The sequence below is a fragment of the Polymorphobacter megasporae genome, assembly GCF_018982885.2.
Classification (GTDB): Bacteria; Pseudomonadota; Alphaproteobacteria; order Sphingomonadales; family Sphingomonadaceae; genus Polymorphobacter_B; species Polymorphobacter_B megasporae.
Genome location: NZ_CP081848.1, coordinates 2,045,770 through 2,103,249, shown reverse-complemented (window position 1 = coordinate 2,103,249; position 57,480 = coordinate 2,045,770). Strand labels below are relative to the sequence as shown.

47 protein-coding genes and 3 pseudogenes (2 of these 50 cut by a window edge) are annotated in these 57,480 nt (G+C 66.6%); 29 read left to right on the top strand and 21 right to left on the bottom strand.

The genetic code is table 11. From position 1 onward, the window contains the following. From KTC28_RS10025 to KTC28_RS10015, 3 genes are all read right to left on the bottom strand, one after another. Positions 1-1,265, bottom strand: partial view of a metallophosphoesterase gene (locus KTC28_RS10025; protein WP_216708772.1) — the 5' portion only. It extends 118 nt beyond the left edge of the window; only the first 1,265 of its 1,383 coding nucleotides appear in the window; its start codon is at positions 1,263-1,265; its stop codon lies off the left edge, out of view. Between the two features lie 23 nt (positions 1,266-1,288). Continuing rightward, positions 1,289-3,727, bottom strand: coding sequence for a TonB-dependent receptor (locus tag KTC28_RS10020; protein WP_216708771.1), 2,439 nt, complete (start codon positions 3,725-3,727; stop codon positions 1,289-1,291). Positions 3,728-3,861: 134 nt separating this feature from the next. Beyond that, a complete protein-coding gene (locus KTC28_RS10015) occupies positions 3,862-4,800 on the bottom strand; it encodes an NAD(P)H-dependent flavin oxidoreductase (RefSeq protein ID WP_216708770.1) in 939 nt (312 codons plus the stop codon). Positions 4,801-5,032: 232 nt separating this feature from the next. Between KTC28_RS10015 and KTC28_RS22765 the strand changes: the two are divergent. Next, positions 5,033-5,407, top strand: a pseudogene (locus tag KTC28_RS22765) (glycosyltransferase family 2 protein); the annotation flags it as partial. Positions 5,408-6,038: 631 nt separating this feature from the next. On the opposite strand, the gene KTC28_RS22760 reads toward KTC28_RS22765, so the two are convergent. Together KTC28_RS22760 and KTC28_RS10005 are read right to left on the bottom strand one after the other, a co-directional pair. Then, positions 6,039-6,632: an SAM-dependent methyltransferase gene (locus KTC28_RS22760; RefSeq protein ID WP_255601900.1), complete on the bottom strand. Its 594-nt coding sequence runs from the start codon at positions 6,630-6,632 to the stop codon at positions 6,039-6,041. Next, positions 6,632-7,744: an acyl-CoA dehydrogenase family protein gene (locus KTC28_RS10005; RefSeq protein ID WP_216708768.1), complete on the bottom strand. Its 1,113-nt coding sequence runs from the start codon at positions 7,742-7,744 to the stop codon at positions 6,632-6,634. Before KTC28_RS10005 ends, KTC28_RS22760 begins: the two co-directional genes overlap by 1 nt. Positions 7,745-7,746: 2 nt before the next feature. Between KTC28_RS10005 and KTC28_RS10000 the strand changes: the two genes are divergently transcribed. Further along, entirely contained in the window at positions 7,747-8,505 is a 759-nt protein-coding gene (locus KTC28_RS10000) for a PIG-L deacetylase family protein (protein ID WP_216708767.1), read from the top strand. On the opposite strand, the gene KTC28_RS09995 is transcribed toward KTC28_RS10000, so the two are convergent. Next, a complete protein-coding gene (locus tag KTC28_RS09995) occupies positions 8,411-9,547 on the bottom strand; it encodes an MFS transporter (RefSeq protein ID WP_216708766.1) in 1,137 nt (378 codons plus the stop codon). The two genes, KTC28_RS10000 and KTC28_RS09995, sit on opposite strands and share 95 nt — an antisense overlap. A gap of 100 nt (positions 9,548-9,647) precedes the next feature. On the opposite strand from KTC28_RS09995, the gene KTC28_RS09990 reads away from it, so the two are divergent. Both KTC28_RS09990 and KTC28_RS09985 read left to right on the top strand, forming a co-directional pair. After that, on the top strand, positions 9,648-10,850 hold the full coding sequence (locus KTC28_RS09990; protein WP_216708765.1) for a hypothetical protein: 1,203 nt from the start codon (positions 9,648-9,650) through the stop codon (positions 10,848-10,850). After that, complete coding sequence (locus KTC28_RS09985) at positions 10,847-12,088, top strand: cysteine desulfurase-like protein (RefSeq protein ID WP_216708764.1); 1,242 nt, start codon at positions 10,847-10,849, stop codon at positions 12,086-12,088. Before KTC28_RS09990 ends, KTC28_RS09985 begins: the two co-directional genes overlap by 4 nt. 578 nt (positions 12,089-12,666) lie before the next feature. On the opposite strand, the gene KTC28_RS09980 is transcribed toward KTC28_RS09985, so the two are convergent. Genes KTC28_RS09980 through KTC28_RS09970 form a run of 3 tightly spaced genes read right to left on the bottom strand, consistent with a single transcriptional unit; the run spans position 12,667 to position 15,910 of the window. Beyond that, the gene (locus KTC28_RS09980; RefSeq protein ID WP_216708763.1) at positions 12,667-13,125 is read right to left on the bottom strand and encodes a TadE/TadG family type IV pilus assembly protein; all 459 of its coding nucleotides are present in this window, start codon (positions 13,123-13,125) and stop codon (positions 12,667-12,669) included. Beyond that, positions 13,122-13,673: a TadE/TadG family type IV pilus assembly protein gene (locus KTC28_RS09975; protein WP_216708762.1), complete on the bottom strand. Its 552-nt coding sequence runs from the start codon at positions 13,671-13,673 to the stop codon at positions 13,122-13,124. Before KTC28_RS09975 ends, KTC28_RS09980 begins: the two co-directional genes overlap by 4 nt. Beyond that, complete coding sequence (locus KTC28_RS09970) at positions 13,670-15,910, bottom strand: pilus assembly protein TadG-related protein (protein WP_216708761.1); 2,241 nt, start codon at positions 15,908-15,910, stop codon at positions 13,670-13,672. The genes KTC28_RS09975 and KTC28_RS09970 overlap by 4 nt, the downstream gene beginning before the upstream one ends. Before the next feature lie 520 nt (positions 15,911-16,430). Here KTC28_RS09970 and KTC28_RS09965 point away from each other — a divergent pair. From KTC28_RS09965 to KTC28_RS09920, 10 genes are all read left to right on the top strand, one after another. Next, positions 16,431-16,610: a Flp family type IVb pilin gene (locus KTC28_RS09965; protein WP_370647544.1), complete on the top strand. Its 180-nt coding sequence runs from the start codon at positions 16,431-16,433 to the stop codon at positions 16,608-16,610. Positions 16,611-16,773: 163 nt separating this feature from the next. Beyond that, the gene (locus tag KTC28_RS09960; protein WP_370647543.1) at positions 16,774-16,953 is read left to right on the top strand and encodes a Flp family type IVb pilin; all 180 of its coding nucleotides are present in this window, start codon (positions 16,774-16,776) and stop codon (positions 16,951-16,953) included. A gap of 160 nt (positions 16,954-17,113) precedes the next feature. Further along, positions 17,114-17,950 (top strand): Flp pilus assembly protein CpaB, encoded by an 837-nt coding sequence (gene cpaB / locus KTC28_RS09955; protein ID WP_216708760.1) that lies wholly within the window; start codon positions 17,114-17,116, stop codon positions 17,948-17,950. Further along, positions 17,950-19,317, top strand: coding sequence for a type II and III secretion system protein family protein (locus KTC28_RS09950; protein WP_216708759.1), 1,368 nt, complete (start codon positions 17,950-17,952; stop codon positions 19,315-19,317). The genes cpaB and KTC28_RS09950 overlap by 1 nt, the downstream gene beginning before the upstream one ends. Beyond that, the gene (locus tag KTC28_RS09945) at positions 19,314-19,562 is read left to right on the top strand and encodes a hypothetical protein (protein ID WP_216708758.1); all 249 of its coding nucleotides are present in this window, start codon (positions 19,314-19,316) and stop codon (positions 19,560-19,562) included. Before KTC28_RS09950 ends, KTC28_RS09945 begins: the two co-directional genes overlap by 4 nt. 15 nt (positions 19,563-19,577) lie before the next feature. Further along, complete coding sequence (locus KTC28_RS09940) at positions 19,578-20,744, top strand: CpaE/TadZ family protein (RefSeq protein ID WP_216708757.1); 1,167 nt, start codon at positions 19,578-19,580, stop codon at positions 20,742-20,744. Further along, positions 20,741-22,135: a TadA family conjugal transfer-associated ATPase gene (locus tag KTC28_RS09935; protein WP_216708756.1), complete on the top strand. Its 1,395-nt coding sequence runs from the start codon at positions 20,741-20,743 to the stop codon at positions 22,133-22,135. The genes KTC28_RS09940 and KTC28_RS09935 overlap by 4 nt, the downstream gene beginning before the upstream one ends. A 1-nt stretch (position 22,136) precedes the next feature. Next, a complete protein-coding gene (locus tag KTC28_RS09930) occupies positions 22,137-23,138 on the top strand; it encodes a type II secretion system F family protein (RefSeq protein WP_216708755.1) in 1,002 nt (333 codons plus the stop codon). Beyond that, a complete protein-coding gene (locus tag KTC28_RS09925; protein WP_216708754.1) occupies positions 23,135-24,094 on the top strand; it encodes a type II secretion system F family protein in 960 nt (319 codons plus the stop codon). Before KTC28_RS09930 ends, KTC28_RS09925 begins: the two co-directional genes overlap by 4 nt. Positions 24,095-24,096: 2 nt before the next feature. Then, positions 24,097-24,594 carry an A24 family peptidase gene (locus tag KTC28_RS09920; RefSeq protein WP_216708753.1) on the top strand — a complete coding sequence of 166 codons (498 nt, stop codon included), beginning with the start codon at positions 24,097-24,099 and terminating at the stop codon, positions 24,592-24,594. On the opposite strand, the gene KTC28_RS09915 is transcribed toward KTC28_RS09920, so the two are convergent. After that, positions 24,576-24,851, bottom strand: a complete 276-nt coding sequence (locus tag KTC28_RS09915) for a DUF1294 domain-containing protein (RefSeq protein ID WP_216708752.1) — start codon at positions 24,849-24,851, stop codon at positions 24,576-24,578. The two genes, KTC28_RS09920 and KTC28_RS09915, sit on opposite strands and share 19 nt — an antisense overlap. 164 nt (positions 24,852-25,015) lie before the next feature. Between KTC28_RS09915 and KTC28_RS09910 the strand changes: the two genes are divergently transcribed. Beyond that, positions 25,016-25,666, top strand: coding sequence for a hypothetical protein (locus tag KTC28_RS09910; RefSeq protein WP_216708751.1), 651 nt, complete (start codon positions 25,016-25,018; stop codon positions 25,664-25,666). Here the strand turns inward: KTC28_RS09910 and KTC28_RS09905 are convergent. Together KTC28_RS09905 and KTC28_RS09900 are read right to left on the bottom strand one after the other, a co-directional pair. Continuing rightward, positions 25,635-26,279 (bottom strand): response regulator transcription factor, encoded by a 645-nt coding sequence (locus KTC28_RS09905; RefSeq protein WP_216708750.1) that lies wholly within the window; start codon positions 26,277-26,279, stop codon positions 25,635-25,637. The genes KTC28_RS09910 and KTC28_RS09905 overlap by 32 nt on opposite strands. Next, complete coding sequence (locus KTC28_RS09900; protein WP_216708749.1) at positions 26,276-27,673, bottom strand: sensor histidine kinase; 1,398 nt, start codon at positions 27,671-27,673, stop codon at positions 26,276-26,278. Before KTC28_RS09900 ends, KTC28_RS09905 begins: the two co-directional genes overlap by 4 nt. Positions 27,674-28,747: 1,074 nt before the next feature. On the opposite strand from KTC28_RS09900, the pseudogene KTC28_RS23465 reads away from it, so the two are divergent. From KTC28_RS23465 to KTC28_RS09885, 3 genes and pseudogenes are all read left to right on the top strand, one after another. Beyond that, positions 28,748-28,846, top strand: a pseudogene (locus tag KTC28_RS23465) (PEPxxWA-CTERM sorting domain-containing protein); the annotation flags it as partial. Positions 28,847-28,982: 136 nt separating this feature from the next. After that, a complete protein-coding gene (locus KTC28_RS09890; RefSeq protein WP_216708748.1) occupies positions 28,983-29,714 on the top strand; it encodes an ABC transporter ATP-binding protein in 732 nt (243 codons plus the stop codon). Continuing rightward, positions 29,711-31,195 carry a hypothetical protein gene (locus KTC28_RS09885; protein ID WP_216708747.1) on the top strand — a complete coding sequence of 495 codons (1,485 nt, stop codon included), beginning with the start codon at positions 29,711-29,713 and terminating at the stop codon, positions 31,193-31,195. Before KTC28_RS09890 ends, KTC28_RS09885 begins: the two co-directional genes overlap by 4 nt. On the opposite strand, the gene KTC28_RS09880 is transcribed toward KTC28_RS09885, so the two are convergent. Both KTC28_RS09880 and KTC28_RS22750 read right to left on the bottom strand, forming a co-directional pair. Next, complete coding sequence (locus tag KTC28_RS09880; RefSeq protein WP_216708746.1) at positions 31,190-33,994, bottom strand: M14 family metallopeptidase; 2,805 nt, start codon at positions 33,992-33,994, stop codon at positions 31,190-31,192. The genes KTC28_RS09885 and KTC28_RS09880 overlap by 6 nt on opposite strands. Positions 33,995-34,113: 119 nt before the next feature. Next, on the bottom strand, positions 34,114-34,320 hold the full coding sequence (locus tag KTC28_RS22750; RefSeq protein WP_219776975.1) for a helix-turn-helix domain-containing protein: 207 nt from the start codon (positions 34,318-34,320) through the stop codon (positions 34,114-34,116). Between the two features lie 417 nt (positions 34,321-34,737). On the opposite strand from KTC28_RS22750, the gene KTC28_RS09870 reads away from it, so the two are divergent. Both KTC28_RS09870 and KTC28_RS09865 read left to right on the top strand, forming a co-directional pair. Further along, positions 34,738-36,084, top strand: a complete 1,347-nt coding sequence (locus KTC28_RS09870) for a GntT/GntP/DsdX family permease (protein WP_216708744.1) — start codon at positions 34,738-34,740, stop codon at positions 36,082-36,084. Positions 36,085-36,110: 26 nt separating this feature from the next. Beyond that, complete coding sequence (locus KTC28_RS09865) at positions 36,111-36,797, top strand: FadR/GntR family transcriptional regulator (protein ID WP_216708743.1); 687 nt, start codon at positions 36,111-36,113, stop codon at positions 36,795-36,797. Here KTC28_RS09865 and KTC28_RS09860 read toward each other — a convergent pair. Both KTC28_RS09860 and KTC28_RS09855 read right to left on the bottom strand, forming a co-directional pair. Beyond that, positions 36,794-37,687 carry an alpha/beta hydrolase gene (locus KTC28_RS09860; protein ID WP_216708742.1) on the bottom strand — a complete coding sequence of 298 codons (894 nt, stop codon included), beginning with the start codon at positions 37,685-37,687 and terminating at the stop codon, positions 36,794-36,796. The genes KTC28_RS09865 and KTC28_RS09860 overlap by 4 nt on opposite strands. Beyond that, on the bottom strand, positions 37,684-38,214 hold the full coding sequence (locus KTC28_RS09855) for a gluconokinase (protein ID WP_216708892.1): 531 nt from the start codon (positions 38,212-38,214) through the stop codon (positions 37,684-37,686). The genes KTC28_RS09860 and KTC28_RS09855 overlap by 4 nt, the downstream gene beginning before the upstream one ends. Before the next feature lie 219 nt (positions 38,215-38,433). Between KTC28_RS09855 and KTC28_RS09850 the strand changes: the two genes are divergently transcribed. Together KTC28_RS09850 and KTC28_RS23555 are read left to right on the top strand one after the other, a co-directional pair. Beyond that, positions 38,434-41,454, top strand: a complete 3,021-nt coding sequence (locus KTC28_RS09850) for a glycosyl hydrolase family 28-related protein (RefSeq protein ID WP_216708741.1) — start codon at positions 38,434-38,436, stop codon at positions 41,452-41,454. A 23-nt stretch (positions 41,455-41,477) separates the two neighbouring features. Next, positions 41,478-41,960: pseudogene (locus KTC28_RS23555) on the top strand (TonB-dependent receptor plug domain-containing protein); the annotation flags it as partial. A 2,139-nt stretch (positions 41,961-44,099) separates the two neighbouring features. Here KTC28_RS23555 and KTC28_RS23550 read toward each other — a convergent pair. Next, positions 44,100-44,591: a PH domain-containing protein gene (locus KTC28_RS23550; protein WP_369426589.1), complete on the bottom strand. Its 492-nt coding sequence runs from the start codon at positions 44,589-44,591 to the stop codon at positions 44,100-44,102. Here KTC28_RS23550 and KTC28_RS09840 point away from each other — a divergent pair. Beyond that, the gene (locus KTC28_RS09840) at positions 44,590-47,616 is read left to right on the top strand and encodes a glycosyl hydrolase family 28-related protein (protein ID WP_216708739.1); all 3,027 of its coding nucleotides are present in this window, start codon (positions 44,590-44,592) and stop codon (positions 47,614-47,616) included. The genes KTC28_RS23550 and KTC28_RS09840 overlap by 2 nt on opposite strands. A gap of 9 nt (positions 47,617-47,625) precedes the next feature. Here KTC28_RS09840 and KTC28_RS09835 read toward each other — a convergent pair whose 3' ends face one another. Continuing rightward, the gene (locus KTC28_RS09835) at positions 47,626-50,061 is read right to left on the bottom strand and encodes a PQQ-dependent dehydrogenase, methanol/ethanol family (protein ID WP_216708738.1); all 2,436 of its coding nucleotides are present in this window, start codon (positions 50,059-50,061) and stop codon (positions 47,626-47,628) included. A gap of 242 nt (positions 50,062-50,303) precedes the next feature. Between KTC28_RS09835 and KTC28_RS09830 the strand changes: the two genes are divergently transcribed. The 3 genes from KTC28_RS09830 (at position 50,304) to glpK (ending at position 54,377) form a co-directional block, all read left to right on the top strand. Further along, complete coding sequence (locus tag KTC28_RS09830; protein ID WP_216708737.1) at positions 50,304-51,443, top strand: aldose epimerase family protein; 1,140 nt, start codon at positions 50,304-50,306, stop codon at positions 51,441-51,443. Next, on the top strand, positions 51,440-52,537 hold the full coding sequence (locus KTC28_RS09825) for a ComEC/Rec2 family competence protein (RefSeq protein ID WP_216708736.1): 1,098 nt from the start codon (positions 51,440-51,442) through the stop codon (positions 52,535-52,537). Before KTC28_RS09830 ends, KTC28_RS09825 begins: the two co-directional genes overlap by 4 nt. A gap of 346 nt (positions 52,538-52,883) precedes the next feature. Continuing rightward, entirely contained in the window at positions 52,884-54,377 is a 1,494-nt protein-coding gene (gene glpK, locus KTC28_RS09820; RefSeq protein ID WP_216708735.1) for a glycerol kinase GlpK, read from the top strand. 18 nt (positions 54,378-54,395) lie between these two features. Here glpK and KTC28_RS09815 read toward each other — a convergent pair whose 3' ends face one another. Next, positions 54,396-55,583 (bottom strand): cation:proton antiporter, encoded by a 1,188-nt coding sequence (locus tag KTC28_RS09815; RefSeq protein WP_255601891.1) that lies wholly within the window; start codon positions 55,581-55,583, stop codon positions 54,396-54,398. Between the two features lie 161 nt (positions 55,584-55,744). On the opposite strand from KTC28_RS09815, the gene KTC28_RS09810 reads away from it, so the two are divergent. From KTC28_RS09810 to KTC28_RS09800, 3 genes are all read left to right on the top strand, one after another. Continuing rightward, positions 55,745-55,897, top strand: coding sequence for a hypothetical protein (locus KTC28_RS09810; protein WP_216708734.1), 153 nt, complete (start codon positions 55,745-55,747; stop codon positions 55,895-55,897). A 24-nt stretch (positions 55,898-55,921) separates the two neighbouring features. Further along, positions 55,922-56,092, top strand: a complete 171-nt coding sequence (locus KTC28_RS09805; protein ID WP_216708733.1) for a hypothetical protein — start codon at positions 55,922-55,924, stop codon at positions 56,090-56,092. A gap of 79 nt (positions 56,093-56,171) precedes the next feature. After that, positions 56,172-56,558, top strand: coding sequence for a hypothetical protein (locus tag KTC28_RS09800; protein ID WP_216708732.1), 387 nt, complete (start codon positions 56,172-56,174; stop codon positions 56,556-56,558). Here KTC28_RS09800 and fliA read toward each other — a convergent pair. Then, on the bottom strand, positions 56,555-57,292 hold the full coding sequence (gene fliA, locus KTC28_RS09795) for an RNA polymerase sigma factor FliA (protein WP_216708731.1): 738 nt from the start codon (positions 57,290-57,292) through the stop codon (positions 56,555-56,557). The two genes, KTC28_RS09800 and fliA, sit on opposite strands and share 4 nt — an antisense overlap. Positions 57,293-57,294: 2 nt before the next feature. Continuing rightward, a protein-coding gene (gene flhA / locus KTC28_RS09790; RefSeq protein ID WP_216708730.1) for a flagellar biosynthesis protein FlhA crosses the window boundary here: on the bottom strand, positions 57,295-57,480 show its end. It continues 1,884 nt past the right edge of the window; only the last 186 of its 2,070 coding nucleotides appear in the window; its start codon lies beyond the right edge, outside the window — the gene reads right to left on this strand; it ends in the stop codon at positions 57,295-57,297.

The window sequence follows — 57,480 nt, the reverse complement described above, 5'->3', positions numbered from 1 at the left end:
GCGCCGGTGCGTTCCAGCGTCATATAGCCGAAGCCATCGATCCACGACGAGAAGCGCGCGGGCGTCGCCCCCGGCGCAGGCTCGACTCCGGGCGGCAAAGTCGCGGGGAGCGGCACGATGTCCTCGAGCGTGCCCGAGAAGCCGGTGATGAACTGGCTCGGCTGGTCGGTCGAGAAGCTGACCTGCTCCCACGCATGATAATGCCCCGACAGCAGCACCGCGACGCCGGGCGGAAGCTGGCGCGGGCCGTGCGTGCCGAACACCGACTGGATCGACGGATTGCCGGGGCTGAGCGTCGCGACGCCCGATTTGGCGGTCGCGGCGAAGCCGAGGATCGGGTGGTGGTCGACCGCGAAGGTGTAATGCGCGCGCGCCGCCAGTGCCGCGAGCGACTGGTAGCTCGCTTCGAACGCGGGCCGCCGCCAGTCGTCGGGCGCGAGCGCCTTGCCGTTTGCCGCCGCGAGGTCGAGCATGACGAGTTGCGCGCCGTGGCCGAGCGGCACAGCATAGGGCTCGCTCCAGTCGCCAGCCTGGTCGTTCGCCGGATCGTCGCAGTCGCGCCCCGCCGCACGCGGTCGCCCGTCGAGGAAGCGCCACCAGCCCTGCCCTGCGCGGTTGCACGTCTCGTGATTACCGCGGGCGGGCGCGATCGGGGCGGCGGCGAGGAGCGCTGCGGCGGGGCCGAAGAAGTCGGCGCGCCATGTGTCCCAACCATAGCCCCACGGGCTGCCGGTGCAGCCGCTTTCAGACACGGGGCACGGATTCTCGCGATACTGATAGTCGCCGACATGGACGATCAAGTCGGGCTTCCACTTTGCGGCGGACGCGGCGATCCGGGCGAAGGGGTACTGTGCCGGGTCGTTGCACGGCTGGTACGCCTTGTCCGACGCCTTCAACCGGCAGCCGGTGTCGCCGATGACGACGATGCGGCGGACGTCGCGCTTCGGCACCGGCAGGCGGACGCCGTCGACGGCGGCGCGCTTTGCTCCGACGGGCAGCCTCGCCTCGCACACCGTCACCGGGAACGCCGAGGGCTTCGCATTCTCGGGCGTCGACGCGGTCGGGCGCTGCGGCACCGTCGCGGCGGCGAAGCGCATTGTCATCGCGACATCGCGCCCGTCGACCCGCAGTACCGGACACGTCGCGTCGGCCGTCACCACCCGCGCGATCGCCCCGCCGTCACCCATCACGACATAGGCGGCGTCGGGGGCCGCGGTCACGGGGGCGGCGGCCAACACGGCGAGGAGCGCGATCAGGCGACGCATAACTATTCCATCCCGCGTAATTGTCAGAAGCGAACGCGCGCCTGTGCTTCGTAGCTGCGCCCGGGCTGGAAGAAGTACAGCGCCTGCCCGGCATTCGTCGGCGTGCCGATGCTCGTCGTCGAGCGATCGTCGAACAGATTATACGCCGTGATGCCGAAAGTGAAGTTGCCGACCGTGTAGCCCAGCGCCGCGATGCCGTTGCTGTACGCGCTGATCCGCACCAGCTGGTTGGTGTCGGCGTACTGGTGACCGATGAACTTGTGGAGATAGCTGACGCTGATCCGGTCGTGGGAGTAGATTGCCCCGAGCAGCGCGGTGTAGTTCGGCGCCTGCGCGAGCCACAGGTTGGTGACGTCGGCCTTCGACGTATTGAGCGAGCCGTTGGCGATCGCGGTCAGGCCGCGGGCAACGGCATAGCTGACCTGCCCTTCGATGCCCTTGTACGTCGCGCTGCTCGCGCTTTGGGTGGCGATGCCCGACGACGGATCGACGAAGGTCGAGTTGCTCGACTTGATGTAATAAATGTCGAAGTCGACGTTGAGCTGGTTGCCGGCATAGACCGTGCCCGCCTGATAATTGGTCGTCTTGGTCGGCTGGAGCAGCGCGCCGCCGATCGTGCCGCTGGCAGTCGGGGTCGCCAGCTCGAGGCTGTTGCTCAGCGAGGGGACGAGGAAGCCCTTGGCGAACTGGCCGTAAACCGAGAAGTTCGGCTGGATCAGGAAGTTGATCGACGCATACGGCAGGGTCGGCTTGTACGACGTCTGGGCGACGATGCCGACGCGCGAGGACTGGGCCGCGATCGGCGTGTCGATGTGGCGCGTGAAGTCCTGGACCTTGACGCCGGGCGTGATCGTCAGCCGGTCGTCGAGCAGTTTGAACGCGAACTCGCCAAAGCCCTGGATCTGGTCCCAGCTCGTGTGCTCGTCGTAGTTGATATAAAGCGGGACCGGCTGGCCGTTGAGCTGGACGTTCGCCGCCTTGTCGGTCTGGCGCAAATTGTAGAACTTCGACATCGCGGCGAAGTCGAAGTCACCCGACGGGGTGAACGCCCCCGCGGCAAACGCCTGCGTGATGTCGTAGTCGTAGCGATAGCGGTGCGAGACCGAATGCTCGTACCACGCGCCGACCTTGGCGGTCCCGAACGACGTCTCGTAGTTGATCTGCGCGATATCGCCCGAGGTCCGGTACTGGTTGACCTTGGTATAGCCGGCGATGTTGCCGATGTTCTTCACCGCAACCCCGGCGGCGTTCAGCGTCGTTGTCTGGCCGACGACGTTGGTCGGAGCGGCGACGGTGCACGTCGTCGTCGTCGCGGTCAGGCAGTAGGTCGAGGTGTTCTCGGCCGAAAACGTAAAGTTCTTGTAGAAATACGTATAGGCCTTGTTGTCGAAGGTCAGCTTGTCGGTGATCTTGCCCTGAAAGCGGACGATCTCGAAGTCGGTCGCCTTGTGCGTCCAGTTCCAGTCCTGGTTGGCCGGTGAATAATGCGTGCCGCCAAGCTTCGAATTGTCGATCAGCGCAAAGCTCTTGCCGAACTGGCCGATCTGCGAGGCGGGATCGCACGTCGCCTGCGAGACTTCGCCCGGTGCCGGGGTCGTCAGCTTGCTCGCATTCGGACCGTTGAAGCAGCCCGAGCCATTATTGTCCGACTGGCGGTAGAAATCCTGGTTGTAGCTGCCGAGGACACTGATCTTGCCCCATGATCCCAGCGGCTTCTCGAGCTTGCCGAAGCCGTTGACGAACCACGCGCCCGAGCCCGTAAGCGCGCCGTTGGTCGCCTTATATTCGCCGACGACTACCGCCTTGAGGCCACCGAGCTTCTCGCTCGCACCGGTCTGGATCGTGCCGCGGCCGAGGAAGGTGTTGTAGCTGCCGTAGACGCCTTCCGCCTCGATCAGCCGGGTGTCGGTGACCTCGCGCGAGATGATGTGGATGTTGCCGCCATAGCTCGCTTGGCCGAGGTCGGTCGCCGAACCCGGGCCGCGGTCGACGATGATCCGCTCGTAGGTCCCGCTCGGGAAATAGGCGGTCGAGTGGTGCGTCGGGTCGTTCGAATCGCCGAACGGGACGCCGTCGTAGGTGATGTTGAACTGGCCGTCCTTGAAGCCGCGCAGCACGGTCTTCGACTCGCTCAGACCAGGACCGTTGCCGTTGCTCGTCCCCGACGCGCCCGGCGTCAGCAGGATGACGTCGGAAAAGTCGGCGGTCGGCGAGACCGCCTTGTCGATGACCGCGCGGCTGATGATCGACTGCGGCTCGAAGGTGAACACCGACGACGTGATCGGCGTCTCCTTGTTGACCCGCGTCGCGGTGACGACGATATCGTCGGTGTTGCGGATACCCGTCGCGTCGGCGGCGCTGTCGGCTGGCACTGCCGCTGCAACGTCCGCCGCCTGCGCCATCGTCGCGATCAGCAATACGCCCATCGCGGCGCCCGCGCGCAACCCGGTTCTGATCGTCATGTTGCCGTCCCTTTAGCCGCCGGCGGTCGCTGCCGATCGTCGTGCAGCGCGAGTTAGGAGCGCTCCGTGACAGCTTTGTTACGTTTCGATGCGTCCTCGATGACAGAATATAACTGTCGTTAACTGTGGCAGAATTACCCAAAGTTGCGTGCGCTTGCGTACTGCCCCAGTCGCGCAGTCGCCGCGAAAAACCCTGCTATCGTGTCGTCGATAATCGCCTTGACCGGCTCGACGCTGTCGATCAGCCCCGCAGTCTGCCCGGCGAGCCCGACCGACGCTTCCATGTCGCCGCCGAAATACAGGTCGCGGATGCGCGCAAAGGTGTCGGGCGGCATCAGCCCGGTCTCGGCCATCGCCGCGGTTCGAGCGGTCTTGAGCGCGCGGATGCATGGCGACGCGCGCTTGTTGAGGACGTGGGTGCCGGTCTCCTTCGCCGCGACGATCGCCGCCTTGTAGTTGGCGTGGACCGGGCTTTCGGCGGCGCTGACGAAGCGTGTGCCCATCTGCACCGCCTCGGCGCCGAGCGCGAACGCCGCCGCCATCCCGGCCCCGTCCATGATGCCGCCTGCCGCGATCAAGGGCACGTCGACCGCGCGCCGGATCGCCTGGAGCAGGACGAGCGTCGACACTTCCTCGGGGTTCTTGAAGCCGCCGCCCTCGGCCCCCTCGACGACAAGCCCGTCGATCCCAGCGGCGACGCATTTCAATGCGGCGTCGAGCGTCGGCACCGCATGATAGACGACGATCCCCGCCGCCTTGAGCGGGCCGATGAATTTCGCCGGCGACCCCGCCGAGGTGGTAACGAACTTCACGCCGCTGTCACAGATGAAGCGGACCATCGCGTCGTCCTTGAGGAACAGGATCGGCAAATTGACCCCGAACGGCGCGGTCGTCAGGTCGCGCATCTTGAGGATCTCGGCCTTGCAGTTCTCGGTCTCGCCCGACGACGTCTCGATGATGCCGAGCCCGCCCGCGTTGCACACCGCGCTCGCGAGCTGCGACCGCGCGATCCACCCCATCGGCGCCTGGACGATCGGATAACGCGCGCCGGTATGCGCGAGGACTCGGTTCATCGGTATCTCCCCAAAGGGCCAATGTCCCTCACGGGGACCGACGGCCTCCCCTCCCTTTAGGGGAGCGGCCGGGGGCGGGGAAGCCGCCGCGAGCGACCCGCCCGTGGCCGCCCCATCCCCGGGCCGACGCCATCGCGTCGTCTTTCGGCCCTGCCCTAAGCCACACGTCCGAAGTTCAATCGGAGCGGAAACGTACTGCAACTGTAACTGGAACGCATCGTTAACGCGGACCATGTGGATGTCGCGCACCCTCCCCGCCACCCCGGACCTGCCCCCCGCCCCTCCCCGCGCGGTGGCGATTGCGGTCCCGGCGCATAACGAGGCGGAGTCGATCGGGGCTTGTCTCGGCGCGCTCGACCTCGCCGCGACGACAGCCTCGGGTCCGGTTTTCACCGTCGTTCTGGTTAACAACAGCCGCGACAAGACCGCGCAGATCGCCCGGCAGTTTCGCGCGCTGGCCATGACCGTCGTCGTTGCCGAGGTCGAGCTTCCGGCCGATCGCGCGCACGCTGGCGGGGCCCGCCGCACCGCGCTCGACTGGGCCGCCGCTCTCCTCCCGCCCGATGGAGTGCTGATGACCACCGACGCGGATTCGGTCGTCGACCCTGGCTGGATCGCCGCCAACCTCGCCGAACTGACGGGCGCCGATGCGGTCGCCGGGGTCGTCGCGTTCGACGAGGCGACGCAGGCGGCGCTGCCGCCGCTGCCGTTGCGCGCGCTCGAATGGCGGCTCGCCGACCACCACGCGCGGCTCGCCAGTCTGATCGACCCGCGCCCGCACGATCCGTGGCCGAACCATGTCTGGGCGTGGGGTGCGAGCCTCGCGCTGACATTGGCGGCGTACCGGCAGATTGGCGGGCTGCCGATCGTCGCTCTTGCCGAGGACCGGGCGATGGCGGCGGCGATCGAGGCACACGACCTGCGCCTGCGCCACAGCCATGCGCCGGTGGTGTACACCTCGGCGCGGCTCCACGGGCGCGCGCCGGGAGGTTTCGCCGACCTGCTGCGGACCTATGCCGCCGACGATACCGCATTGTGCGACGCCGTACTCGAATCGACCGAGGTGCTTATCCAGCGGCTGAAGTGGCGCGCCACGCTCCGCCAGCTGTTCGAGCGACAGAATGCGCCCGGTTTCGGCGCGCAGTGGCAGGATATCGAGGCGACGGTATCGGGCCTCGCGCGGCAGCGACTAGCGCCGGCGGATCTCGCTGCCGAAGTCGCGCTCGCCGAACGGCTGATCAGCCGGCTGGAAAGCGCAGCACGTCGAGGCGATACTCCGGCGTTCGATCTTGCGCGACCATTGTCGCTCCACGCGCACCCGCTGTCGCCGCATCCAGAAATGCCGTCACCGCCGTCTCTCCATCGAGCGGATAATCCGGGGTCGGCCCGAGCCAGTGGATCAGCATGACATCGGCCCCAGGGCGCGCCATTCCGGCCACCGCCCGCGCCATCGCCGCGACACCATCGCGATCGAAGTAATAGATGATCTCCGACAGCATGATCAGGTCGAACGTCCCCGTCGGCGGGGTCGCGGGACGGCCGGATAGTGCGAACTCGACGTGGGGCAGCGCGGCGCAGCGCTTCGCCGCCGCATCGAGCGCCGCCTGCGCGACGTCGAGCCCAAGGAGATGGTCGCAGCGTGCCGCAAGCCGCTCGGTCAAAACCCCGATCGAGCAGCCGATCTCGACCGCGCTGGCGTAGCGTTCACGCGGCAATGCGGCGAGGGTCGCTGAGTATTTGGCGTCCTCATACGCGCTCGTAGTAAACTTCCACGGATCGGGATCGTGCGCGTAGAGCTTGTCGAAATAGCCTGCTTCCAACGACTTCGCCATCAGATGCGTCCTTCATGGGCGAGGAGCCACGCCGCCGCGTGATCGCGCGAGCTGTCGATGAACGGCTGGCGGAGGTAGGTTTCGAGGTCGCGCAGCACGCGGTCGAGCGGGTCGGGGGCGATGAAGGTACTCAACCCGACGTTGCGTCGCGCCGCGTCGATGCAGCCGAGCGCGAGGTCCTCGAAGGTCGCGCGGGCGAGGTCGACGTACGCATCGATCGCCGCCGGGTCGCCGCTCGCTTCGGCGCGCATGCTCGCCTCGGCGACGAGCAGCCGGGCAGTCTCGGCGCTCCCAGCGGCGCGGGCGAAGCGGGCGCGAAAGACCGGGTCGTTGCCGCGCCCGCTTGCGTTGAGACGCGCGGCATGAAGCAGCATCACCCGCTCGACCCCGCCGAGCTGGACCGCGAGGACGCGCCATGCCCCGCCCGAGAACAGGGGCGAGCGGTAGTAATCGCCCGGTCCCCCGACCGCAGCCGCGTCGGGAACGAACACCCCGGCGAAGTCGACTGTCCCGGTAGCAGTCCCGCGCATCCCCGCTGCGCGCCAGACGGTCAGGTCGATGTTGACGCCGGGGCTCGTCAGGTCGGGCAGAAACAGCCGGACCGCGTCGTCCTTATCGCGCGCGGTGACGAGCGGGCGCCGGATCGATCCCGCGCCCGAGCAATGGATCTTGCGCCCGTCGAGCCGCCAGCCGCCATCGACCTTCGCGGCACGAAGGCCGGGGCCGCGCTCGGCGTTCCATACGCCCGAGATGCGCCCGGCGGCGGCTTCGGAGGCGATGACCGCGCTCGGTCCGCCGTAGCGGTCGACGAGCTTGGCGGCATTGACGTGCCCCTCGAACAGCCGCCCGACCGTCAGGCTGGCGCGCCCGACTCCGCTGAGCAGCGTCCGCAATTCGGCGACAGGCCCCGTCAGCCCGACCCCGCCGCCACCGACCGACACGGGGAGCGGGGCGGCGAGCAGCCCCGCCGCCGCGAGCGCCGCAATGTCGCCCCCGGGGAACGCCGCCGCCTCGTCGACCGCCGTCGCTCGCGCGAAAATCTCCGCCTCGAGCGCCGGGTCGAGCGCGTCGGACACGAACGGAACATCGGCGAGGGCGGGAGCATTGCGCATGCGTGACGAACCGTTGGCCCCCGCGCGTGTTCCCGCTCGATGCTGCGGCGATTATCCGCGCCACCGGGCGGCGTCGGCTCGTGGTCGTCGCGCCGCATCCCGACGACGAAACGCTCGGCTGCGGGCTGCTGATCGCAGCCGCCGTGCGCGCGCGCGTCCGCGTCGCGGTGATCGCGCTGACCGACGGGCAGGCGTCGCATCCGGGGTCGCGGCGCTGGCCACCCGCGGTCCTCGGCCGGTTGCGCCGGGCGGAGTTGCGGCGGGCAATGGCGCGGGTCGGGGCGGGCAGCGCGGCGGTGCGCTTCATGGGGTGGCATGACGGCAATGTCGCGACCGAAGGCCATGTCCTCGCGCTTCGCCGAGTGCTGACCGCACTCGGCGCCGGGGTCGTCGTCGCCGCCTCGCCGCGCGATCATCACCCCGACCATCAGGCGGGTTGGCGGCTGAACGTCGCCGCCACGCGAGGGAGCGGCGTCGCGCTGTTCAGTTATGCGGTGTGGTCACGGGTCGATGCGAGAGGCCAGCGCGCGTACGGTCCTATCGCGGCGAAGCGCTGGGCCGCGCGGGCGCACCGCTCGCAGGTCGGCGGCTACATCGCCGACGCCGCCGATGGCTTTCGGCTGACCGCTGGACATCTCGAACGCTTCACCGGCGAGGTCGAGGTCTTTACCGCCGCGCCGCGAGGACGAGGAGCAACGCGATCCCCGCCATCGCCGCCCCCGCGACCGCGACCCATTCGTACGCCAGCCCGAGCGCGATGACCCCGCCCCCGAGCGCCGCTCCGGCCGCGTTGCCGAGGTTGAACGCGCCGATGTTGAGCGACGACGCGAGGTTCGGCGCATCGTGCGCCACCGCCATCACCCGCGACTGGAGCGGCGGCACCAGCGCGAAGGTCGCGACTCCCCACGCGAAGATCGTCGCCAGCGCCGGGATCGTCGCGTGCATCGTCCCCGCAAACACCAGCAGCAGCACCGCGAGCGCGACGAGCACGACGATCAGCGTCGGCGTCAGCGCGCGGTCGGCGAAGCGTCCGCCGAGCCAGTTGCCGAGCGTCAGCCCGACGCCGTAGACGACGAGCGCCACCGTCACCAGCGTCGGCGAGACGTGGGTCACGTCGCGCAGGATCGGGACGATATAGGTGAAGACGGTGAACATCGCCGCCGACCCGAACGCCGTCGTCAGCAACGCCAGCACCACCGGCCATCGCGCCGCAACACGGAGCTCGGCGCCGATATCGGTCTCGGCGTCGGCGGGCAGCGACGGCAGCGCGACCGCCAGCGCCGCGATCGCGATCACCCCAAGTCCCGCAATCCCGGCGAAGGCGGTCCGCCAGCCGATCGTCTCGCCGACCCACGCCGCGAGCGGTACGCCGCCGATGTTGGCGATCGTCAGCCCGGCGAACATCGCCGCGATCGCGCCCGCCGCCTTGCCCTTGCCTGCGATCTTCGCCGCGACGATCGACCCGACCCCGAAATACGCGCCGTGGCACAGCGAGGTGACGACCCGCGCCGCGAGCAGGCTCGCATATCCGGGAGCGATCGCCGACAGCGCATTGCCGAGTGCGAACAACGCCATCAGCCCGATCAACAGCGTCTTGCGGTCGACCCTGCCGGTCGGCAGCGTCAGCAGCGGCGCGCCCGCGACGACGCCGAGCGCATAGCCGGTGACGAGCAGCCCCGCCTTCGGCACCGACACCGACAGCCCCGCCGCGATAACCGGCAGCATCCCCATCGGCGCGAACTCGGTCGTGCCGATGCCGAACGCGCCAACGGCCAGAGCGACGATCGGCCAGTTCGGCTTCATAGCGGTCCTTTGCGGGCTGGGTGCGGTCGTGTGCGGGTGCTCGTGCGGACGGCAACGATTGCCGGTAGCGGTCGGCTTCACCGTGTTGCATGAAATGCGGATGACCGCAGCATTGTCCCGACTCGCCCTCGCCGCCGCCACGGTCCTCGCGACCGCCGCCGCCGCTCCCGCACCGCAGACCGAGGGCGGAGCGTACACCCGCTACGAGCTCCTCGCTCCCGACAGCCACAAATTCCGCATCGTCTACGAGATCACCGCGACGACCCCGGGAGCGACCGCCTACTACAACCCGGTCCGCCCCGGCAGTATCGCCAGCGACGAGCACGTCACAGACCGCGCGACCGGCAAGCCATTGATCTTCAACGAGGTCGACGGCGCGGTCGCGAAAGCCGGGGGCGTCGCCGATGCCACGCCGGGGAGCCGCTACATCGCGGTCACCCTCGCCCATCCGGTCCCCGATGGCGGCGGCGGCGGACGCATCCTGATCGACAAGACCTACGAGGACGCCAAGAGCTATCACCGCGACGGCGATGCGATCGTCTTCGACCGCCCGCTCGGGATCAAGCGCAACACCGTCGTCCTCCCCGCCGGCTACCGGCTCGCGGCGTGCAACGTCCCGTCGCAGGTCCTCCAGCAGCCCGACGGGCGGATCGCGATATCGTTCGTCAACACCTCCCCCAGCCAGGCCCCGCTCATCCTTCGCGCCACCCCCGGTGCGGTCCCCGCCGGACCATCGAGCCTTGCCGCGAAACTCGACGACCGCGCCGCGCAGAGCCGCGAGATCGTCTATTACCTGCGCCAGCCCGAGACCCACAGCTTCGACCTGACCCACGATTATACCGAGACAAAACCGGGGGTTGCGGCCTACGTCAACATCGTCCGCACCGGCAGCACCGCGAGCAACCCGTCGGCGCGCGACCTCGACACCGGCGCGACGATGCCCCCGGAATATATCAAGGGCGCCGCGATCACCGCGCTCGAACCCGACGCGTCCGACGTCACGCCCGACACGACGGCGGTCGTCTTCCGCTTCCCCGCGGTCGAGCCCGGCACCAGCCGCCGCCTGCGCATTGCCGAGACGTACACCGATCCCGACCGCTACGGGCTGAGCGGCGACGAACTCGTCTGGCACCGCAGCTTCGGCCGCCCGGCGAATGCGATCGTCCTCCCCGCGGGCTGGCTGCTGACCAATTCGTCGGTCCCGGCGGCGGTGACGACAATTGCCGGTCGCGTCCGGCTCGACTTTGTCAACCCCCGCACCGACGAGATCGACACCGTCGTCACCGCAAGGCGTGCCCGATGAGCTTCCCGATCGACGCCGTCCGCGCCCGCTTCCCCGCGCTCGCCGCGACCGACCAAGGGCGCTCCCGCGTCTATTTCGACGCTCCCGGGGGCACCCAGGTCTGCGCCCCCGCAATCGCGGCGATGGTCGCGCACCTCGAACGGGGGACCGCCAACTCCGGGGGCAGCTTCGCCAGTTCGGTCGACACCGACCGGACGAGCGCGGCAGCACACGCGGCGATGGCCGACCTGATCGGTGCCGATCCGGACGAGATCGCCTTCGGGCCGAACATGACGTCGCTGACCTTCGCGGTTTCGCGGGCGCTGGCGCAAGACTGGCAGGCTGGCGACGAGCTGGTCGTCACCCGCCTCGACCACGACGCCAACGTCTCGCCGTGGCTGCGCGTCGCCGACGATTGCGGGATGACGGTGCGCTGGATCGACTTCGACCCCGCGACAGGAGTCCTCGACCTCGCCGCGCTCCCCGGCTTGCTCGGGGAGAGGACCCGCCTTGTCGCGGTCGGCGGCGCGAGCAACGCCTTGGGAACGCTCAACGACATCGCCGAGATCGTCCGCATCGTCCGCGCACATTCGGCGGCGCTGATCTTCGTCGACGCGGTCCAGCTCGTCCCGCACGTCGCGACCGACGTCGCCGCACTCGGCGCCGACCTGCTCGTCTGCTCGCCGTACAAGTTTTTCGGCCCGCACCAGGGCGTGCTGTGGGGCCGCGCCGCGCTGCTCGAGACGATCGCGGCATACAAGGTCCGCCCGGCGAAATCGCTCCCCGCGGCGTCGCGCTTCGAGACCGGGACGCCGTCGTTCGAGGGTCAGGCGGCGGTTGCGGGAACGATCGACTATCTCGACTGGCTCGGCGGCGAGATCGGCGACCGCAGCAACGACCGGCGGTCGCGCCTCCGCGCGGCGATGGCGGCAATCGCGGCGTACGAGGCCAGCCTCGGCGAGCGCTTCCTCGCCGGCCTCGCGACGATCGAAGGCCTTCGGCTGTACGGTCCGCCGACGATGGCCGGGCGCGTCCCGACCTTTGCCTTCACCATCGACGGCATCGAGCCCGACGCGATCGCCGCCCACCTCGCCGCCGAGGGCATCTGCGGCTGGTCGGGCGATTTCTACGCAGTCGAAGTCATCGCGCGTCTCGGTCTGGCGCAGAGCGGCGGCCTCGTCCGCCTCGGACTGGCGCATTATTCGACCGCCGAAGAAGTCGACCGGACGATCGCGACGCTGGCGGGGATGCGGCGCTAAAGCAGTATTGTTTGCCGTTATCGTCATTCCCGCGAAGGCGGGGACCCATCACCCCAACTGTCCGTGGTGATGGGTCCCCGCCTTCGCGAGGATGATGCTCGTTGTATAAATAGGCGCTCGATGCCCGGGCACGCGAGGCAGCGGTTCTTGCAGCAGCGGCCGGTGCAAACACTGCTGTCCTACAGGGGCGTCAAAGCGATATGATTGGAGCTTCGAGTCGAGCCGCGTTGGTTCGGCAACGCGCTCTTTCTCATTGTTGGTCGGGACGAGTGACCCAACTGCGCTGCCTTTCCTGCTCCCCTCCCCTTTCGGGAAGGGGTCGGTGGTGGGGCAGTCGCCGCAAACTATCCCTCCGAGAACTCGCCACCCCCGGGCCGTCGCAAGCGCGACGTCTCTCGCCCCTCCAAGGGGAGGGGAAGCAGCGCGCGAGCATAAAGCTGCACGTGCGAATCAACGTTCAATACCGTGAACTTCGTGTGACCTTTCAACCCGCAATGAGGGTCGCCATCTTCAATTAGCAGCTCAATCGCAATCACGGCGCGGCTCAAAAGACGCCATTCCGGTTCAGCCTTACCTTCTCACGTCTGGTTCGGAAAGCATGCATTTGTTACCAGGACCGGGTTCGCACCGAGCGATGTCAATAACTTCGGCACGGCTGTGCGAAACGTCAAAGTCAGCGTGACAAGGGCGAAGCCGGTCTGGCCGCCGCAGGACCCGCTCGCAGTCACGGCAACGCCCGCCGCCGGGATCGCGACGCTCAAGCCGAGCGCGTTGGTCTGGGCAAAAGTCACGGCCTTGGTCACGTTGGGAACGCCGCCGGTTGCACATTGGCTCTGGTGAACCCCGAGGCACCGCGCGGTGGCGACGGCAGTCTGCTGCATCGCATTGCGCGTCCATAGCAGCCGCCCGAACTCGATCCCGCCGAAGAGCAGCATCATCAGCGGCACCAGAACGAGCGCGAACTCGACCGCACTCGACCCCGACCGGACACCGCGCGATCGACGGGCCGCAGCAGCAGGCGACGACATTCGCGTCATCCGGTCTGCACCAGCGTGCTGACGCTAACCGTCCCGCTCTTGACGATGCCATAGCCCGAGAACAGCGGCGTGTGCGCCCGCGACGCCTGGATCTGGACGAACTTACCGGCGCGCAGACCGCTCGGACAGGCGTTACCGCAGGTGACAGGCGAGCCCCAGACGAGCGTTGGCGTCGCTGTCGGGCAATAGCATTGGTCGGCGTTGCTCGCGGAGCCGGACGGAGCCAGCGCGACGCCGAGCACGACCTTCTGGCTCGGGCCGTCGTTCACCACCACCGCCGCATCGGCATAGTGCGTCGTGCCCGATCCCGAGACGATGCTGGCCAGCGCGGTCGCCAGCGCCGCGCCCTTGGCGCTCGAGACGTTCGCCTGGCTGACCAGCGCATAATTGGCCGCCGCCGACAGCGTGTTGTCGAGCTGGAACCGCTTGAGCAGGACCGCGCCGATGTCGAGCGTCCCGGCAAACAGCAGGGCGAACACCGGCGCAATGATCGCGAATTCGACCGCGCTGGCCCCGCGCCGATCGCCAAGGACGGAGCGCCGTCTCACTGGACGAGCACCACCGAGCCGCTGCCGCTCGAGTTCCCCGCAATGCAGGTCGACGCCAGCGTCGAGCCGCCGTTGAGCAGCACTTCCTTGCCGATCAGCTGCAGGCACTGCCCGGTGGCGTTGCCGACGCTCGCCGCGCCGTCGAGGCGGACGCTGCCGACCGGGAAATAGACCAGTCCGCTCAGCGTCGTGCCGCTCGATCCCTCGGTAAAAAAGGCGCCTCCGGTCAGCGAAGCCGGGCCGATGATCGCCATCTTGGCGGTTGCCCCGGTAGTCGGGGCCGACAGGATGACGTTGGCATAACCCGCCGCGACACAAAAGGATTGGCCGGCACAGGTCCCCGTTAGTGCCGCGCCGTTCCCGCCGACGATGAGGCTGACATTGTTGGCGAGCAGCCCGGTCGTCGCGCCGTTGCAGGTGACGTCGCCGCCGCCGTTCGCGCCGATCCCGACCGAGCCGTAGACGGTATACACCCCTGCGCCGAGGACCGTTGCACCGGCGGTCAGCAGGCTGCCCTTGATGTCGTGCTGCGCCGCCGCGGAGACGACGGTGCAGCTCCCGCCGCCGCTGGCGATGTTGAAGCTGCCGCCAATCTCGAACACGCTGTTCGTGCCCGTGGCATCGCCCATCTTGAAGGTCGAGCCGCCGCCGACGAGGATGGCATTGCTGTAGACCGGGCCTGAACCGACGTACGACGGCCCGATCCGGAAGCTGTTGTCGGTCCCGGCATTGCCGAGGATCAGGGTCGACCCGCCTTTGACGTCGAGCCCCGAGTTGAGCGCGAAACTGCTCGGTCCACCGAAGATCGTCGAAGCCGCACCGCTGTAGAAACTATATTGCGCGCCGTCGTTCGCCGCTGTCATCCGCCCTATGCTGAACGACCCGGCGGCAAAGGTGACGACTGCGCTGCCCGCGGTCTGAAGGCCCCCGGTGAGCGTCGCGCTCAGTGGTGCCGAGCTGCTGCCGAAGGTCATCGTCCCATAGGTGCCGACGTTGAGCAGCCCCCCGACCTTGAGCGAGGTTAGCGCGTTCAACGTGATGCTGGTGCTGACGGTGAAGTCACCAGTCACCGCGATCGTCGACTGGGCACCCGTCACCGCCGCCGTTGTCGCCAGCGTCCCGATGACGTTGAGCGTCCCGCTGCCGAAGCTCGCCCCGCCATAGCCGATCGTCAGCCCCTGCATGAAGGTGAAGGTGCCCGGGCCGAAGTTCATCGACGCCCCCGTGGTCACCGGCTGGGCGAAATTATACGTCGTCCCCGCCGATCCGGCGAAGGCCACCGATAGCCCGCCGCCAACGGTGAAGGCGTTGAAATTATGCGGTCCCGACGGACACGTCAGCGTCCATGTCGACCCCGACTGGCTCGCGGTACAGCCCAGCGCGATCGCCTGCGTCTGGGTCGACGAGGGGTTATAAGCAAGGTCGATGTCCTTGAACGTTCCCGTTGGCGTGGCAACAACCGGTGCGGCCGGACTAGCCGGTGCCACCAGCGCCCCGGCCGTCGTCAGCCGTCCTCGCGCCGCCGCGATATCGGCATTACTGGCAAGCGGATCGGGCGTGCTCTTCTTGGCAATCACCACCGTCGCCGCAGTGCCGTCGGGGCCGAGAACACCACCCGGACAGCCCTGGGTCAACGTCGTATTGTAGCTGACCCCGGCGCTCTTGATCCCGGTTCCGCACGGCACCGAAACCGCGGCATCCGACGCGATAACGCACCCTGTCGCGGTCACCTTCGTCCCGCCGGTCAGCGAAACACCGCCCGCGCTCGGCGACAGCGCGAGGATGCACGAGCCGACCGACGGGCGAAGTTCGGCATACGCCTGTGCCGGCACCGCGAGCGTCGCCGACGATCCGACCAGCCGCGCGAAGATCAAGGGCACGCTCGTCGTGACCGTCACTCGAACCGCATTGGTGTTCGCGGCGCCCGTCGGTGACGGCACGATCGCAGCCGTCACCTTTGCCGCAGGAATGCCGTTGAGAACCGCGACCGCCTGCGCCGCACTGGTCATCGCGGTCGTCGCGGTCGAGGCCGACGTCGCCGCATTATAGGCGACGGCACCGGCATAAGCACTCAGGTCTGCAACGCGCTGGTTCTCGACCTTCTCGAGGACACCGTGCCCATATTCGACGACAAGACCTGCGGTACCGATGAGGCAGGGCAGCGTTAGCGCGGCCAGTAGGCTAACAGCACCCCGGCGCTGGGCAAACAGCCCGGCCAAAAACTCGACAAAACGCATACAACTCCTGCTGCAGGCGTATCGGCAATTTGTTACTATACAGTTATGCCTCGCATCACTGTCTTAAGTACCGTATGCTTTGTACGAAATCATACAAACTATGCATGGTGATTCGCGATAACGAAGCGATCATTAGGCCGGTGAACGATCGGTATATTCCAGTCGCATCAGTCATTTCCTCAATGAACTGATACCGATGTGACGATTTTTTAGTTAACACCATCGCTGGCAAACTGATCCGCATTGGTCGCTTCTCCTTGGTAGAAATTGAGGAACGCGCATTAACTATTTAATCTGGTTAATTTGTAGCAATAAAAAAACTGTTGCGGCCTCTATCGCTTTCAGCCGAGTTGGCAGTGGGTAACAGGGAATTCTCACGATCCTCGGTGTTGCAGAACAGAACGCTTTCAATCGACTGGCCTGCAGCATAGGATTCTCGCCGACCCGCGTCGCTTGCACCAATTCCGGTGCGGGCATTGTAACACGCTGCCAAACAGTGTGCTGTAGCGAGGCGTACATTATGATGAAGCTCCTGAAGCGGGTCCGTGTCAGCAAGTCCGGTGCATCGGCAGCCGAATATGCTTTGATCCTGGCGGTCATCGGTGGCGGTATCGTGGTCGCCGCTATCGCCCTGAAGGGTTCGATCTCGGGCTCCATGAACAAGACCGCCACTCTGATCTCGACCAATACGCCCACCTGACACGGATCATGAGAATTGGACGTGGCATCTCCCGCTACGTGCATGCAGTCGAACCAACCCTCTTTCATCAATATCGAAAGAGGCTCGTCGGGCAGACTCTCGTCGTTTCAACGAGGGATTACAGTATGCGCTGGAAACAGCGTCAGTAGAGGGGCGTAATAGTATGATGAAACTTTTGAAGCGGGTACGAGTCAGCAAGTCCGGCGCATCAGCCGCGGAATATGCGCTGATACTTGCGGTCATCGGCGGCGGCATCGTCGTTGCCGCGATTGCCCTCAGGGGGTCGATCTCCGGGGCCATGAACGGCACGTCGAACGTCATCACGACCAACACTCCGACGTAATCGACAGACTTCGGTCCGCGCGCACAGGTCGAAACTGCGCTTGGGCTGTCGAAGACCATCGCCCTACCCTGTCGCAAGGGCAGGTGATGGATGTAGTGCGTAGTTGCTTACTGTTGCTTAACCACAGGAATTGCCAGTAGTGCCGCAACGGTCGCTTTTCATGCTTATTGGCGCGATCGTTCTCGGTCTTCTTGCTGTCCTGCTCATGCGTACCCACATCGGAACGGGGGGTAGTTCCGGCGTCGCGACAGCCGCGATTGCTCCCCGTTCTACCCCGGTGGTTGTCGCCTCGAGTGACCTCCCGCCCGCGGCTGCGATCGACAAAACCAAGCTCAAGCTGATCGACTGGCCTGCCGACAGTGTTCCTGCCGGTAGTTTCCGGTCGCTCGCCGCAATCCCTGCAGACCGCGGGTTAATGCTGCCGATGGTCGCTGGCGAGCCATTGCTTGCCGGCCGGATGACCGGCGGCACTGCGCGCCCCGGCATCGCTCCCAGGATCGCCGATGGCATGCGTGCTGCCACGGTGCGCGTCACCGACGTCACCGGCACCGGCGGCTTTATCCTGCCCGGAGCGCGCGTCGACGTTCTCATCACCCAGGCAGCGACGCAAAGCAACACGCCGTTCAACGACGTCCTGTTCGAGAATGTGCGGGTGATCGCGGTCAACCAGGACGCCAACGAGGCCAAGGACAAGCCCGAGGTTGCACAGACCGTGACGATCGAAATCAGTCCGGTCCAATCGCAAAAGCTCGCACTCGCCCAGACCGTCGGCACTGTCAGCCTCGTCCTGCGCAATCCGGCAAACGCCGCCTCCGGGCCGATCACGACGGTCCATGTCAGCGATCTGCGTGCAAGCCCCGCAACCTCGTCAGCCGACCATGCTCCGCGCCGGATTGTCCGCGTGAGCCGCCGCGAACCTGTCGCTACCGCAAGGACAAGCATCGAAATCGTGCGCGGCGTCGACCGTGCCACCTACCAGATCGCGCGGAGCCAATAATGCCGGTTACATGTTCACCGGCCCGACGGAGCCTGCTCGCGTCCGCGCGGCGCCAGCATAAAGCGGGGTGTCTCGCGCTAATTGTTGCCGCCGTATTCGCCTCGATTAGACCGGCGTCGGCGACGGCACAGGTCGCCAGCCTTGCTGGGCTGGCGGGTCAGCAGTTGGCCGTCGTCCAGGGCAAGAGCCAGCTGCTCCGAATTGGCCGCCCGTTCGCTCAGGTGCTCATCGGCGACCCGGCGGTCGCCGACATCCTGCCGATGAATGGCGACACGCTGTATGTCCTGGGCAAGAAAATCGGGACTACCAACCTCACCGTCTACGACCGCAGTCATACACTCGTTGCGGTGATCGATCTCGCTGTCGGCCCGGATGCGGCGGGACTGCGGACGCAGCTCGCGGCGTTGCTGCCGGGTGAAAAGATCGGCGTTCGTCCGACCAGCGATTCACTCCTGCTGGAAGGGACCGTATCGAACGCCGTCGTCGCCGAGCGCGCTATGCATCTCGCCGAAGTTTTCGCGCCGGGGAAGGCGATCAACTTCCTCGCCCTTGGCGCACCGCAGCAAGTCCTTCTCGAAGTCCGTTTCTCGGAAATGCAGCGGAGCACGGCGCGCTCGCTCGGTATTCGCACATTGGCGCTCTCGAACAGCGGCAACTTCTCCTCGCAGACCGGCAGCACGAGCACCGATTCGACGGCGACGATTGGCGGTAGCTTCGGCATAGGCGCGGTCAACATCAACGTTGCCCTCGATGCGCTCGAGCAGAAGGGCCTGGTTACCACCCTCGCACAACCCAACCTCGTCGCGCTTTCAGGAGAAACCGCATCGTTCCTCGCAGGCGGCGAGTTTCCCGTGCCAATCGCATCGTCGCCTGCAACCGCCGGAGCGATCGCGACCATCACCGTTGCTTTCAAAGAGTTTGGCGTCAGCCTAGGCTTCACCCCCACGGTGCTCGCCGACGGCATGATCAACCTCGTCGTCGCGCCCGAAGTCAGCGCGATCGATCCCGCGGCGTCGATCACGCTCAACAGCATCGTCATCCCGGGGCTGCGCACCCGGCGGGCGAAGACCACGCTCGAACTGCGTGACGGCGAAAGCTTCGCAATCGCCGGGCTGATCGGTGCCGATTTCGCCGATACGATCCGGCAGGTTCCGCTGCTCGGTAGCCTACCGATCATTGGCGCGCTGTTCCGCTCGACACGCTTCGACCGCAGCGAAACCGAACTCGTCATCACCGTAACCCCGCACCTTGTTCACCCGGTGAAGCCCGAGGCGCTCCATCTGCCGACCGAACAATTCCGCGCACCCGACGAAGCCAGCCAATTCCTGCTTGGCGCCCGCCAGGCGCCCCATGAGGTCAAGCCATGATCCTGATCATCGCCGCCGCCAGCTTCCTGTCGACGCCGCTCGCGGCATTCAATGCCGATCCGCATCTCGGCGACGCGACGCGCGCCAATCTAGAGGCGATGATCGTCCCGCCCGGCCCTCGCGGCCCGGCAATCGAAGGCGGGAACGGCGTTCTCGCCGTCGGCGCAATCCGGCGATTGGAAGGCGATAAGGTCAAGGCTCCGGCTCGTGCGACGACCTCGACGGTCGGAGCGTCCGGTGGATAGCCGGGCAGCACTCAGATGAGCGCGCTGCCCATTGGCATGCCCGAAGCGGCCAGCGACCGGCTGCGGACGTTGCGTGTCGCCGTCGTGGTCGATCCCGCGACGACGTCGCCAATTCCGGCAGTCGCGCTCGCGTCGGCCAATCTTCATCTTCACCTCGTTCCGCTCAGCGAACTCGACCCGGCGCTGCCGTTCATGCGTCAGGCCGACGTCGTCATCGTCGAGGTGAGGCTCGATCGGCCGGGCGAAATCGAGACCTTCGCCCGCGTCGTCTCCGAGCAGCCGCGTCCGGTGATCGCCGCGGCCCGTGCCCTCGACGCGTCGGCCGTGCGGTCGCTGATGCGGGCGGGTGCGGTCGATGCGGTGGCGCTCCCGCTCGATGTCCGCGACCTCCACGAGGCACTCGACGCCGCGCGGCGGACGCTTTCCACGCGCCCGCAGGCGGCGGCAAAGGGCCGGATCGTCAGTTTCCTCCGCGCGGTTGGAGGCGCTGGGGCGACCGCGATAGCAACCCAGATCGGCTGCCTGTGGAGCGTCCGCCAGACGACCTGCCTGATCGACTTCGACCTGCAATTCGGGGCGGTTGCGCTATACCTCGATATGCAGCCGCAACTTGGCATGCTCGACTTGATCGAGGCGCGCGACCGGCTCGATCATACGCTGTTCGCGACGATCACCGCGCAGCATAGCTCGGGCCTGACGATCATCGCGGCACCGCGCGACATCGCCCCGCTGGAGTCATTGACCCCGGCAATCGTCGCACAGATCCTGACCCTCGCGGCGCAGACGTTCGAGGTCGTGCTCGTCGACCTGCCCGCGGCGTGGACGCCGTGGTCGCTCGCGGCGCTGGCGCATTCCGATGCGGCGTGCCTCGTCACCAACCTGAGCGTGCCGGGACTGCGCCAGGCGCGGCGGCAGCTCGATCTGATCGAGGCCAACGGCGTCTCGGCACCGCTCAAGATCGTGCTCAATCGCGTTCCCAAGACGCTGTTCCGCACCATCGACATGGGCGACAGCGAGCGCGTCCTGCGGCGGCGGGTCGACTACACGATCGCCAACGATTTCGCGACGATGACGAGCGCGATCGACCAGGGGCGGCCGATCGGCAGCATCCGGAGCCGCTCGCCGCTTGAAGCGGACCTCATCGGCCTGATCACGGGCCTGACCACGGTGCTTGCAGCATGATATGGCCGACCCGCAAATCGTCGCTCGTGCCCCCGCTCGTCGTCCAGCCACGCCCGGCGGCGCCAGCGAGCGTGCCGGCCAAAGCCGCGGCTTCCGCCATCGTCGCGCCGCAACGCGAGCGGCGGACCGATCTCAAGGTCGACCTTCACCAGCGGCTGATCGAGCGGATCAACCTGTCGGCGCTCGACACGATGAGCCGCGAGCAGATCGCGGTCGAGGTCAGCGACATCGTCCAGGACATGCTCGTCGAGCAGAACCATGCGCTAAACCTCGCCGAACGCGGCGAACTGATCGAGGATATCCTCGACGAGCTGCTGGGCCTCGGGCCGCTCGAGCCGTTGCTCAAGGACCCGACGATCACCGACATCATGGTCAACACCTGCAATGTCGTCTTCGTCGAGCGGAGGGGCCGCATCGAAGAGGTCAAGACGCGCTTCAAGGACGACCGCCACCTGCTCCGGATCATCCAGAAGATCGTCGGAGCGGTCGGACGCCGGGTCGACGAGAGCTCGCCGATGGTCGACGCGCGACTGGCCGACGGCAGCCGGTTGAATGCGATCATCCCGCCGCTCGCGGTCGACGGGCCTTTGCTCTCGATCCGAAAATTCTCGAAGACGCCGATCGATATGTCGAAGCTCGTCGGCTATGGCGCGCTGCCGCAGGAGGCGGCCGACGTGCTGCTCGGCGTCGTCGAGGCCCGGCGCAACGTCATCATCTCGGGCGGGACCGGATCGGGCAAGACGACGATGCTCAATGCACTGTCGGCAGCGATCGACGGCACCGAACGCATCCTGACGATCGAGGATTCGGCCGAGCTCCAGCTCCAGCAACGCCACGTCGTCCGCCTCGAAACCCGGCCGGCAAACATCGAGGGGCGCGGCGAGATCAACCAGCGCGAACTGGTCAAGAACGCGCTGCGGATGCGGCCCGACCGCATCGTCCTCGGCGAGATCCGCGCCGGTGAGGCCTTCGACATGCTCCAGGCGATGAACACCGGGCACGACGGGTCGATGACGACGGTCCACGCCAACACGCCGCGCGACGCACTCAGCCGCATCGAGCAGATGATCGGCATGAGCGGGATCGACATCAGCCCGAAATCCGCGCGCAGCCAGATCGCGGCGGCAATTCACGTCGTCCTCCAGCTTGCCCGGCTGAGCGACGGCTCGCGCCGCGTGATGTCGATCAGCGAAGTCACCGGCATGGAGGGCGAAACCGTGCTGATGCAGGAAATCTTCCGCTACAAGCGCACCGGCATGGGCGACGACGGTAAGGTCATCGGCCATTTCGAGGCGACCGGCATCCGCCCGAAATTCATCGAGCATCTGATCGCGCGCGGCATCCATCTGCCACCGCATCTGTTCGATCCGAGCCATAAGATGGGGACCTAAGGTGGCCGCCGCGATGCCCAATTGGGTGACTCTCACGGCGTACGCCCTCGTCTTCTGTGCGACCCTGTTGTTCGCCGACTTCGCAATGGGGACGATCAGCGCGCGCCGGTCGAAGCAGGCGGTCAACCGCCGCCTCGGCCTGATCGCCGCCGGCAAGTCGCGCGTCGAGGTCATGCAGCTTCTGCGCCCGCAACGTGACGGCGCGACGCGTGGATCGCTGTTTGGACCCGTCGTCCGCTGGATCGAACCCAAGCTGACCCAGGCGGGAATGCGGATCAGCGCGCAGCGGATGCTGGCGATGATGGCGATAGCCAGTGCGTCGATCGGCGTCGCTTTCCCGCTCGCCGCACAACTGACGACGCAATTCAATTCGGTGTCGACATTGCTCCTTCTGGCGATCTTTGCGATCGGCGTCGGCTTCGCGATGCCGATCTTCTACCTCAACATGCGGGCGGCGAAGCGGATCAAGGAGTTCGACCGGCAGTTCCCCGTCGCACTCGATATCTTCGTCCGCGGCCTTCGCGCCGGCCACCCGGTGTCGGCGGCGCTCGACCTACTGACGACCGAGATGGCGGACCCGTGCGGATCCGAGTTCGGCATCGTGATCGACGAGGTCAATTACGGGCTCGACCTGCGCGAGGCGCTGACCAATTTGAGCAACCGGATCGGCAGCCAGGACGTCCAGATGTTCGTCGTCTGCGTCGCGATCCAGAACGAGACCGGCGGCAATCTCGCCGAGATCCTTGAAGGGCTGACCAAGGTCATCCGCGAGCGCATGGGCATGGTGATGAAGGTCAAGGCACTGGCGAGCGAGGGCAAGATGACTGGCACGATGCTGTCGATCCTGCCGCTGTTCACCTTCACCGTCGTCTTCACGAGCTCCCCGGAATTCTATCTCGATGTCGCCGGTGATCCGTGGTTCATTCCCGGCGTCGGCATCATCCTCAGCCTCTACACCCTCGGCATCCTGACAATCCGCAAACTGGTGGACCTCAAAGTATGATCGCACCGATCGTCGCGCAGGGACTGTTGATTGCAGTGGTGTTTGCCGCAGGATGCCTGTTGTTTCTCGGTCTTGCGCCGCTCTTCGCCAACAAGGTCGACCTGCGTCACCGCCTCGCAGGGACGACCGCGCCGACCGCCGCCCCGCGGGCAAGCCTGCGCGTCGACCAGGGTCCGTCGCTGGGATCCCGGTTGGTGCGCAGCATTGAAAAGCGCGGTGTCTCACTGGCCGACAGCAAGCCGGGGGTTCATTCCGAAAAGCTGGTCCAGGCGGGCTTCACCCAGCCGCATGCGGCGCGTCTGTTCATGCTCGTTCGCACAATCCTGACCCTCGTGCTGCCTGCCGTTGGCGCGACGATCGTCCTGCTTACCTCCGACCCCAAGCCGATGAAGCTCTATATGATCGTTGCCGGGCTCGCTTTCGCCGGACTCTATCTGCCGGGCTTCTACGTCGGCAGCCGGGCCGCATCGCGCGGCAAGGCGATCCTCAACGGTTTTCCCGACACGCTCGACCTGATGCTCGTCTGCGTCGAGGCGGGGCTCGGCATCGACGCCTGTTTCACCCGCGTCGGGCAGGAAGTCCGCCGGTCGCATCCGCTGCTCGCCAACGAGTTTGCCGTCGTCGCGCTCGAGCTCCGCGCCGGTCGCAGCCGGGAGGACGCGCTGAAGGGGCTGGTCCGCCGCACCGGGGTTGCCGAGATCGGCTCGTTCGTGACGCTGATTATCCAGTCGGACAAGCTCGGGTCGAGCATCGCGCAGGCGCTCAAATGCTATGCGATCGAAATGCGCGAGGCGCGCAAGATGCGCGCCGAGGAAAAGGCGCACCGCCTGCCTGTGCTGATCTCGATCCCGCTCGTTGCCTTCATGCTGCCGACGATGATCGCGGTGCTGATCCTGCCCGGCGCGATCCTCGTCAAGCGCGACCTGCTTCCGAGCTTCGCCAACGCGGGCAAATAATCGTGTTCGATCAAGTCGCAGCCGCGGCGGCCCTCGCCTGCGTCGCCGGCGCGGCCTACGCCGACGTCCGCCATTTCGAGATTCCGGACGGTTGGTCGATCGCAGTTGCTGCGCTGTTTGCCGTCTTCGCGGTGACTGCGACGACGATCGAACCATGGTGGGAACATGCTGCGGCGGGGGCGATCGTTTTCTTCATCGGCGCATTGCTGTTCGATCGCGGCTGGCTAGGCGGCGGTGACGTCAAACTGCTCGCTGCGTGCGCATTGTGGGCGGGCTTTTCGGGCTTGCCGTTACTGCTGCTTGGAACCGTGTTCGCCGGGGGGGCCATGGCGGTGATCGCAGTCGTCGGCCGCAAGCTGGCAAGGCCGGGGGCGACCTATCCCGCGTTCCAGCACAATGGACCGCTTCCTTATGCGGTCGCGATCCTTGGCGGCGCGATCCTCCTCGCGAGCGTGCCGCCGCTATTACCGCCGGCGCAGGCTCAGACGATCGCCAGATAGAGCGCGCCGCACCCGAAGACCGCCCCGAGCTGCAGTCCGAAAATCAGCAGCAGCATATCGGCGAACGGCTGCTTGCGCGTCTTGTGGCGGATGACACGTTGCGCCAGCAGTGCGCCGATCGAACCGCCGGCAGCCGCGAACATCAGCATCCGGAATTCTGGAATTCGGTACAATCCCGCCGCCGATCGCTCCTTGTCTTCGGCAAAGAGGAAGAACGCACCGGCGTTGATCAACAGAAAAAACCCGACGTACGCCATCACACAATCGCCTTAACCGAACGACCGTATTTTATCGCAGCCGAGCGCGCTTTCAAGCTGAAAGGAAATAATTAAGCAGCTTTCGTAAGTCTTTAGACCACGATAAGGTAGAGTTACCGGAAGATTTACTGCGCCTGGCTGGCGGTAGAAATGAGATGTTTGCGATGTCGAAAAGGGCGTGGTGGTTGACCGGAGCGGTGGCGGCCGCCTTCGTCCTGCTGACGCTCGGCGACATTTTGTCGACCTTGGCGTCGTTACGAAATGGCACCGGCGTCGAACTCAATCCCAACGCCGCGCGGGCCGACGGCGGCATCCGCATCGGCTTTCTCGTGCTGAGCAACGCGCTTCTGCTGATCCCCCTGCTTGGCGCATTTGTCCTCGGCATCGGCCGCGCGGGGACGGTGCCGACGGCGGTCCTGACCTATTGGTGGCGGCACGTGTTCGACATCTTCTTCATCAAACCGCTCGATCATCGCGCACGGACTAGGTCGCCCTTGCGGCTCGTCACCGCGACGATGACCTTGCTCAACCTCAAGGTCGTAATCCTTGCCAACAACCTGCTTGCGGCACATGGCATCGTCGGGCCGGTGTCGCTGCTCGCGTCCGCCTGCACGTCGATCGGGCTGACCGGCGGCACCCGCTATTGGACGGCGTACCTCCTCCTGATCCTGCCGTGCTACGTCGCGGCGGTCGGCATCGGCGCGCGCCTGCTCGCGTTCGCCGCGGCACCGGGCCGAGCTTCACTCCAGCCCTCAGTAATCTTCGGCACGCCGCCCGGTCCGCTCAAAGCAAGCCGCGGGCGCGGGCGCGGCTAGCCGCATCGGTCCGGTTTTTCGCCCCCAGGATCGTTTGCACATGGGCGAGGTGGGTCTTGACCGTCGCCGGCGACAGGGCGAGCGATTGCGCGACTTCCTTGTTCGACAGGCCATTCGCGACCAGCCGCAGGACCGCGATCTGACGGTCGGTCAAGCCTGGGCGATCAGCAGGTAGAGCAGACTTCGCCGACGGACCGGTGTCGACACGCGACGCGGCGATCTCGGCAAGACGAGGCGGCAGATAGCGGCCGCCGGCAGCAATCAGGCGGAGCGCCGCCTCAATAATCTGACCATTCGAAGTCTTCCCCGCGAAGCCGGCAATTCCGAGATCGAGCAGGTCGAGCAGCAGGCGGTCGTCTTCGGTCCCGGTCACGATGAGGATCGCAGTTTCCGGCGATGCCTCGCGAATTCCGCGAACCCCGACAAGCGGCGACGCGCCGGGCATCATCAGGTCGACGATCGCAACGTCGGGCTGGCCCGCAGCGGCGGCGGCCCATGCGCTCGTGAAGTCGCCGACCTCGGTCACGGCAACATCGGGCCACGCCATGCGAACGGTCCCCGCGAGCGCCTCACGCATCAGGACATGGTCGTCGGCGATGAGGCACGCCTTCATGCCGCAAGTTCGCCGTGCCGCCTGGCAGACGACGCGACCGACGCAGCGCCGAATTCGAGATAGAACGCCGCGCCGCGTCGCCAGCGAGCATCGAGTCCGGCGCTGCCCGCCATCACGATCGCCAGCCGGCGCGCCGATGACAGGCCTAGACCGAAGCCGTTGCGTTGCGCCGCGCCGCCCGTCTCGGCCTGGTAGTAATCGTCGAAGATGTGCCGGGTATCGATCGGCGCGACGCCGACACCGTCGTCGATAACCCACAAGCGAACGATGTCGCCCTGCCGTCGTGCCCCCAGCAATATTCGTCGCCCCCGGCTATGCTGGATCGCGTTGTCGATGAGGTTGCCGAGCGCGCGTTCGATCAGAGGCGGATCGAGCAGGAGCGACAGCCGTGCGCCAGTGGTGCGCAGGGCGATTCCCGCCGCCGCCGCCGCCGGCGCATACTGCGCAGCAACCCGGGCGAGGAGCGGACCGACCGCGACCTGCGATCGGTGCGGGTCGACCGCGTCCGCCTCGAGCCGAAGGTGGCCGAGCATGTGCGACAGCAGTTGATCGGCGGAGGCGAAGGCGCGGCGGACGCCTTCGATCGCCTTCGCCCGCGCGAGGTCGTCGGTCGTCCGCAGGCTCTGGTCGAAAAACAATGCAGCCGCTGCAAGCGGTTGGCCGAGATCGTGCGACGCTGCGGCGATGAATTTGGTCTTGGCATCGCGCTCGGCCGCCACCTCCGACAGCAGCCGGTCGAGCTTGCGCGCGGCAGCATCGCTCGCCAGCCGGGCAGCGACGGTGGCGCGGACCGTTCCCGCGACCCGGTCGCCCAAAATGAGCATGACGATCGCGAAGCCGAAGATATAAAGCGCGGCGAAGGTCGTGAATTCGGTCCCGCGCGTCGCGAAGAAGGCACCAAGCGAGCCGATCACCCCGACGGCACCGCTGCGATTGGCCAGGCTATTTTCTGGGCTGCAGATCAGCTGCACCGGAACGCATCCGATCAGCGGGATTGCCAGCAAAAGCTGACCGTCGAGGCGGAGGAAAGGCATTACCCCCCAGATCAGGCCGAAGCACGCCAGGTGGCTGCCAAGAATGATGAAGATCGCCAGACGGCTCCACACGCGGACGCGCTCGGCGTGGCCGGCACGACGCGCGACCATGACCACCAGTCCCGCAACCCATAAGAGGACGAACGCCGCGGTATAGATCAGGAGCGGCATCGTCAGCGGGGGTGGCGACGCCCGGATGGTCGCATAGCTCAGGACCGACGAGAGCACGAACAGCCCGAGCGACAGGATACCGGCGGTAAGCATTGGGCGCAGCGGATGCGTCACCGCATAGTCACGGTCGACTTGTTCAAGACCCGGGCTGACCGCGTCGCGCAGGATGTTCGGCATGGATCGCGCCATGCAGCGACTTTCGCCGGGAGCCCGCAAAAGGTCAAACCGCCGTTCGGCCATCGGCCATCCGGCTCCACCATCCGGCCGATACCGGCGCCGCAGAGTGGGCGGTACGAGTGTTCAAGAAATTGAATAGTTAACGTCCGTACATCCGGAAGCAGCCCTTTGACCGTCGATAGGAGAGTTAGAATGATCCGCCCAATACGCCGCGCGACCCTCGCGTTTGCCGGCACAGCAAGCCTAATCATAGGCATGGCCCCGGCCCACGCCGGCTATTCGGTCAGCACCTTCGCCAACACAGGACGCAGCTATAATCGCGGCTGTGCAGCGCTCTATAACTCAGGCCGGACGGGTGCCGGCTTCATCAACAATGATGGTGGCGGCAGCAATTGCGACCCGAGCGCATACAGCTCGTTTCAGACCGTTACGGTCAGCGGAACGACCGACACCACCGGCACGCTGACGCGGGCGAACGATTATTCGAGCGTGGTCAGCGTCACCGGCTTGCCGGATACGGCAGTCGCCACATCTTCAGCCGACCTCGCAACGGCCAAGATCTACCTCACTGCTTCCGCCGCCGGCCCCCTCGCCGGCGCGAACGCGAGCGCGCAACTCGCCGACACGCTGCATTTCACGATTGCCGGCGCGAACGCGAGCACGATCACCTACGTCCCGGTCAGCTTTGCCTTTTCCGGCACGGTCGCCACCACCGACTATGATCACGCCAGCGCCGAGCTCGGCTACGGTTTCTATTTCGGCGGTGCCTCGGCGTATGAATTCGGCGATTACGGCGCTGGCTATTACGGCGGCAATTACCGCTCACCGACATTTGTCTATGCCTCCGATCCGCGGGTCGGCGGCTGGGTCTCCTCGTCGTTCGCCAGTTACACCCCGACCGATACGCGCTTCTCCGGCGTTTATGCGATCACCGGCGCGACAGCCGACATTCCCATCAGCTTCAATCTCAGCCTAAACACCTACAATTCGACGCTCGACTATTCGAACGGCGGCGGCATCAAGATCGGCCATGTCGACGGTGTCTCGTACACGTCGGACTCGGGCGTATTTCTGACGAGTGTCGCCGGCGCGGTTCCCGAGCCAGCGAGCTGGGCAATGCTCGTCGCCGGCTTCGGCATCGTCGGCGGGGCAGCCCGCCGTCGCCGGATCGCGGTCGCCGCTTGAGGCTTCGGCGCGCGTCGCCCGTGCGCGCCTGAGCGGGGGAGCGCGGCGCGGTCATCGTCTTATCGGTTTGCTGTCACGGCAAATCGAGTCACAAAGCCCTGGGCCGCGGAGTGACCCCCGCGGCCGGGGGACGACGATGACCGACGCCGCGCTGACCGTCTCGAAGCTGCGTAAATCCTTTTCGCGCGTCGCCGTCGACGACCTCGATCTCGTCGTCCGCGCCGGCGAACTCTACGCCTTGTTGGGCCCAAATGGCGCGGGGAAGACGACGACGCTTCGGATGGTCGCGGGGCTGCTCTCACCCGACTCGGGCGGCATCGATATTTTCGGGATCGACGCGCTTAGCGATCCGATCGCGGCGAAGCGCAGGGTCGCGTGGCTGCCCGACGATTCATTACTCTACGACAAGCTGAGCCCGCTCGAATATCTCGAGTTCGTCGCCGGACTATGGGGCATCGACCCCGGCCCTGCTGCGGTGAAAGCGGAAGAATTGCTCCGTTGGCTCGATCTTTGGGAGCAGCGCGACGCACGCTGCGAAACCTTCTCGCGCGGCATGAAGCAGAAGACCGCGCTCGCCGGGGCGTTGATCCACGACCCCGCGCTGCTCATCCTCGACGAGCCGTTGACCGGGCTCGACGCGGGCGCGGCGCGGCAGGTCAAGGATCTGCTCGTCGCGCGGGTCGTCGCCGGGGGCACGGTGATCCTGACGACCCACATTCTCGAGGTCGCCGAGCGGCTCGCCGACCGGATCGGCATCATCCGCGCAGGCCGCCTCGTCGCCGAGGGGACACTCGACGAGCTTCGCAGCCGCCGCGGCGACACCGGAGCCAGCCTCGAGGAAATGTTCATCGCGCTGGCGGGCGAATGAGGCCGGCGCCGGGCGGGTTTACGTGGCTCCTCAGCCATGAATTGCGCCTTGCGTTGCGCGGTACGGGAACGCGAACGAGCTGGTTCGCGCGTAACGTCCCGACGATCCTGCTCGCGACCGTGCCGACGATCGGCGGCGTGCTTCTCGCATGGTCGCTGAGCGACGTCGGCCCGGTCTCCGAGCATATGCGCGTCGCGGTCCTCGGCTACCTCGGCGCGGCGGTGGTCGGACTCCTCATCTTGATGATGTCGACGGCGTCGATCGCAGTCTTGCGGACGTTCCACGAGCGCCAGGATCTCGACCTGCTGCTGTCGGCGCCGCTGCCGCCGACCCGCGTGCTCGCGGTCAAGGCGATCGGCGTCATTTTCACCGTCGCCGCGCCGTTCCTGCTATTCACCGCGCCATTCCTGATTACTTCTGCAATTCTCGGCCATCCGCGCTGGCTCGGCGGCCTCGTTATGATCGCGGTCGACGCGACAGTCGCGACGGCGATTTCAATCGGTTTGATCGGAGTGCTTTACGATGCCATCGGCGCGCGGCGGGCGCGGACGGTAGCGCAGCTGGGTGCGGCGGTGATGGGCGGGGCGATCTTCTTGCTCGCCCAGCTCCAAAATGTCTCGCCGGCGCTGTCGCACAATCTTTCGCACCTCGTCACGGCACCATGGCCGACCCCGCTCGACTGGCCGGCGCGTGCCGTACTCGGCGAAAGCGGGCCGTTGCTGGCGATGGCTGCGGTCGCGCTGGGCGCGACGTGGATTGCGACACGGTCAGGCGCGCGGCATCTTGCGGCATCAAGCGACACCGGGGCCCGGCACGTCGTCGCGCGCGACCGTCGTGTCCGCTTCGGCACCGGTCTCGCGCGGATCATCGTGACGAAGGAATTGCGGCTGGTCGTGCGCGATCCCGAACTCATCACGCAGATCGCGCTGCGGCTAATCTACATGATCCCGCTGGCCGCGCTGGTCCTGCGCGACAAGCATGGCCTCGATGCGCCAGGGATCGCCGCTGCCGCGACCGCGTGCGCCGGGCTGCTCGCATCGTCGCTCGCGTGGATCATCGTCTGCGCCGAGGACGCGCCCGATCTTCTCGCTGCGGCACCGGTGGCACGCGCCGCAATCGAGCGCGCCAAGCTCGCTGCCGCCTGCCTTATCCCGGCCGGAGTCGCGATCGTCGCCGCGCTCGCCATCGTGCAGGCTGCGCCATGGGCCGCGCTCGTCGTGCTCGTCATGGGTAGTGTCGCGGCGCTGACCGCCGCCTTGCTTCAGGCGTGGTTCGGCCGCCCCCAGCCACGTTCAGCCTTCCGTCGCCGCCAATCCGGGTCGTTCGTCGTCGGCCTCGGCGAGGTCGCCCTGGCGGGCGCGTGGGCCGGGACCGCCGCACTCGCCGCGCGCGGATCGCTGTGGGCAATCGCTCCGGCGTTGCTCGGCGCAATGATCATGGCCGGGGCGGTCGAGGCACGGAGCGACCAACCTGCGTCATGACCCGCGTTGTGCTTCGGCAGGACCGACAAAGATGCCGTTGAACAGGAACTTGAAGGTCGCGTAGGGCTGGCCGCGCTGCGTGACCTCGCCACCGAGGAGATAGACCCGGCCGCGACCGAGCGTTGCGTCGACGATGCTGGCGTTGCCGTTCAGCAGTTTCTGGCCCCACGCCCAACCCGACACGAGCGGGTCGTCGTTGTAATATCCGGCAACCTGCCGCGCCGTCGTCGCGCCGGACGTCAGGCTGAACACCGGATTGTTATTGTAGAACATATTGACGGCTTCGGGGACGCCGTAGGCAAGCGGGTCGGCGACATCGACTTTTACCGTCACGATCGAGCCGGGAACGTAGAGCTTGCTCGACGAAATCGGCTTGTCCTTACCGTCGGCCCCGGCGGTGACGAGGATGTTCTTCACTGGCACGCCGAGCGCCGGGCCGATCCGCGACGCGTCGCCGACTGCGATCACCGTGCCCCCGGCCTTGGCGAAGCTGGCGATCGCCGGATAGGTACGCTCGGCGCTGATCCGGCCGAGCATTGCGCGGTACTCGACTGGAATATCTTCGGCCTTGGGCTGTTCGCGACCGCTGCCCTCCTCGCGTCCCAGGACGTCGCTCTGGAGGATCAGGACGTCATACTTACGGTCGAGGCCGCCTTTGTCGAGCTCCTGCGGGTAAACCCGGGTGTATGGAAATTCGAACTGGTCGAATAGCCAGCGGGTCCAGCCCGACGCCATCGACCCGCCATAGACGTCGACCAGCCCGATCCGCGCGGGCTTGACCGCGATGGTGTCACCCACGGGCTTTGCGGCAATCGCATAGGCGTCGATGCCGAGCGGGCCGACGCTCTGCGAAACAATCGCTTTCGCCCTCGCCGATGCCGGGATCCACAGCGCACCCGGCGCGAGGGTCGCGCCAGCAACGATCGTCGGCGACTTAAGCCAGAACACCGGCAGTCGCGCCTTGAGCAGCCGGTTGGACAAAGTGAAGCTGTTGTTCGTCGCATGGCTAACGACGAAGCCAGCACGCCCCTCCCCGACAATGTGGCCCGCGGGCGGTGCGTCGATCACGTCGGCGACAGCAGGAAACTTTGGCGCGAAGGCGTCGAGCACGCGGTCGAAGCGGACGTTCATCTGCAGCGCCAGCGTATAGCCGGTGACGTCGTACGGCTTGATCGGCGGACCGCCGGGATAGGCGAAGTCCTGCGGGTGGTCCTGCGGCTCGAACATGTCGAGGACATGCGGCCGGAACGCCTGGTCGGTGCGAACGACGAATGATCCGGCGGGATAGGTGACCCCAGCAAAGCTGAGCGGCGCGTCCGCCCGCTCGACGTCGATCCCGGTCTTGATCAACGCGTTGAGGAACTTGATCGTCGTCGGCATATCCGGCTGGCGATCGCCCGGGATGATGTATGCCCGGGGCGTGCGCATCGCCGGATCCTGCAGCACCGTCTGGTACAGGCTCGCGGGAACGATATCGCGGCTATTATACCCGGTCAGCCCGTCGAGCGGGGTGCCCTTGTGCTCGGTCTTGATCGCCGCCGCCGCGGTCTTGAGCGCCTCGATCCGCTTCGGTGTCACGATCCAGCTATCGCTGCTGCCCTTCGCGATCTGGTTGCGGCCCATGACGTAGCGGTTGAACAGGACGGTCTCGCGATACCGCGACGCATAGTCGAGGATCGCGCGGTCCATTTCCTTCATGTAATCGAGCGACTGCTGGAAATGCCACTTCTGCGGCGCGATCGGCATCACCTCGTCCTCGCGCGCGAGCTGGTTCGCCGGCACAAGCGGCAGGTCGAACGGGGTCGGGTTGCCGATGATCTCGGTCAGGATGCCGATCTGGTTGTGGAAATAGCCGATCGTCCGGACCCCGCCGTTGAACCACGTCGAATACGGCGCCCCCGATCGCATCACCGACCCGCCCTTGCCCTGCGCGACGAGGCGCGCGTGCATCATCCCGCCGACGATATCGGTCTGGTTGATGACGAGCGGTTCGTTGTTGAAGTTATACGGATCGCGGAACGGCGGAATGAACACGACCGCCCCGAGCGGCCCGGTCTGGTGCTGGTTGTAGAGGATCTGTGGAAACCAGTCGCGATACGCCGCGCGGTTCATGTTGGTCGTCTCGGGCTGGGTCGAGGCGAAGCTGTCGCGGTTGTCGTCGTGGCCGATATATTTCTGGTACAGGATCGGGATCGTGTCGCTGACCCGCTTCGTCGGATCGGCGGGGCGCATGTACCAGTTTGACACGAGTTCGAGCCCGTCGGGGTTGGCGAAGACGAACAGCATGACGTCGTCGCCGAGCAGCCGCAGCGTCTCGGGATCGTTGCGAGTCAGCATCTCGTGGATGATCTCGATGTGCGACTGCGCGGGGACGACCTCGGTCGCGTGCAGCCCGGCGTCCATCCAGACGACCGAGCGTCCCTCGGCCGCCAATTTGTGCGCCTCGTCGTCGGTCATACCCTTGGCGAGCGCGAGCCGCCGCGAGATTTCGCGAAGCCGGTCCAAATTGCGGATGTTTTCGGGCGACGAGACGATCGCCATATATTGGTCGCGGCCCTCGGCGGTCTTGCCGATGCTGATGAGCTTGATGCGGTCGCTCTCGCCCGCGATCTGATGAAGCCACGCGCTGATCTGGGTGTAGTTGGCCAGGACGTAATCGGCGCCGGGCTCGAACTTCAGCAGTGCCGCAGGATTGGTGATCGTCGCCGTCGTCGCCGGAGCGACGCTGGCATCGGCGGGAATAGCGATGATCGCTGCCAGTACCGCCGCAAAAAAACTGCCGCCCCGAAACCGCCGCATAAAACCCCTTCCCCCCGCTCCGCTGTATCGAGTGAGCAGCGCAGCATTAGAGTGCGCGATTAGCGGCGCGATAGACAGTGTTTCGTTAACCTTCCGCATTGCGGGAGAAATGCGCCAGCTCAGAGACCAGCGCTGATCATCTGGGCGACGACGGCGACCTGAGTCCGATTGCGGACGTTGAGCTTGCGCATCAGGATCGTCATGTGTGCCTTCACGGTGGCTTCGGCGACCCCGAGATCGAAAGCGATCTGCTTGTTGAGCCGCCCAGAATGAACGCCATCGAGAACCTTGCGCTGGGTCGGCGTCAGGTGAACACGGCCCGGCACGTCGCTATCGCGGGTCGCGCCAGAAGACGCCGCGCCGTCGGTCTGGATAGCTATCAAGTCGACTCTCCCCCTCTTCGCGCGATCATCGACCACGCTCCATTTGTCGTCGGTTTGCACCGATCTCATTGCGTCGACATGAGTCGCGCCGTGCCGTCAGCGTAACTGAACTTGTTGGACAGACTCAAGCGGCAAAACCGTTTTCGGCGCAATACTCGCCACATTTTCCAGTTTTCAGTAGCGACCGTGGCAATGCTGTCATACTAGTCTAGCGAAACGATGGTGCGGCGCCAGTCTGCCTGGTGACAACGCGACACAGTCGAGGGAGAGAGCTGAGTTGGGCATCGAAGCACATCGGTCGAGCCATTCGCGCGCCATTTCAAGCAGGCCGCGTCGTGTGAAGGTATCGGCGCCCGTGCGATGATCGTCGCCGACGCGCGACTGATCGCTGCAGCCGTCAGTGGCATCGCCTTATCGGTGATCCTCGTCGTCCGGGGCCGGCTCCATCCATTCATTGCCTTGTTATGCGGCGCGTTTGCCGTCGGCCTGTTGTCGGGCATGCCGATCGCGGTAACGTCGAAGGCGGTGCAAAAGGGCGTCGGCGACATTCTCGGCGGGACCGGGCTGGTCGTTGCGCTGGGGCTGGCGCTCGGTGCGATGCTGCAGCTTTCGGACGGAGCCGGCGGTCTTGCGCGCGCCGCGCTCAAAGCCTCGGGCGTCGCCGGAGCGCCGTTTGCCGCATTGATCGCGGGGCTCGTCATCGGTCTGCCGCTGTTCTTCGAGACCGGGCTGGTGCTGCTGCTGCCGATCGTCGCCACTGCCGCCGCCGCGCTGCCGGTGAAGGGCCGCGGCGACGAGGCGAAGCTTTCGCTGATGCTGTGCGCGATCGCTGGCCTCGCCGTGGTCCACGCGCTGGTACCGCCGCACCCCGGGCCGTTGCTCGCGGTCGACGCCCTCCACGCGAACCTCGCGCGGACGATCGGTTATGGCCTGCTGGTCGGCATTCCAACCGCGATCATCGCTGGCCCCATCCTGTCGAAGTTCACCGCGCGCGGCGTGCGGATCGCGCCGCCGGTGCTGGCCGCGGTCAAGCTCGACGTCCCCGACCCCGGCGTCGGTCGCGCGCTGATCGTCATCCTGATGCCGGTGGTGCTGATCGCCGCCGGACAGGTCGAGGCGCTCCTGCCGAAGTCGGTCGCGCCGAATTTCGCGTGGCTCGGCGTCGCCAGCAATCCCGTGCTCGCCTTACTGATCGCCTGCCTCGCCGCGTTGCCGCTGCTGTTCGGCCGCCGCTTGTTCGAGCGGGGGGTGCAGGACGCGATCTGGGCCGAAGCGATGGTTCCGGCGGGGACCATATTGCTCGCGATCGGCGCGGGCGGCGGCCTCAAGCAGGTGCTGGTCCAGGCAGGCATTTCCGATCTCCTCGCCCGCGTCGCCAGCCACGGCGCGCTGTCGCCGCTGCTTGTCGCTTGGCTCGTCGCGGCGGCGATCCGGCTGTCGATCGGCTCGGCGACCGTCGCGACGATCACCACCGCCGGGATCATGCCGGCGCTGGTCGTGAGTTCGGGCGTGTCGCCCGAATGGACCGTGCTTGCGATCGGCGCTGGATCGGTCTTCTTCAGCCACGTCAACGATCCCGGCTTCTGGCTGGTGAAGAGCTACCTCGGCACCGACATGCCGGGGACGTTCCGCACGTGGTCGCTGCTGGAAACCGCGGTGTCGGTCGTCGGACTGGTGTTCATCCTGATTGCCAGTAGGTTCCTCTAGGCCGTGACGACAGACGGGAATCGGACATGACCGTGCAGCGGCTCGCCGACAAAGCCTATTCGGGGATCGTCGAGATCATCAAGGCCGACAGCCTCGATGTCGGCGACCGCCTGCCGTCGGAAGCGCGTCTTGCCGAGCTGTTCGGCATTTCGCGGACGATGGTCCGCGAGGCGCTGGTGCGGCTGGCGTCGGATGGTATCACCGAAGCGCGGCGCGGTGCCGGATCGTTCGTCAAGAGCCGCCCGTCGGACCGGCTGATGACGTACCTGCCGATGTCCGAACTGTCTTCGACGCTCGGCAGCTACGAGGTTCGCTTCGTCCTCGAAGCGGAGGCGGCACGGCTCGCGGCGGCGCGCCGGTCGACCGAGGAGATGGCGGAGATCCAGTTTGCCCTCGACCGGTTACGCGAGGCAATGCTCTCGAACGAGCCAGCCGACGCCGAGGACATGGAATTGCACCGCCGCATCGTCGCCGCGACCGCCAATCCCGCGTTCGGCCTCGCCTTCGACGCGCTGACCGGCGACATCGAACGCGTCATGCGCGCCGGGGTCGACATTTCGCGCTCGCGCCCGCCGCACGTCCTCGGCGCAATGCTGCGCGAGCATGAGATGATCGTCGAGGCGATCCGGGCGCAGGATTGCGACGGGGCCGCGCTGGCGATGCGCTGGCACCTTTCTGAGGGGCGCAAGCGCCTGATGCCGAGCGAGCTTTAGTAATTGCCGGGGGTCGGCTTCGCCCCTCCATCGGGACGGAGCCATCCCCCGTCCGACAGCCAGTCGGCGAGGCGGTCAGGCCAATGCGCGACCCCGAGCCGCTCCGAATGCATCCCGACGTTGAACGCATGATCGGTGTCGGCGAACAGGTGCAACTCGACCGACACGCCCACGGTGCGAAGCTGCTGATACAGGGTCAGCACCGGCACAGCGCAGCATTGATCGAGCGTCCCTGCGACAAGGAACGCGGGCGGCGCGCCTGCGGCCGCGGGCGCGGGAATACCGAGCGGGCCGGGATACACCAGCACCTGGAAATCTGGCCGCGCACTGAGGCGGTCGATCGCGTCGGCATTCGCCGGTATCGGCGGTGCGGGTGCGTCGGCGACCATCGACACCACTTCACCGCCCGCCGAGAACCCCATCAGCCCGACCCGGTGGGGATCGACGCCGTACTCCGCGGCATGTGCGCGGACCCAGCGGACTGCACGGCGCGCATCGGCGGCGGCATCGCGCGCAATATCGTATTTCGAGCCGGCTTCGCGGGCGAGGCGATACTTGAGCACGAACACGGTGACGCCAAAGCGATTGAGCGTTCGCGCCGGCATCACGCCCTCGTTGACCCAGACGAGCATTCGGTGCCCGCCGCCCGGGACGACGATCACCGCCGCACCATTCGCATGTGCGGGATCGGCGCGGAATACCGCCAGCGACGGCTGGTGGACGTTGCGGACGTAGGTGTTCTCGACGATCTCGGGTTCGACGCGGCGCTCCTCCGAACCCGGCGCGCCTTGCGGCCACAACGCGACAATCGGCGGCCCCGGCGGAGACTGCGCTTCGGTCCGTCCGGCAACCGCGAGCAACACCGCAATCAAGATGCATTTGATCGTCATGGACGGGTCCCGTTCGGGGGCATGGCAAGCGGGCGCGCGAGCCAGTCGAACGCGGTTCGTGCGAGCAGGTCCGGCGGCGTGCCGGTGTCGAGGGTCAGCGCCGCCTCATCGGCCGCCGGGCGTTCGAGCGTGGCGAGCTGGCTCGCGAGCAGGCTCGGCGGCATGTAGTGACCCGCGCGTTCGGTCAGCCGTTCACGCAGCGTGTCGGCGTCGGCATCGAGCAGCACGAACCGCGTCGGCACCGTGACGCATCCCGCGAGCCGGTCGCGATAGACGCGCTTGAGCGCCGAGCATGCGACGACGACGACGCCGATCGCCAATACCTCGCGCGCCAGCGCTGCGCCGACGCGATCGAGCCACGGCCAACGCTCGCGGTCGCCGAGCGGCTGCCCCGACCGCATCATCGCGATCGCCGCAGCGTCATGGAAGGTGTCGCCCTCGACGAACCGGCACCCCAACCGCGCGGCGAGCAACGCCCCCAAGGTCGACTTGCCGCTCCCACTGACGCCCATGACAACGATCGCCATCGACGGGAAATCGCTCCGCTCGACGGACGGCAGCACGCTGCTTCCCCCGGTTCCGGCCAGACGCTGTCGATCAACCTCACCCATAGCGGGGCGAGCCTATCGGCTGCGGCGAGCGCGACGGGAACTACGACCTTGGTCGCGGATGCCGATAGTTGAATTATTCCCTAATCGAGCCGGATCGACGCTTTCCGGCAAGATGGCAGCGACGGGGGGGATTGCATGAAGGCAGCGTGGTTGGCGATGACAGCGGTGCTTCTGGGTTCGCCCCAGATCGCCGGGGCCGCGTCTGCCAAATCGACGTTCGCCACGATGCCCGCCGATCCGCGCGCGGTCACCGTTCACGGCGTTGGCAATGGCCGCGCCGATGACACCGATGCCGTGCAATCAGCGCTCGACGCCGCGCCCGACAAGACTGGACACGGCATCGTCTTCCTGCCCTCGGGCCGCTACCGGCTGAGCCGCACGCTGCTCGTCCCCGCCGGTGTGCGCATCTTCGGGGTCGGCAAGACGCGCCCGGTCCTTTTCCTCGGCGACAACACCCCCGGCTTCCAGTCGGGCCTTGCGATGATGATTGTCTTCACCGGGAGCGACCAATATCAGGTCGGCAAGATCCCGGTGCCGGTCCCCAATGTCGTTCCCGCCGGCAAGCTCGTCCGCGATGCCAATTCGGGCACCTTTTATTCGGCGATGAGCAACGTCGACATCGAGCTCGGCCAAGGCAATCCCGCCGCGGCGGCGATCCGGTTCCGGCTCGCCCAGCACGGCTTCCTCAGCCACATGGACTTCCGCCTCGGCTCGGGCTTTGCCGGCGTCTATCAGGCCGGCAACGAGATGGAGGACATCCATTTTCACGGCGGCCGCTACGGCATCGTCAGCGAAAAGACGTCGCCCGCGTGGCAGTTCACGCTGATCGATTCGAGCTTCAACGGCCAGCGCGACGCCGCGATCCGCGAGCATGAAGTCGACCTGACGCTGATCAACGTCGCCATCCGCGATACGCCGGTCGGGATCGACATCGACGAGGGCTATAGTGACTCGCTGTGGGGCAAGGACGTGCGGTTCGAGAATGTCTCGCGCGCTGCCGTGATCATTTCGAGCGAGCAGAGCCCGTTCACCCAAATCGGTTTCGACAATGCCGTCGCGCGCAACACCCCGGTCTTCGCGCGCTTCCGCGAAAGCGGGCGGACGGTGGCGGGGGCTGGTCCAGCCTACCGCGTCGCCGGCTTCAGCCACGGCTTCGCGGTCCCGGGGTTGGGTCAGGTCGGCGCACCCGCGACGTCGAGCACGATCACCCCGCTGGCGAAGCTGCCCGCCCCACGCACCTCCGCAATCCGCGCGCTGCCGCCCGTCGCCGAGTGGACCGACGTCCGCTCGCTCGGAGTGAAGGGCGACGGCCTCACCGATGACACCGCCACGCTCCAGCGCGCGATCGACGGCCACCGCGTCCTGTATTTTCCAACGGGCTTCTACATGGTGACCGGAACGCTCAACCTGCGCCCCGATACCGTCCTGCTCGGGCTCCACCCGGCGATTACCCAGCTCGTCATTCCCGACAACGACCCCGGTCACGCCGGGATCGGAACCGTAGTGCCGATCCTCGCTGCGCCATCGGGCGGGCGCAACATCGTCTCGGGGCTCGGCCTGTTCACCGGGCGGGTCAACCCACGCGCCAATGCGATCGTGTGGAAAGCGGGCGCCGATTCGCTGATCGACGACGTCAAGATCATGGGCGGCGGCGGCACCCCGACCGCCGACGGCAAGCCGCTCGGGACACTTAGCGCGCACAGCGGCGATCCGGTCGCGGATAACCGCCTCGATGCGCAATATCCGAGCATCTGGGTCGCCGACGGCGGCGGCGGCACCTTCGCCGCGATCTGGTCGCCGAACACCTTCGCGACGGCGGGTTTCTACGTGACCAACACCAAGACGCCGAGCCACGTCTACGAGCTGTCGAACGAGCACCACGTTCGCAACGAGATCGTCCTCGACGGCGTCGAGAACTGGGAATTCCTCGCCCCGCAGACCGAGCAGGAAGTCCCCGAGGGCATGGACGCGGTCTCGTTCGAAATCCGCAACTCGCACAACATCCTGCTCGCCAATTATCACGCCTACCGTGTCACGCGCACCTTCCACCCCGCCGTGACCGCGGTGAAACTGTTCAATTCGAGCGACATCCGCTTCCGCAACGTCCACATCAATGCCGAGAGCGGCTTCTCGACATGCGACGACATCGGTTGCGGCACCTATGCCCGCGCGAGCAAATTCCCGTTCGAGAACGCGATCGAGGACAAGACGCATCACCTCGAGATGCGCGAGCGTGAGTTCGCCACGCTCGACGTGCCCGCCGACCCCGCTTCGGTCGTTCCGGCAACCCTCACCGGCGTGGGCCCGGTCAAGAAGCTCGAAAGCGGCTTCTGGTCGATCTCGGGCGGAGCGATCGACGCAAGCGGCGCGCTTTATTTCGTCGAGCATCGCTTCCAGCGGATCTACCGCTGGACCAGCGCGCGCGGGCTCGAGGTCGTGCGCGATAATGCGCTCGATCCGGTCAACCTTGCGGTCGACCGGTCGGGGCATCTGCTCGTGCAGTCATCGTTCGGGCCTCAGGGCACCGTCTACAGCTTCGATCCTGCCGCGCCGAAACAGGAGCTGACGCTCGTCGCGGCGACACCCGCCGCGCCTGGGGCGACGACATTGCTCCCGGTCAACTGGTGGAACAACGGCGAATTCCGCGACCAGTTCGATCCGGTGACCGGCCATTTCACCACGCTCGCCGAGATGTTCGCGCGCGATGCCGGGGCCGCCAAGCCGATGGAATATCGCTCGCCCGACGGCAGCCTCGCCCTCCCCGCTTTCCGCGTCTGGCAGCAAGGCTCCCCCGATCACGTCGGTTGGCGTTTCTCCGACACACTCGATGCCTATGGTTTGATCGGCAGGCGCACCGGTGACCGCGTCCTCGTCAGCAACGAATCCGAAGCGCGAACCTATTCCGCCGCGGTCGGCGAAGGCGGTGCCCTCACCGACCTCAAGGTCTTCGCCGATCGCGGCGGGGAGAGCGTGACGACCGACGGCGCGGGCCGGGTGTTCATCGCGAACGGCCAGGTGTTCGCCTACGACGCCGCGGGCAAGCCGCTCGGCCGGATCGACGTGCCCGAACGCCCGCTCCAGCTTCTGCTCGGCGGCCAGGACAAGCGCACGCTGTTCATCCTGACGCATCACACGCTCTACGCGGCACAACTGTAACAAAAACAAACGGGGAGACTAAAATGGGCGGACTTCACACGGCACATCGGGCGCGGCTGCTGGCATCGGTGGGGGCGGCGTTCGCGGTCGGTCTCGCGCTACCGGCGCAGGCGCAGCAGGCACCCGCGCCTGCCGCCGTCGCTCCGGCGACCCCCGACGACGCGACGACCAACGCCGGCGATATCGTCGTCACCGGCTCGCGCATCACCACCAGCGGCTTCACCGCACCGACCCCGACCACAGTCATCGGGGCGGCCGAAATCGCGCGCAACGCCGAGCCGAACATCTTCACGACGATCGCGCAATTGCCCTCGCTGCAGGGGTCGAGCGGCGTCACCACCGGGACCAACAGCACATCGAGCGGCCAGCAGGGCCTGAGCTCGTTCTCGCTGCGCGGCCTCGGCACGATCCGCACGCTGACGCTGCTCGACGGCCAGCGCGTCGTCGGCGCGAACGTCACCGGGGTCCCCGACATCAGCCTGTTCCCGCAGCTTCTGATCAAGCGCGTCGACGTCGTCACCGGCGGTGCATCGGCGTCGTACGGATCGGACGCGGTCGGCGGCGTCGTCAACTTCATCACCGACAAACATTTCGAAGGCTTCAAGGCCAACGTCCAGGGCGGCATCACGACCTATGGCGACAACAAGCAGGGGCTGATTCAGGCCGCCGCCGGGCGTTCGTTCTTCGACAATCGCCTCCATGTCGAGGTCAGCGGCGAGTACGACCATGAGGACGGCGTCGCGGCGGGGGGCTTTGGCGAACAGCTCGCGGCAGGCCGCACGTGGTATCGCACGACGACCTTCGTCAATCGCGGGATCACCAACGACGGCTCGCCGCAATATCTCGTCCGCGACCACGCGCAGGCGTATCAATACACCAAATTCGGCCTGATCAGTTCGGGGCCGCTGCAGGGCACCGCGTTCGACGTCAACGGAAAGCCTTTCACCTTCAACTACGGCTCGGGTGGCGTGCCGTCCAAGACCGGCCCCGTTTCGGGCTGCTACACCTCGGGCGGCTTCTGCGTCGGCGGCGACCTGTCGGGCAACGTCGGCATCGGTACGACGCTCCAGTCGCGGCTCGACCGGTACAATGGCTATGGCCGCGTCGGCTTCGACCTCGACCCCGACAACGAGGTCTATGCGACGGTCAACGTCGCGCAGGTCGACACGATGAACCAGCCCAACCCCGGCGCGACCAAGTCGGGGCTGACGCTGCAATGTTCGAACCCCTTCGTTCCCGCGTCGATCCTGGCGGCGTGCGCGACCGCAGGGATCACGCAGTTCCAGTTCGGCACCAGCAACGGCGAACTACCGAAGAACATCACCGTTTATCCGACGCGCAAGCAGTATCGCGGCGTGATCGGTGCCGACGGCAAGGTGCAGGTCTTTGGCACGAGCTGGACCTACGACGCCTCGTACGAGCACGGCGAGAACATCACCGACATCAATGTCAAGAACATCACGCTGACACCCCGCTACAACGCCGCGATCCAGGCGATCACGCTCAACGGCCAGATCGTCTGCGCCGATCCAATCGCACGGGCGAACGGCTGCGTCCCGATCGACATCATCGGGGGTACGGCTCCGAGCACCGCCGCGCTCCAATATATCGAGCCGGGCAAGGGACCGTTCCAGCACACGCGCCAGACACAGGACGCGGCAAGCTTCAGCTTCAGCGGCTCCCCGCTCAACCTCTGGGCAGGTCCGGTCTCGATCGCTGCCGGTGCCGAGTATCGTAACGAGTACTACAAGGTCGTCGGCGATCCCTACGGCAACGGCGTCGCTCCGCAGAGCCAGTATAGCGCCAATTACCCCGCCGATCCGTTGCTCTCGACCAACGGTGCCAACTGGTATGCCGGCAATTACCACAACGGCACCGGCAGCTATCACGTCGCCGAGGGCTTCGTTGAGGTCAATTTGCCGTTCCTCAAGTCGGACAAGCTCGGCAGCGCCAACCTCGACGTCGCCGGTCGCGTGACGAACTACAGCACCTCCGGAACGGTCTATACGTGGAAGGTCGGCGGGACGTGGGACACGCCGATCGAGGGCATCCGCCTGCGCGCAGTCACCTCGCGCGACGTCCGCGCGCCGAACCTGTCGGAACTGTTCGCCGCCCCGATCACGACGACGCTGCCGAACTTCACCAACCCCGACCCCAACCGCCCCGCCGGCGTCCCCGCGACGCTAACGGTCCTGCAGAACGCGATCGGCAATACCGCGCTCAAGCCAGAAATCGCGCGTAACACGACCGCGGGCATCGTGCTGTCGCGGCCAAGCTGGCTGCCGGGGTTCAGCGCATCGTTCGATTACTACAGGATCAAGGTCAACGGCGTCATCTCGACCCTCGGCGCACAGCAGGAGGTCAACCTCTGCTACAGCGGTATCACCTCGCTGTGCGGCGCCTTCAACCTCGCGCCGACGAGCGGCACTCCGTTCGTCAATCTTCAGGCCTTCAACCTCGCCTCGATCTTTACCGACGGCTTCGACATCGAGGCGAGCTACCAGTTCCACGCCGACAAAATCGGCGTGCCGGGCGACTTCGTCCTGCGCGGGCTGGCGACCAACGTGAAGAACTTCATCACCGATCCGGGCGTGCCCGGGACGATCCCGATCCAGAGCGCGGGGGTCAACGCCGGCAACACGCCGTCATGGAAGGTGCTGCTGACCGAAGGCTGGAGCACCGACCGCTTCAGCTTCAACCTCCAGCAGCGCTGGTTCAGCGACGGCGTCTACGCGCAGGAGTATGTCGTGTGCAGCGCGGGCACCTGCCCGGTCGGCCGGACTGCGCTGCAGAACACGCAGCACCCGACGATCGACAGCAATTTCATGCCCGGCGCTTTCTATCTCGACGTGGGCGGATCGTATAATCTGACCAAGAAGTTCACCGCTTACTTCAAGATCGACAACGTGCTCGACCGCGACCCGACGCCGTCGCCGCAGACCAACACCGGCATCGACATCAACCAGGCGCTCTACGACACGCTCGGGCGGCTGTTCCGTGTCGGCGTCCGCTACAACTTCTGACCGGAGACCGCGGCATCGCGCCGAATATCCGCTATCGTCACCCCTGAAGACTCCGTCCCGGCCGCAAGGCCGGGACGCCTTTTTGTCCGCCGTCGCATGAGGAACGTCCCGCATGATTAGGACCGCGCTTGTCCTCGCCCTCGTCGCTGTCCCGGCAGCGGCCGCCGCCGGGCCATCGGTGTTCCAGACCGCCCCCGACGATGCGCGCGCGGTCACCGTTGCGGGTCGCGGTGACGGGCGCACCGATGACGCAGTGGCACTTCAGAGCGCGATCGACACCGCCGCAGCGAAGGGCGGCGGCGGGATCGTCTTCGTGCCATCGGGGCGGTACCGCATCACCCGCACGATCTTCCTGTGGCCCGGCGTCCGCTTATTCGGCGTCGGCGCGACGCGGCCCATGATCGTCCTCGGCGACAGGACGCCGGGCTTTCAGCACGGAATCGCCAACATGCTGTTCTTCGCCGGAGCGCACCGCGGCGAGGTCAAGCACGTCGCCTTCCCGCCCCCGAGCAGTGTGCCGTTCGACCCTAACATTGCCGACGCGACGCCGAGCACCTTCTACTCGGCCGTCAGCAACGTCGACTTCGCGATCGGCAAGGGCAATCCGGCGGCAACTGCAATCCGCTTCCACGCCGCGCAGCACGCCTATCTCAGCCACATCGACTTCGATCTCGGGTCGGGCCTCGCCGGCATCTATCAGGTCGCCAACCTCGCCAGCGATCTCCATTTCCGCGGCGGGCGCTACGGCATCCTGACCGAAAACACCTCCCCCGCGTGGCAGTTCACCCTGCTCGATTCGACCTTCGACGGCCAGCGCGACGCGGCAATCCGCGAGCATCAGGCGGGGCTGACTTTGGTCAATGTCGCAATCCGCAACGTGCCCGTCGGGATCGACATCGACGCCGGATATAACGACTGGCTGTGGGGCAAGAACGTCCGCTTCGACCGCGTCGCCCGCGCCGGTGTCGTCATCTCGAACGTGGCGAGCGCCTACACCCAGATCGGCTTCGAGAACGCCGTCGCCACCGCCACCCCGGTATTCGCGCGCTTCCGCGACAGCGGCAAGACCATAGTCGGGAAAGGCGCGAGCTATCGTGTCGCCGCGTTCAACCATGGCCTCGCGGTGCCGGGACTCGGCCAGATGGGGAAGATCACGACAGTAATTAATGCCGAGAAAGTGACGTCGCCGCCGTCCTCTACGCCGTCCGCCCTGCCCTCGCTCCCGGCGACCGGCGAGTGGACCAACGTTCGCACGCTCGGCGCGAAGGGCGACAATGCGACCGACGACACCGCTGCGCTCCAGGCCGCGATCGACAGCCACCGCGTGCTATATTTCCCGGCGGGCCGCTATGTCGTCAGCGACACGCTGCGGCTCAAACCCGACACCGTGCTGATCGGCCTCCACCCCAGCCTCACCCAGATTGTGCTGCCCGATCGGACGCCGGCGTATCAGGGTGTCGGCGCGCCAAAGGCGGTGATCGCGTCCGCCGACGGCGGCACTGCGATCGTCTCGGGGCTCGGTATCGCCACCGGGGGGATCAACCCGCGCGCCACCGGCTTGCTCTGGACCGCTGGCGCCGGGTCGCTGGTCGAGGACGTCAAGTTCCAGGGCGGCCACGGAACTGACCTGCCCGACGGCACGCGCGTCGATCCGTACAACGCCAACCACAGCGGCGACCCCGACCCGATGAAGCGCTGGGACGCGCAATATCCGAGCCTGTGGGTGACGCGCGGCGGCGGCGGGACGTTCTCGAACATCTGGTCGCCCAACACCTACGCACAGGCCGGGATGTATGTATCAGACACGACGACGCCGGGGCATGTCTACGAATTATCGAGCGAGCACCACGTCCGCACCGAGATCGTCCTCGACCGCGTCGCCAATTGGGAGTTGCTCGCGCCGCAGACCGAGGAGGAGGCCGGCGAAGGCCCCGATACGGTGTCGCTCGAGATTAACGATTCACACGACATCCTTGTCGCGAACTACCACGCGTATCGCGTCACGCGGACGGTCAAGCCCGCCGCGAGCGCGGTGAAGCTCTACAACTCCGCCAACATCCGCTTCCGCAATGTCCACGTGAACGCCGAGAGCGGGATCGGACTGTGCGACGACGAAGGCTGCGCGACCTACCTGCGCGCAAGCAAGTTTCCGTATAGCGACGCGGTCCAAGACCTGACCCACGGCCTTGCGGTGCGCGAGCGCGAGTTCGCCACGCTCGACGTCCCCGCCGCGCCGGTCGCGGGGGAGCCGTCGATCTACCCTGCCGGTGCGAAGCTCGAAAAGCTCGCCGACGGTTTCTACTCGATCTCGGGAGCCGCCGCCGCGCCCGACGGGACGCTCTACTTCGTCGATCACCGTCAGCAGCGCATCTACGGCTGGTCGAACGCGCGCAAGCTGACGATCGTCCAGCAGAGCTCGCTCGATCCGGTCAACCTCGCGGTCGCGCGCTCGGGCGATCTGCTGGTGCTGTCGTCCGACGGGCACGCGGGGAGCGTCTATAGCTTCAAGCCCGGCGGGCCGGACGGGGCGATCACGGTCATTGCAGCGAGCGACGCGACCGTTCCGGCGGGGACGCGAACGCTGCTCCCGGTCAACACGTGGACCAACGGCGAGTTCAAGGACCAGATCGACCCGCAAACCCTGCGCTTCCCGACGCTCGCCGCGATGTTCACGCGCGACATGGCCGTGGCCAAGCTGCGCCACTACGTCTCGCCCGATGGCAGCCTGATGCTCCCGGCGTATCGCGCGATCCGTCAGGGGCCTGACGATTTCCGCGGCTGGCGCTTCTCGGATTCGCTCGACACTTACGGCTTCGTCGCCGCTGAGCCAGGCGCCCGCGTCTTCTTCACGAACGGGTCGGAGGACCGGACCTATAGCGGCACGGTGGGGCAAAACGGGGTCGTGACCAACCTCCGCCCCTTCGCTGACCGGGGCGGCGAGAGCGTCGTCGCGGGCAAGAATGGGCGCGTCTACGTCGCCAACGGGCAGGTGTTCGTCTACGACAGCGACGGCCGCGAGGTCGGGCGGATCGACGTCCCCGACCGCCCGCTCCAGCTCGTCTTCGGCGGCAAGGACAATGCGACGCTGTTCATCCTGACCCACCACGCGCTCTACGGCCTGCGCCCAGCAGCGCCGTGACCCGGGCGGTTACCGGGCGGCCGTGCTCGCGGGCAGCGCGAAGCTCATCAGCGTGTTGCCCGCGGCGATCGCAACGAACTGCTCGCCGCCGACCGCATAGCTGATCGGCGATGCGCTGATCGGGCCGCCGGTCTGCACCTTCCACAACGGCTTGCCGGTCGCGGCGTCGAGCGCGATGAACCAGCCCTCGGCAGTGGCCGCGAACACCAGCCCGCCGCGCGTGCCGAGAACTCCCGCCGACAGCGACGTGCGCGTCAGGGGAAAGGTCCAGCGCTTCTCACCGGTGACGGTATCGAGCGCCATGATGCCCTGCACCGGCTCGACGCGCGGTTCGGGCGAGGCGACCTTTCCGCCCGCCCGATACTGCTTGCCGGGCTCGTATTTCTCGTCGCCGTAGCTGGCGAAGCCCTCGGCATCCTGGAACGCGAGGTAGAGCAGCCCGCTCGCCGCGTCGTACGACGGGGCCTGGAAATTGGTCCCGCCGACCGCCGGGAAAACGCGCTGGCCACTCCGGGTGGCAACCGAGTCAGCGCGGACCTGCGGGCGGCCATTGGCGTCGAAGCCGGCGTTCCACGTCTGCCTGACGAAATTCTTGCCCGAGACGAAGGCGCCGTCGGTCCGGTCGAGGGTGTAGAAAAAGCCGTTGCGATCGGCGTGCAGCAGCAGCTTGCGCGGGCGGCCGTCGACGACGCGGTCGGCGAGGACGAGGCCGGCGACAGCATCCCAGTCGTGGCTGTCGTTCGGCGTGAACTGGTAATGCCATTTGAGCCGCCCGGTTTTTGCGTCGAGCGCGATGACCGAGTCGGTGTATAAATTGTCGCCGCGGCGGACGACGGGGTTGAAGTCGGGCCCGGGATTCCCGACCGTCCAATAGACGAGGTCGAGGTCGGCGTCGTAGCTGCCGGTCAGCCACGTCGCGCCGCCGCCGGTCTTCCAGCTGTCGCCGGTCCAGGTTTCGTGACCGGGAACGCCCGGGCCGGGGATCGTGTCGAAGCGCCACAATTGCGCGCCGGTCGCCGGATCGAACGCCGAGAGGAAGCCGCTGACCCCCTCCTCGCCCCCCGCCATGCCGACGACGATCCGGTCGCCGAGCGCGAGCGGTGCGCCGGTCATCGTGTAGCCGCGCATCGTGTCGGCAAGGCGATGCTCCCACAGTTCGCGCCCTGACCGCGCATCGAGCGCGATGAGGTTGTCGTCGAGCGTGTTAAAGAACACCCGCGATCCGAGCACGGCGACGCCGCGGTTCGACGGGTTGATCTGGTACGGATTGCGGACGTCCTGTGCCCGGCTGAACTTCCACAATTGCTGACCGGTCCGCGCATCGAGCGCATAGACATCGCCCGGAGGCCCGCTCGTATAGACGATGCCGTCGACGACCAGCGGAGTCGTTTGCAACGGGCTCTCACCGGGAAGCGATGCGGTCCAGCGCAGCTGCAGTGTCGCGACGTTGGCGGTCGAAACCTGCGTCAGCGGCGAGAAATGCTGGCCCCGGTAGTCCCCCCAATAGGTCAGCCAGTTGTGCGGTTCGTCCGCCGCGGCGATGCGCCTGGCGGGAAGGCCCGCGGGAAGCTTCGCCATGATCGTCTGCGTGAAATCGCGCCGCTTCTGCTGCGCCAGATACGCGACCAGCGCATCGACACCGCTGGCCCCGAGCCGTTCGCCGGTATCGCGCGGGCCGCCGGTCGCCGTTACCTTCACCGTGCGAACCCGCGCGTTGTCGAGCAGGATGAACGCGCCGTCGGACTGCTGCAGCTGCAGCGTGAAGGTGTCGCGGCGCTTGATCACGCCGTTCACGGTCGAGCCGTCCATCAGGGTCACGTCGGCGACGCTGAACGGATCGCGCGGCGGTCGTGACGGCGGCTCGTGCAGCACTTCGCTGCGGATCGCCGCAATCGGCTTGCGCCCGATGTCGGAGAGATCGCTGGCGACGACGGCGCCGCGGCCATTGATCTCGTGGCAGCCACCGCAGCCGCCCGCCGCGAAGAACAGCCGCGCACCGGCGGCGGCATCGCCCGCGGGTCGCGCCGCGACGGCGACGGCGGCGGACGCGACGGGCTTCGACCCGAGGCTCTGGATGTAGGTGACGAGCTTCCAGATCTCGTTCGCCGGCAGCGCCGAAAAGCTCGGCATCGCCGCGCCGCGCACGCCGTCGTGGATCGTCCGGAAGATGTCGTACGCCTCGTCGCCGTGCGCGAGCGAGCCGTTCAGCGCCGGTGCCCGCGCACTCCCTGCCCCGCCTTCGCCATGACAGGCGGCACACGTTTGCGCGAACAGCGTGGCGCCGGCGGCGGCCATCGCGCGGTTGCCGGCATAAGGGTTGGTCGGCGTATCGGCGCGTCCCTGCGCTCGTCCCGAATCCGGCACCACTGCGAGGCTCAACGCGACCAACCCGATCGCCGCCCCGCCGATGACCCGTCCGCGCAATCCCGAATCTGTCGCCTGCACTTCAGCCTCGCCGCACCGACCGACTGTATACAGATGCCCAAGACAGGCGATCGCATCAAGCCGTTTGCGCGACCATCGCGCGTCACACCCGCCCAAGCCGGCAGGCGGTAATTGGTAATCCCCGACGCCCGGCCGTCTACCCCCGACCTTGCGCTGCCTTGACAAGCAAGAGGCGTCTTCTGAATACAGCGGTTCGACCAGACCGGGCTGCGAACCACCGCGGCGGGGACGGGGAGCAGTCGATGGTTCGGGTCCCAATTCTCGCAGCGGTCGTTGCCGTGCTTGCCGCCACGCCCGGACATGCCGTCTCGGCGAGCCGCGCACCGTTCGGGACATCGGCGAACGGCGAGGCAGTCGAGGTCATCACGCTGCGCAACGATACCGGCACCACCGTCCGCGTCTCGACGCGCGGCGGCGCGATCCTGTCGATCGAAACACCCGACCGCACCGGCCGGATCGATAATATTGTCCTTGGCGAACCCGACTTTGCCGCCTGGGACACGGCCGGGACGTTCAACAGCGTCGTCGGGCGTTACGCCAATCGCATCGCCAGCGGCGGCTTCACCCTCGACGGCAAATTCTACAAGATCGACGGCGCGGACCCGGTAACCAGGGTCGTGCTCCACAGCGGCCCCACTGGCTTCGCAAGCCGCCTGTGGCAGGCAACGACCTACGAACGCGCAGGGGTTGCCGGGACCGAGCTGACCTATGTCGCCGCCGATGGCGAGGGCGGATTCCCCGGCCAGCTCACCGTCCACATGACCTACGCGCTCGACAACGACGGCGATTTGCGGATCGACTATCGCGCGACGACGACCAAACCGACCGTCATCAACCTGACCAACCACAGCTATTTCAACATCGGTGGCGCGGCCTCCGGGCCGGTCTACAACCAGATCCTGCAAGTTCACGCGAGCCGCTATACGCCGACCGATGCCACGCAGATCCCGACCGGCGATCTTGCCCCGGTCGCGGGCACGCCCTTCGATTTCCGCAAGCCGACGCGGATCGGCGAGCGAGTCTATTCGACGCATCCGCAGATGATGCTGGGGCGCGGCCTCGATCATAATTTCGTGCTCGATGGCGAGCCCGGTGCCGCGGTGCCGCTCGCGGTCAGGCTCTACGATCCGAAAAGCGGACGCCGCCTCGAGGTCCGCACCACCGAACCCGGCGTGCAAATCTACACCGCCAATCATTTCAGCGGCGGCACCCCCGGCGCGAATGGGCGAACCCTGCGGCAGGGCGATGCGATCGCCTTCGAAACTCAGCACTTCCCCGACAGTCCGAACCGCCCCGAATTTCCGACGACCGTCCTCCGCCCCGGCGCAGTGTTCCATTCGGTCACCGACTATGTGTTCTCGACCGACAAGAAGGACCGATGATGAAGCATGCCATCCTGATCGGCGCGGCGGCATTGGCGCTCGGCGGCGCCGCGCCGCGCGACACGCTGCGGATGGTCCTCGTCGACGTCGAGGGCGGCTCGGCGACGCTTTATGTCACGCCCGAGGGACATTCTTTGCTCGTCGATACGGGTTGGCCGAAGGGCATGGGCGGCCCGGCGGTCGCTGCCGGTGCGATGCCGCCACCGGCGACGAGCAGCGCCGAGCGCATCGTCCGCGCGGCGAAGGCGCTCGGGCTCAGCCGGATCGATTATGTCCTCGTCACGCATTATCACGTCGACCATGTCGGCGGGGTGCAGGACCTTCTCGCGCTGATCCCAGTCGGGACATTCGTCGACCACGGTCCGAACCGCGAGGTGCCGCCATCGGGCGCGACGGCGGAGCAGCTGACGACGGCGACCGCGACCCTCTACCCAAAATATCTCGCCGCGATCGCTGGGCGGAAGCACATCGTCATGCAGCCGGGAGCAACGCTGAAAATCGACGGGCTTGTCCTCAATGCGGTCGACGCCGACGGGCAAGTGATCACCCACCCGCTGGCGCAAGGCGGCAAGCCTGGCGTCGGCTGTGACCGAACGACGACCAAGGACGCCAACGGCGGGGAGGAGAACCCGCGCTCGATCGGCTTCCTCGCGACATGGGGCAAGGCGCGCATCCTGTCGCTCGGTGACACGACGTGGAACGTGGAAAACCGGCTGGTTTGCCCGGTCGACCTGATCGGGCCGATCGACCTGATGGTGGCAACCCACCACGGCAGCGATCTCAGCAACAGCCCGGCGCTGCTCGACTCCGTCGCACCGCGCTTCATCGTCGTCGCCAACGGCCCGACCAAGGGTGGCGACGCCGCGACATTCGACACGGCGATGGCGTCGCCGCGTCTCAAGGAGCTTTGGCAACTCCATTATGCGACGCGGAGCGGGCCGGAGAAGAACGCGCCGCGCAACCGCATCGCCAACCTGCCCGGCGCACCGGATATGGCTAATGCGCTCGCCATAACGGTCGATCGGTCGGGTGCAGTCGCTGTTGCCGTTCAGCGAGGCGATATGCTGGCCGCTGGCGAGGCGCAGGCGCGGTAACGCCGCGCCGATTACAGGTTGGGCGGAAGCCGCCGGGAACCTGCCATTTTCCCCTGTCCTACACCCCTCGAAGCGCGCTAGCACTTCAGGTCGCCAACGGGCGGTGCGTGTTCTTTCTCATTGCTGGTTTTTCAGGCATTCCGCAGGGAAGGCGAAACGCAAAACATACGTTTTAGTGTGAACTTATTTTGAACTTAGCCCGCGTGACGGTCGTCGGCACAGCGCGGAGACCTGGCATTACAGATCGTCGAACTGTTATTTCTTCTTTTTGCTCAATTAGTTAGCGTCGGCTTTGCGTCATCGCGGGCACGGCAATCCGACAACCCACCGATGAAAGCGACCTCTCATGCCCCAGCCGCCGTATATCCTGGCGATCGACCAAGGCACGACGTCGACCCGCTGCATCCTGTTCGATTCGACCGCGACCCCGGTCGCGACCGCGCAACGCGAGTTCGCCCAGCATTACCCTCAAGGCGGCTGGGTCGAGCATGATCCGGAAGATATCTGGCACGATACAGTCGCGGTTCTGCGCCAAGCCGTCGCGAGCGCCGGGATCGACATCGCCGACATTGCCGCCATCGGCATCACCAACCAGCGCGAGACCGTCATCGTCTGGGACCGCGCGACCGGGCGCCCGATCCACAATGCCATCGTCTGGCAGGATCGCCGGACCGCCGACGTCTGCGCGCAGCTCAAGGCCGACGGTGCAGAAGAACTGGTCTCGGCCAAGACCGGGCTCCTCCTCGACCCGTATTTCTCGGCGACCAAGCTGGCGTGGATCCTCGACAATGTCCCGGGCGCACGTGGAAGCGCGGCGCGGGGCGAACTCGCCTTCGGCACGATCGACTGCTTCCTGCTGTCGCGGCTGACCCGCGGCAAGGTCCATGCGACCGATCCGACCAACGCCGGCCGCACCTTGTTGTTCGACATCGTCCGGCAGGAGTGGGACGACGAGCTCCTCCGTCTCTTCGACATTCCGGCGTCGATCCTGCCGAGCGTCGAGGATAACGCGCACATTTTCGGCCATAGCGACCCCGACATTCTCGGCGGCGCCATCCCGATCGCCGGGATGGCAGGCGACCAGCAGGCGGCGTTGTTCGGCCAGTGCTGCTTCCGCACCGGGATGACCAAGTCGACCTACGGCACCGGCTGCTTCCTGCTGATGAACGTCGGCGAAAAGCCGGTTCGATCCAACAATCGCATGCTCACCACCCCGGCCTACCGGCTGAAGGGCAAGACCACCTACGCGCTCGAAGGCTCGATCTTCGTCGCCGGTGCCGGGGTCAAGTGGTTGCGCGACGGGCTCAAGATCATCACCCGTGCCTCCGAAACGCACGACATGGCGACGCGCGTGCCGAACAGTCACGGCGTTTACATGGTACCCGCCTTCGTCGGTCTCGGCGCGCCGTACTGGAACCCGAGCGCGCGCGGATTGATCTGCGGCCTGACGCTCGATTCGACCGACGCGCACCTTGCCCGGGCAGCGCTCGAGTCGGTCGCGTATCAGACGAAGGACCTGATCGACGCGATGGTGGCCGATGCCGGGCCGTCGGCCTCGGCGCTGCGGGTCGACGGCGGAATGGCGGTCAACGACTGGCTGTGCCAGTTCCTCGCGGACATTCTCGACGCGCCGGTCGAGCGCCCCTCGATCGTCGAGACGACGGCGATGGGTGCAGCCTTTCTGGCAGGGCTGGCGACCGGAGTATGGGAGGATCTCGCGTCGATCGAACGGATCTGGCACCGCGACCGGCGCTTCGATCCGGTTATGGAGCAGGACGAGCGCACGCGCCTGGTCGAAGGCTGGCGAAGCGCTGTCCGCCGGACCTTGCTCCCGGCTTGAGGCGCAGCGAACGCGAGCCTATTCGCCGATCAGCTTGAGCCAACGCAGCAGCGGCGTCATCGTCAGCCCCTGGACGACGATCGAGAAGGCGACCACCGCGAACGCCACGGTGACGATCTGTCCGCGTCCCGGCAGGTCGAGCGGCAGCCCGAAGACGAGCCCGAGCGCGAGGGCTCCGCGCAATCCGCCCCAGACGAGGACGTGCTGGTGACGAAGTTCGACGCGCTGGCGGCTCCACGCGAATAGCCCCGACAGGCCGTAAATCGCGACGGCGCGGCCGACGAGGACGATGACGATGGCGATCGCCGCCGGGCCGATGACGTCGGTGAACGGCTGGCGGGCTATTTGCGCGCCGATCAGCAGGAAGATCAGCGAGTTGGCGAGGAAGGCGACATACGCCCAGTAGTTGATCAACGAGGCGCGGCTGGTCGCCGAGATCGCGCCGAGAGTCCCCGAATTGCCGACGATGATCCCCGCGGTCAGCGCCGCGAGCACACCCGACATGCCACCGGCGTCGGCAAGGAGAAACGAGCCGTACGCGATCAACGTTGTCAGCGTCAGTTCGACGAGGACGTCCTTGGTCCGCCCCGCGAGGAGCAGCAGGCCGAACGCGACAGCAACGCCGCACGCAATCCCGCCGGCGACCATCCGCAGCACGAGCCAGCCGATCGCATCCGGTTCAGCGTGCTGCCCGGCGACAACGGCGAGGACGACGGCGAAAGCAACCGCGGCAGTACCGTCATTCAGTAGGCTCTCGCCCTCGACGAGCAAATGGAGACGCGGATCGATCGTCACGTTCTTGAACGTCGCGATTACCGACACCGGATCGGTCGCCGCGATCAATGCGCCGAACAGCGCCGCCGCCGCCCAGCTCCAGTCGGCGAGGAAGTGCATCCCCGCCGCGACGACGATCGCCGCGACGATAACCCCGGCGCTCGCGAACATCGCGAGCAGCGGCGCGTTGCGACGGAGGTCGTGCCAGTGAAGGTTGAGCGCCGCCTCGAACACGATCGGCGGCAGGAAGATCGAGAAGATCAACTCGCGCGACAACTTGAGGTCGAGGCTGATCGGTGCCACCGCGAGCCCGATACCCGCCGCAACCAGGCCGACGCTGTACGGCAGGCGGAAGCGCTGGGTCGCGATCGCGACCACCGCCGCAACAAACAGCAACAGCCCGACTTGTTCGAGATCGTCGAGAACCATCATCGGCGACCTAAGCCCGGGCTATCTGGCGCAGGCAAGCACGATCGGCAATCTATACGCCGTTCTTATGCGCGGCCCGGCTTCCCGCATGGCAAACCAATGCCCGACCGGCCCATATCGGTCTGGTCGCTGCGTGTTTGGCGACGGTCAACGGAGGCCTTCGCGTGGCGAAGCGGAAACCTACTCAACCTGTGGACGGCGCTCGCGACCGGCCATGCCTGATCGATCGATGCGCCGCCTCGGCGTCGCTGACGATCCTCGGCGCGGCGGCACTCATGGTTCCCGTCGTCGCCGTGATCGACGCGCTGCGCGGCTGACCCAAGCGCCCAAGGAGATTTGCCATGATCGATCCCGAACGCTCGTCGCCGTTCTTGATGCCCCGCGACGCAGTCTTCCGCAGCGACCTCGCCGATCGTGCCGGCTCGGCTGCGACGTTCATCACCATCTATCTCGGCGTCATCGTCGGCTTCGGTACGGTCATGGCAGCGCTCATCCGCGCCGCCGGAGGCTGAGGGCTGGCGCGGCATCGCGCCCCGCAGCCTTAGGCAAAGCAGCGCGTTCTTCAGCCCGCACCATGCGACGGAGAGCGACATGATCTACATCGTCCAGAACGGCTGGCAGATTATCGTCACGACGCTCATCGGCCTCGCGGTCGGCGCGGCGTATCACGCGGCGGCGGGGCGGCGCGGACGGATCGCACTCGGCCTGACGATTACCAATTTCGTCGCCGAGGCGTGGCTGACCGCGATCCTCGCCGGGGCCCTGATCCTCGCGCCGCCCAAGGCCGGGGCGTGGGTCATGGCGATCGGCAGTGCGGTCGTCATTTGGATCGGCTTCGTCGTTCCCGCTGCCGTCGTCAGCCTCCGCTCACGCGGCATTGCGGCTGGGGCGGTCGCCGCCGAATGCGGCTATTGGCTGGCTGTGATGATCGCCGAAGCGGTCGTCCTCCACGCGGTCGGGCTGGTTGCGCCGCACTAGGCATCGAAGCCGCTAAGCTTGACGCGCAGCTTGTCGAGCGCCGCCTTCTTGATCTGGCAGACCCGCGCCGCACCGACATCGAGCACCTGCCCGATCTCCTCGAGGTTCATTTCCTCGACGTAATAAAGCTGCAGAACCAGCGCCTCGCGCTCGGGGAGGTTGCCTACCGCGGTGCTGATCGCGCGCTTGAGATCGCCACGCGCCAACGCGTCGAACGCGCTCGGCGTATCGTCGGCAAACCACTCGCTGTGATCCGAATAGACATCGTCGATCGATTCGTAGCGCACCGCATGCGTCGCGTTCGCCGCGGTCCGGTACGCGTCGATCGTCATCTCGACGCGCTCGGCCATCTCCTCGTCGGTCGCGGGACGCCCGAGCAGCCCTTCGAGCGAGGCCCGCGCGATGCCGAACTCGCGCCGCCGCCGGATCGCCGAGCGGACCAAAGTCGCCGACTTGCGCAACTGGTCGATCATCGACCCGCGCACCCGGACGGTGGCGTAGGTGGCGAAGGCGGCGTGTCCCCGATCCTCGAACCCGCGCGCCGCTTCGATCAGCGCGATCATGCCGATCTGGATCAAGTCCTCGACCTCGATCGCGCTCGAAACCCGCGCATGCACGTGCCACGCGATCTTGCGGACGAGGCCGAGGTGGCTCTGCACCAGCCGTTCGGGGTCGGTGCGGACCAGCCGCGCGGGGGCGTAGACGCCAATTTCGAGCCCGAGGCGTGCGTCCATGTTCAGGCTCCTGTTGAGGGACCGCCAACGACGGCGGTGACGTCGACGGTCTTGGCGTCGGGGATTTCGTGGATCGACAGCACCGCGCAGCCTTCGGGGAGGTGCCCCTTGAGCAGGCCGTAGACCGGCCGGCGGAGCAGTGGCGTGGTGACGACGGCGAAGCGCGCGGCGGTGGCGGCGAGCGGCGC

Coding starts and splice junctions, on each gene's coding strand:
- KTC28_RS10020 (WP_216708771.1), bottom strand. CDS start 3,727: ATGACGATCAGAACCGGGTTGCGCGCGGGCGCCGCGATGGGCGTATTG.
- KTC28_RS10015 (WP_216708770.1), bottom strand. CDS start 4,800: ATGAACCGAGTCCTCGCGCATACCGGCGCGCGTTATCCGATCGTCCAG.
- KTC28_RS22760 (WP_255601900.1), bottom strand. CDS start 6,632: ATGGCGAAGTCGTTGGAAGCAGGCTATTTCGACAAGCTCTACGCGCAC.
- KTC28_RS10005 (WP_216708768.1), bottom strand. CDS start 7,744: ATGCGCAATGCTCCCGCCCTCGCCGATGTTCCGTTCGTGTCCGACGCG.
- KTC28_RS09995 (WP_216708766.1), bottom strand. CDS start 9,547: ATGAAGCCGAACTGGCCGATCGTCGCTCTGGCCGTTGGCGCGTTCGGC.
- KTC28_RS09990 (WP_216708765.1), top strand. CDS start 9,648: ATGACCGCAGCATTGTCCCGACTCGCCCTCGCCGCCGCCACGGTCCTC.
- KTC28_RS09985 (WP_216708764.1), top strand. CDS start 10,847: ATGAGCTTCCCGATCGACGCCGTCCGCGCCCGCTTCCCCGCGCTCGCC.
- KTC28_RS09980 (WP_216708763.1), bottom strand. CDS start 13,125: ATGACGCGAATGTCGTCGCCTGCTGCTGCGGCCCGTCGATCGCGCGGT.
- KTC28_RS09970 (WP_216708761.1), bottom strand. CDS start 15,910: ATGCGTTTTGTCGAGTTTTTGGCCGGGCTGTTTGCCCAGCGCCGGGGT.
- KTC28_RS09965 (WP_370647544.1), top strand. CDS start 16,431: ATGATGAAGCTCCTGAAGCGGGTCCGTGTCAGCAAGTCCGGTGCATCG.
- KTC28_RS09960 (WP_370647543.1), top strand. CDS start 16,774: ATGATGAAACTTTTGAAGCGGGTACGAGTCAGCAAGTCCGGCGCATCA.
- cpaB (WP_216708760.1), top strand. CDS start 17,114: ATGCTTATTGGCGCGATCGTTCTCGGTCTTCTTGCTGTCCTGCTCATG.
- KTC28_RS09950 (WP_216708759.1), top strand. CDS start 17,950: ATGCCGGTTACATGTTCACCGGCCCGACGGAGCCTGCTCGCGTCCGCG.
- KTC28_RS09945 (WP_216708758.1), top strand. CDS start 19,314: ATGATCCTGATCATCGCCGCCGCCAGCTTCCTGTCGACGCCGCTCGCG.
- KTC28_RS09940 (WP_216708757.1), top strand. CDS start 19,578: ATGAGCGCGCTGCCCATTGGCATGCCCGAAGCGGCCAGCGACCGGCTG.
- KTC28_RS09935 (WP_216708756.1), top strand. CDS start 20,741: ATGATATGGCCGACCCGCAAATCGTCGCTCGTGCCCCCGCTCGTCGTC.
- KTC28_RS09925 (WP_216708754.1), top strand. CDS start 23,135: ATGATCGCACCGATCGTCGCGCAGGGACTGTTGATTGCAGTGGTGTTT.
- KTC28_RS09915 (WP_216708752.1), bottom strand. CDS start 24,851: ATGGCGTACGTCGGGTTTTTTCTGTTGATCAACGCCGGTGCGTTCTTC.
- KTC28_RS09910 (WP_216708751.1), top strand. CDS start 25,016: ATGTCGAAAAGGGCGTGGTGGTTGACCGGAGCGGTGGCGGCCGCCTTC.
- KTC28_RS09905 (WP_216708750.1), bottom strand. CDS start 26,279: ATGAAGGCGTGCCTCATCGCCGACGACCATGTCCTGATGCGTGAGGCG.
- KTC28_RS09900 (WP_216708749.1), bottom strand. CDS start 27,673: ATGGCGCGATCCATGCCGAACATCCTGCGCGACGCGGTCAGCCCGGGT.
- KTC28_RS09890 (WP_216708748.1), top strand. CDS start 28,983: ATGACCGACGCCGCGCTGACCGTCTCGAAGCTGCGTAAATCCTTTTCG.
- KTC28_RS09885 (WP_216708747.1), top strand. CDS start 29,711: ATGAGGCCGGCGCCGGGCGGGTTTACGTGGCTCCTCAGCCATGAATTG.
- KTC28_RS09880 (WP_216708746.1), bottom strand. CDS start 33,994: ATGCGGCGGTTTCGGGGCGGCAGTTTTTTTGCGGCGGTACTGGCAGCG.
- KTC28_RS09870 (WP_216708744.1), top strand. CDS start 34,738: ATGATCGTCGCCGACGCGCGACTGATCGCTGCAGCCGTCAGTGGCATC.
- KTC28_RS09865 (WP_216708743.1), top strand. CDS start 36,111: ATGACCGTGCAGCGGCTCGCCGACAAAGCCTATTCGGGGATCGTCGAG.
- KTC28_RS09860 (WP_216708742.1), bottom strand. CDS start 37,687: ATGACGATCAAATGCATCTTGATTGCGGTGTTGCTCGCGGTTGCCGGA.
- KTC28_RS09855 (WP_216708892.1), bottom strand. CDS start 38,214: ATGGCGATCGTTGTCATGGGCGTCAGTGGGAGCGGCAAGTCGACCTTG.
- KTC28_RS09850 (WP_216708741.1), top strand. CDS start 38,434: ATGAAGGCAGCGTGGTTGGCGATGACAGCGGTGCTTCTGGGTTCGCCC.
- KTC28_RS09840 (WP_216708739.1), top strand. CDS start 44,590: ATGATTAGGACCGCGCTTGTCCTCGCCCTCGTCGCTGTCCCGGCAGCG.
- KTC28_RS23550 (WP_369426589.1), bottom strand. CDS start 44,591: ATGCGGGACGTTCCTCATGCGACGGCGGACAAAAAGGCGTCCCGGCCT.
- KTC28_RS09830 (WP_216708737.1), top strand. CDS start 50,304: ATGGTTCGGGTCCCAATTCTCGCAGCGGTCGTTGCCGTGCTTGCCGCC.
- KTC28_RS09825 (WP_216708736.1), top strand. CDS start 51,440: ATGATGAAGCATGCCATCCTGATCGGCGCGGCGGCATTGGCGCTCGGC.
- glpK (WP_216708735.1), top strand. CDS start 52,884: ATGCCCCAGCCGCCGTATATCCTGGCGATCGACCAAGGCACGACGTCG.
- KTC28_RS09815 (WP_255601891.1), bottom strand. CDS start 55,583: ATGATGGTTCTCGACGATCTCGAACAAGTCGGGCTGTTGCTGTTTGTT.
- KTC28_RS09805 (WP_216708733.1), top strand. CDS start 55,922: ATGATCGATCCCGAACGCTCGTCGCCGTTCTTGATGCCCCGCGACGCA.
- KTC28_RS09800 (WP_216708732.1), top strand. CDS start 56,172: ATGATCTACATCGTCCAGAACGGCTGGCAGATTATCGTCACGACGCTC.
- fliA (WP_216708731.1), bottom strand. CDS start 57,292: ATGGACGCACGCCTCGGGCTCGAAATTGGCGTCTACGCCCCCGCGCGG.